General features: G+C 62.3%; 52 protein-coding genes, 1 tRNA gene and 1 pseudogene. 20 read left to right on the top strand and 34 right to left on the bottom strand.

Features of this window, described 5'->3' with window-relative positions; translation table 11 throughout:
- Positions 1–172: 172 nt before the first annotated feature.
- The 4 genes and pseudogenes from NKI38_RS18995 to NKI38_RS18980 form a co-directional block, all read left to right on the top strand.
- A pseudogene (locus tag NKI38_RS18995) lies at positions 173–1,513 on the top strand (peptide ABC transporter substrate-binding protein); the annotation flags it as partial.
- A gap of 417 nt (positions 1,514–1,930) precedes the next feature.
- Complete coding sequence (locus NKI38_RS18990) at positions 1,931–2,854, top strand: ABC transporter permease subunit (RefSeq protein WP_352626719.1); 924 nt, start codon at positions 1,931–1,933, stop codon at positions 2,852–2,854.
- Positions 2,847–3,968 carry an ABC transporter permease gene (locus NKI38_RS18985; RefSeq protein ID WP_352659724.1) on the top strand — a complete coding sequence of 374 codons (1,122 nt, stop codon included), beginning with the start codon at positions 2,847–2,849 and terminating at the stop codon, positions 3,966–3,968. The genes NKI38_RS18990 and NKI38_RS18985 overlap by 8 nt, the downstream gene beginning before the upstream one ends.
- Before the next feature lie 47 nt (positions 3,969–4,015).
- Positions 4,016–5,635 (top strand): ABC transporter ATP-binding protein, encoded by a 1,620-nt coding sequence (locus NKI38_RS18980; protein WP_352626723.1) that lies wholly within the window; start codon positions 4,016–4,018, stop codon positions 5,633–5,635.
- 44 nt (positions 5,636–5,679) lie between these two features.
- Here NKI38_RS18980 and NKI38_RS18975 read toward each other — a convergent pair whose 3' ends face one another.
- From NKI38_RS18975 to NKI38_RS18950, 6 genes are all read right to left on the bottom strand, one after another.
- On the bottom strand, positions 5,680–6,027 hold the full coding sequence (locus tag NKI38_RS18975) for a hypothetical protein (protein WP_352626725.1): 348 nt from the start codon (positions 6,025–6,027) through the stop codon (positions 5,680–5,682).
- Between the two features lie 200 nt (positions 6,028–6,227).
- Positions 6,228–6,671 (bottom strand): hypothetical protein, encoded by a 444-nt coding sequence (locus NKI38_RS18970; RefSeq protein WP_352659723.1) that lies wholly within the window; start codon positions 6,669–6,671, stop codon positions 6,228–6,230.
- 6 nt (positions 6,672–6,677) lie between these two features.
- Positions 6,678–6,893 carry a hypothetical protein gene (locus tag NKI38_RS18965; protein WP_352659722.1) on the bottom strand — a complete coding sequence of 72 codons (216 nt, stop codon included), beginning with the start codon at positions 6,891–6,893 and terminating at the stop codon, positions 6,678–6,680.
- 72 nt (positions 6,894–6,965) lie between these two features.
- Complete coding sequence (locus NKI38_RS18960; protein WP_352626731.1) at positions 6,966–7,265, bottom strand: DUF1236 domain-containing protein; 300 nt, start codon at positions 7,263–7,265, stop codon at positions 6,966–6,968.
- 642 nt (positions 7,266–7,907) lie between these two features.
- Entirely contained in the window at positions 7,908–8,894 is a 987-nt protein-coding gene (locus NKI38_RS18955) for a TerC family protein (protein ID WP_352659721.1), read from the bottom strand.
- A 478-nt stretch (positions 8,895–9,372) separates the two neighbouring features.
- A tRNA-Pro gene (locus tag NKI38_RS18950) sits at positions 9,373–9,449 on the bottom strand.
- 199 nt (positions 9,450–9,648) lie between these two features.
- Here NKI38_RS18950 and NKI38_RS18945 point away from each other — a divergent pair.
- Entirely contained in the window at positions 9,649–11,169 is a 1,521-nt protein-coding gene (locus tag NKI38_RS18945; RefSeq protein ID WP_352659720.1) for a phosphomannomutase/phosphoglucomutase, read from the top strand.
- A gap of 11 nt (positions 11,170–11,180) precedes the next feature.
- Positions 11,181–13,421: a mannose-1-phosphate guanylyltransferase/mannose-6-phosphate isomerase gene (locus NKI38_RS18940; RefSeq protein ID WP_352659719.1), complete on the top strand. Its 2,241-nt coding sequence runs from the start codon at positions 11,181–11,183 to the stop codon at positions 13,419–13,421.
- 2 nt (positions 13,422–13,423) lie between these two features.
- Here the strand turns inward: NKI38_RS18940 and betB are convergent, their stop codons facing one another.
- The 5 genes from betB to betI are packed head-to-tail and all read right to left on the bottom strand — an operon-like array spanning position 13,424 to position 19,706.
- Positions 13,424–14,887 (bottom strand): betaine-aldehyde dehydrogenase, encoded by a 1,464-nt coding sequence (gene betB, locus NKI38_RS18935; protein WP_352659718.1) that lies wholly within the window; start codon positions 14,885–14,887, stop codon positions 13,424–13,426.
- Between the two features lie 56 nt (positions 14,888–14,943).
- Positions 14,944–16,596, bottom strand: a complete 1,653-nt coding sequence (betA, locus tag NKI38_RS18930; RefSeq protein ID WP_352659717.1) for a choline dehydrogenase — start codon at positions 16,594–16,596, stop codon at positions 14,944–14,946.
- On the bottom strand, positions 16,589–17,590 hold the full coding sequence (locus NKI38_RS18925; RefSeq protein WP_352659740.1) for a threonine/serine dehydratase family protein: 1,002 nt from the start codon (positions 17,588–17,590) through the stop codon (positions 16,589–16,591). The genes betA and NKI38_RS18925 overlap by 8 nt, the downstream gene beginning before the upstream one ends.
- Complete coding sequence (gene betC / locus NKI38_RS18920; RefSeq protein ID WP_352659716.1) at positions 17,590–19,119, bottom strand: choline-sulfatase; 1,530 nt, start codon at positions 19,117–19,119, stop codon at positions 17,590–17,592. Before betC ends, NKI38_RS18925 begins: the two co-directional genes overlap by 1 nt.
- The gene (gene betI, locus NKI38_RS18915; protein WP_352659715.1) at positions 19,116–19,706 is read right to left on the bottom strand and encodes a choline-binding transcriptional repressor BetI; all 591 of its coding nucleotides are present in this window, start codon (positions 19,704–19,706) and stop codon (positions 19,116–19,118) included. Before betI ends, betC begins: the two co-directional genes overlap by 4 nt.
- Before the next feature lie 200 nt (positions 19,707–19,906).
- On the opposite strand from betI, the gene NKI38_RS18910 reads away from it, so the two are divergent.
- Together NKI38_RS18910 and NKI38_RS18905 are read left to right on the top strand one after the other, a co-directional pair.
- Positions 19,907–21,073 carry an acetyl-CoA acetyltransferase gene (locus NKI38_RS18910; protein ID WP_352659714.1) on the top strand — a complete coding sequence of 389 codons (1,167 nt, stop codon included), beginning with the start codon at positions 19,907–19,909 and terminating at the stop codon, positions 21,071–21,073.
- Positions 21,074–21,101: 28 nt separating this feature from the next.
- A complete protein-coding gene (locus NKI38_RS18905; RefSeq protein WP_352659713.1) occupies positions 21,102–22,106 on the top strand; it encodes an asparaginase in 1,005 nt (334 codons plus the stop codon).
- A gap of 4 nt (positions 22,107–22,110) precedes the next feature.
- On the opposite strand, the gene NKI38_RS18900 is transcribed toward NKI38_RS18905, so the two are convergent.
- On the bottom strand, positions 22,111–23,487 hold the full coding sequence (locus NKI38_RS18900; RefSeq protein ID WP_352659712.1) for a TIGR03808 family TAT-translocated repetitive protein: 1,377 nt from the start codon (positions 23,485–23,487) through the stop codon (positions 22,111–22,113).
- Positions 23,488–23,607: 120 nt separating this feature from the next.
- Here NKI38_RS18900 and greA point away from each other — a divergent pair, with 120 nt between their 5' ends.
- Entirely contained in the window at positions 23,608–24,081 is a 474-nt protein-coding gene (gene greA / locus NKI38_RS18895; RefSeq protein ID WP_352659711.1) for a transcription elongation factor GreA, read from the top strand.
- Here the strand turns inward: greA and NKI38_RS18890 are convergent.
- The 4 genes from NKI38_RS18890 to NKI38_RS18875 all read right to left on the bottom strand — a co-directional run bounded on the left by NKI38_RS18890 (position 24,078) and on the right by NKI38_RS18875 (position 28,319).
- Complete coding sequence (locus tag NKI38_RS18890) at positions 24,078–24,464, bottom strand: type II toxin-antitoxin system death-on-curing family toxin (protein WP_352659710.1); 387 nt, start codon at positions 24,462–24,464, stop codon at positions 24,078–24,080. The genes greA and NKI38_RS18890 overlap by 4 nt on opposite strands.
- Entirely contained in the window at positions 24,461–24,691 is a 231-nt protein-coding gene (locus NKI38_RS18885; RefSeq protein WP_227348380.1) for an AbrB/MazE/SpoVT family DNA-binding domain-containing protein, read from the bottom strand. Before NKI38_RS18885 ends, NKI38_RS18890 begins: the two co-directional genes overlap by 4 nt.
- A gap of 71 nt (positions 24,692–24,762) precedes the next feature.
- Positions 24,763–26,880, bottom strand: coding sequence for a methylmalonyl-CoA mutase (scpA, locus tag NKI38_RS18880; protein ID WP_352659709.1), 2,118 nt, complete (start codon positions 26,878–26,880; stop codon positions 24,763–24,765).
- Positions 26,877–28,319 (bottom strand): methylmalonyl-CoA mutase subunit beta, encoded by a 1,443-nt coding sequence (locus NKI38_RS18875; protein WP_352659708.1) that lies wholly within the window; start codon positions 28,317–28,319, stop codon positions 26,877–26,879. The genes scpA and NKI38_RS18875 overlap by 4 nt, the downstream gene beginning before the upstream one ends.
- Before the next feature lie 280 nt (positions 28,320–28,599).
- On the opposite strand from NKI38_RS18875, the gene NKI38_RS18870 reads away from it, so the two are divergent.
- Positions 28,600–30,147, top strand: a complete 1,548-nt coding sequence (locus tag NKI38_RS18870) for a helicase HerA-like C-terminal domain-containing protein (RefSeq protein ID WP_352659707.1) — start codon at positions 28,600–28,602, stop codon at positions 30,145–30,147.
- Positions 30,148–30,183: 36 nt separating this feature from the next.
- Here the strand turns inward: NKI38_RS18870 and NKI38_RS18865 are convergent, their stop codons facing one another.
- Both NKI38_RS18865 and NKI38_RS18860 read right to left on the bottom strand, forming a co-directional pair.
- Complete coding sequence (locus tag NKI38_RS18865; protein ID WP_352659706.1) at positions 30,184–31,008, bottom strand: L,D-transpeptidase; 825 nt, start codon at positions 31,006–31,008, stop codon at positions 30,184–30,186.
- Between the two features lie 174 nt (positions 31,009–31,182).
- Entirely contained in the window at positions 31,183–31,845 is a 663-nt protein-coding gene (locus NKI38_RS18860) for a haloacid dehalogenase type II (RefSeq protein WP_352626760.1), read from the bottom strand.
- 156 nt (positions 31,846–32,001) lie between these two features.
- On the opposite strand from NKI38_RS18860, the gene NKI38_RS18855 reads away from it, so the two are divergent.
- The 4 genes from NKI38_RS18855 to NKI38_RS18840 all read left to right on the top strand — a co-directional run bounded on the left by NKI38_RS18855 (position 32,002) and on the right by NKI38_RS18840 (position 35,201).
- Positions 32,002–32,880, top strand: coding sequence for a branched-chain amino acid aminotransferase (locus tag NKI38_RS18855; protein ID WP_352659705.1), 879 nt, complete (start codon positions 32,002–32,004; stop codon positions 32,878–32,880).
- Between the two features lie 107 nt (positions 32,881–32,987).
- Positions 32,988–33,587, top strand: coding sequence for a superoxide dismutase (locus tag NKI38_RS18850; RefSeq protein ID WP_013532667.1), 600 nt, complete (start codon positions 32,988–32,990; stop codon positions 33,585–33,587).
- A 216-nt stretch (positions 33,588–33,803) separates the two neighbouring features.
- Complete coding sequence (locus tag NKI38_RS18845) at positions 33,804–34,241, top strand: c-type cytochrome (protein WP_352659704.1); 438 nt, start codon at positions 33,804–33,806, stop codon at positions 34,239–34,241.
- A gap of 9 nt (positions 34,242–34,250) precedes the next feature.
- A complete protein-coding gene (locus tag NKI38_RS18840; protein WP_352659703.1) occupies positions 34,251–35,201 on the top strand; it encodes a cytochrome c in 951 nt (316 codons plus the stop codon).
- Here the strand turns inward: NKI38_RS18840 and NKI38_RS18835 are convergent.
- The 3 genes from NKI38_RS18835 to NKI38_RS18825 form a co-directional block, all read right to left on the bottom strand.
- Positions 35,198–35,599, bottom strand: a complete 402-nt coding sequence (locus NKI38_RS18835; RefSeq protein WP_352659702.1) for an SET domain-containing protein — start codon at positions 35,597–35,599, stop codon at positions 35,198–35,200. The two genes, NKI38_RS18840 and NKI38_RS18835, sit on opposite strands and share 4 nt — an antisense overlap.
- A gap of 151 nt (positions 35,600–35,750) precedes the next feature.
- The gene (locus NKI38_RS18830; protein WP_352659701.1) at positions 35,751–36,377 is read right to left on the bottom strand and encodes a LysE family translocator; all 627 of its coding nucleotides are present in this window, start codon (positions 36,375–36,377) and stop codon (positions 35,751–35,753) included.
- Positions 36,374–38,497, bottom strand: a complete 2,124-nt coding sequence (locus tag NKI38_RS18825) for a S9 family peptidase (protein WP_352659700.1) — start codon at positions 38,495–38,497, stop codon at positions 36,374–36,376. Before NKI38_RS18825 ends, NKI38_RS18830 begins: the two co-directional genes overlap by 4 nt.
- Before the next feature lie 26 nt (positions 38,498–38,523).
- On the opposite strand from NKI38_RS18825, the gene NKI38_RS18820 reads away from it, so the two are divergent.
- Together NKI38_RS18820 and NKI38_RS18815 are read left to right on the top strand one after the other, a co-directional pair.
- A complete protein-coding gene (locus NKI38_RS18820; RefSeq protein ID WP_502899334.1) occupies positions 38,524–39,018 on the top strand; it encodes an SH3 domain-containing protein in 495 nt (164 codons plus the stop codon).
- Positions 39,019–39,427: 409 nt separating this feature from the next.
- Positions 39,428–39,853 carry a Ros/MucR family transcriptional regulator gene (locus NKI38_RS18815; protein ID WP_352659699.1) on the top strand — a complete coding sequence of 142 codons (426 nt, stop codon included), beginning with the start codon at positions 39,428–39,430 and terminating at the stop codon, positions 39,851–39,853.
- A 92-nt stretch (positions 39,854–39,945) separates the two neighbouring features.
- On the opposite strand, the gene NKI38_RS18810 is transcribed toward NKI38_RS18815, so the two are convergent.
- Together NKI38_RS18810 and NKI38_RS18805 are read right to left on the bottom strand one after the other, a co-directional pair.
- A complete protein-coding gene (locus NKI38_RS18810; RefSeq protein WP_352659698.1) occupies positions 39,946–40,374 on the bottom strand; it encodes a SufE family protein in 429 nt (142 codons plus the stop codon).
- Positions 40,375–40,474: 100 nt separating this feature from the next.
- Positions 40,475–40,828, bottom strand: coding sequence for a DUF5330 domain-containing protein (locus NKI38_RS18805; protein WP_352659697.1), 354 nt, complete (start codon positions 40,826–40,828; stop codon positions 40,475–40,477).
- A gap of 537 nt (positions 40,829–41,365) precedes the next feature.
- On the opposite strand from NKI38_RS18805, the gene NKI38_RS18800 reads away from it, so the two are divergent.
- From NKI38_RS18800 to NKI38_RS18790, 3 genes are all read left to right on the top strand, one after another.
- On the top strand, positions 41,366–43,114 hold the full coding sequence (locus NKI38_RS18800; protein WP_352659696.1) for a PAS domain-containing sensor histidine kinase: 1,749 nt from the start codon (positions 41,366–41,368) through the stop codon (positions 43,112–43,114).
- The gene (locus tag NKI38_RS18795; protein ID WP_352659695.1) at positions 43,089–43,886 is read left to right on the top strand and encodes a peptidoglycan-binding domain-containing protein; all 798 of its coding nucleotides are present in this window, start codon (positions 43,089–43,091) and stop codon (positions 43,884–43,886) included. The genes NKI38_RS18800 and NKI38_RS18795 overlap by 26 nt, the downstream gene beginning before the upstream one ends.
- Positions 43,887–44,008: 122 nt before the next feature.
- Positions 44,009–44,356, top strand: coding sequence for a DUF1491 family protein (locus tag NKI38_RS18790; RefSeq protein WP_352659694.1), 348 nt, complete (start codon positions 44,009–44,011; stop codon positions 44,354–44,356).
- On the opposite strand, the gene NKI38_RS18785 is transcribed toward NKI38_RS18790, so the two are convergent.
- Positions 44,334–45,371 carry a hypothetical protein gene (locus tag NKI38_RS18785; RefSeq protein ID WP_352659693.1) on the bottom strand — a complete coding sequence of 346 codons (1,038 nt, stop codon included), beginning with the start codon at positions 45,369–45,371 and terminating at the stop codon, positions 44,334–44,336. The genes NKI38_RS18790 and NKI38_RS18785 overlap by 23 nt on opposite strands.
- 208 nt (positions 45,372–45,579) lie before the next feature.
- On the opposite strand from NKI38_RS18785, the gene NKI38_RS18780 reads away from it, so the two are divergent.
- Positions 45,580–45,768, top strand: a complete 189-nt coding sequence (locus NKI38_RS18780) for a hypothetical protein (protein ID WP_352659692.1) — start codon at positions 45,580–45,582, stop codon at positions 45,766–45,768.
- A gap of 36 nt (positions 45,769–45,804) precedes the next feature.
- Here the strand turns inward: NKI38_RS18780 and NKI38_RS18775 are convergent, their stop codons facing one another.
- The 10 genes from NKI38_RS18775 to NKI38_RS18730 all read right to left on the bottom strand — a co-directional run bounded on the left by NKI38_RS18775 (position 45,805) and on the right by NKI38_RS18730 (position 56,173).
- The gene (locus NKI38_RS18775) at positions 45,805–46,374 is read right to left on the bottom strand and encodes a DUF1254 domain-containing protein (RefSeq protein WP_352659691.1); all 570 of its coding nucleotides are present in this window, start codon (positions 46,372–46,374) and stop codon (positions 45,805–45,807) included.
- Positions 46,367–46,951, bottom strand: coding sequence for a DUF1214 domain-containing protein (locus NKI38_RS18770; protein WP_352659690.1), 585 nt, complete (start codon positions 46,949–46,951; stop codon positions 46,367–46,369). The genes NKI38_RS18775 and NKI38_RS18770 overlap by 8 nt, the downstream gene beginning before the upstream one ends.
- 121 nt (positions 46,952–47,072) lie before the next feature.
- Positions 47,073–49,226 (bottom strand): transglycosylase domain-containing protein, encoded by a 2,154-nt coding sequence (locus NKI38_RS18765; protein WP_352659689.1) that lies wholly within the window; start codon positions 49,224–49,226, stop codon positions 47,073–47,075.
- Positions 49,227–49,474: 248 nt separating this feature from the next.
- Positions 49,475–50,719, bottom strand: a complete 1,245-nt coding sequence (locus NKI38_RS18760) for a Zn-dependent hydrolase (protein ID WP_352659688.1) — start codon at positions 50,717–50,719, stop codon at positions 49,475–49,477.
- Positions 50,716–51,558: a BtpA/SgcQ family protein gene (locus tag NKI38_RS18755; protein WP_352659687.1), complete on the bottom strand. Its 843-nt coding sequence runs from the start codon at positions 51,556–51,558 to the stop codon at positions 50,716–50,718. The genes NKI38_RS18760 and NKI38_RS18755 overlap by 4 nt, the downstream gene beginning before the upstream one ends.
- Positions 51,555–52,466 (bottom strand): ribokinase, encoded by a 912-nt coding sequence (locus NKI38_RS18750; protein WP_352659686.1) that lies wholly within the window; start codon positions 52,464–52,466, stop codon positions 51,555–51,557. Before NKI38_RS18750 ends, NKI38_RS18755 begins: the two co-directional genes overlap by 4 nt.
- Positions 52,467–52,468: 2 nt before the next feature.
- On the bottom strand, positions 52,469–53,239 hold the full coding sequence (locus NKI38_RS18745; protein ID WP_352659685.1) for a glutamine amidotransferase: 771 nt from the start codon (positions 53,237–53,239) through the stop codon (positions 52,469–52,471).
- A 30-nt stretch (positions 53,240–53,269) separates the two neighbouring features.
- Positions 53,270–54,358, bottom strand: coding sequence for a phosphotriesterase family protein (locus tag NKI38_RS18740; protein ID WP_352659684.1), 1,089 nt, complete (start codon positions 54,356–54,358; stop codon positions 53,270–53,272).
- A gap of 1 nt (position 54,359) precedes the next feature.
- The gene (locus tag NKI38_RS18735; RefSeq protein WP_352659683.1) at positions 54,360–55,379 is read right to left on the bottom strand and encodes an ABC transporter permease; all 1,020 of its coding nucleotides are present in this window, start codon (positions 55,377–55,379) and stop codon (positions 54,360–54,362) included.
- Positions 55,376–56,173, bottom strand: coding sequence for an ATP-binding cassette domain-containing protein (locus tag NKI38_RS18730; RefSeq protein ID WP_352659682.1), 798 nt, complete (start codon positions 56,171–56,173; stop codon positions 55,376–55,378). Before NKI38_RS18730 ends, NKI38_RS18735 begins: the two co-directional genes overlap by 4 nt.
- Positions 56,174–56,334: the final 161 nt, after the last annotated feature.

The following is a 56,334-nucleotide window of genomic DNA, read 5'->3' as shown; positions in this document are numbered from 1 at the left end:
TTGTTGACTTAAGGTCACTCAGTACTCGGTTGAAAAGAGCTTACCTCCTGTCTAGTCTCCTGCCACCAGCCGCAGGAAGGGAACCGGCGGCGCGCTCAAAGGAGTCAGATATCGGCTCCGGGGCGTCAACACGTAAAGGCGCGCCGACGGCAGCGCCGACAGGGAGAACTTCATGCTGAAAAACATGCTGAAGGCGACGGTATTCGCCACGACGATGGCGCTGGCCGCCGGCACGTTCTACACGCCGGCTTTCGCCGAGAGCGTCTACAACCGCGGATCCGCCGCCGAGGCGGAGACGCTCGATCCGCACAAGACCTCGACGGTCTACGAAGCCGATATCATACGCGACCTGTTCCAGGGCCTCGTCATGCATGACCAGAAGACGAACCTCATTCCGGGCGCCGCCGAAAGCTGGACGGTGTCCGATGACGGCACCGTCTACACCTTCAAACTGCGCAAGGACGGCCTCTGGTCGGATGGCAGCCCGGTGACGGCGGACGACTTCGTCTATTCGTTCCGTCGGCTGGAAGATCCGGCCACCGCCGCCGAATACGCTTCCATGCTCTATCCCGTGAAGAACGCCGAGGAAGTCAACACCAAGAAGGGCAAGCCGGAGGATATGGGCGTCAAGGCGCTTGACGCAAATACCCTCGAAGTCACGCTGAAGGCGCCGACGCCTTACTTCCTGGAGATGCTGACCCACCAGGCGACCTATCCTGTCAACAAGGCGTCTATCGAAAAGCTTGGCGCCGACTGGATCAAGGCAGGCAAGCTGGTCTCCAACGGGGCCTTTACGGCGGCGGAGTGGATTCCCAACGACCATCTGAAGCTGGTCAAGAATCCGAAATTCTGGGACGCCGCGACCGTCAAGTTCGACGTGGTCAACTACATTCCGACCGAGGATCGCTCGTCGGCGATGAAGCGCTTCGAGGCCGGCGAACTCGACAGTTACGGTGACCTGCCGACCGAACAGCTCGCCGATCTCAAGACCAAATTCGGCGACCAGATCCGTGTCGGGCCATATCTTGGCACCTATTATTATGCGGTCAAGACCGACAAGGCGCCGTGGGACAATGTCGAGCTGCGCAACGCCATCTCAATGGCGATCGATCGCGACTTCCTGGCGGAGAAAGTCTGGCAGAATTCGATGCTGCCCGGCTATTCGATGGTACCTCCGGGCATCGAGGGTTACACGCCGGCACTGGCCAAATACGCCGACATGCCGCAGATCGACCGCGAGGACGCTGCCAAGAAGATCCTCGAGAAGCTCGGCTATACACCCGAGCATCCGTTGAAGATGGAAATCCGCTACAACACCTCGGAAAACCACAAGAACACCGCTGTCGCCATCCAGGAACAGTTGAAGCCGCTTGGTGTCGAGATCACGCTGCTCAACACCGACACCAAGACCCACTACGGTTTCCTCGAGCAGAAGGGCGACTACGACGTGGCGCGCGCCGCCTGGATCGCCGACTACAAGGACCCGGAGACCTTCCTCGGCATCTCGCGCAAGGCCAGCGGCAACAATTATTCGAACTACGATAGCCCAGCCTATGAAGCCGCCATGGACAAGGCCGCCGCCGCCGGCGGCAAGCCCGAACAGCGCATGAAGGATCTCGCCGAGGCCGAGCGCATCCTCGTCGATGACGTCGGCGAGATCCCGCTTCTCTACTACAGCTACCACGACATCGTTTCCTCGAAGCTGCATGGCTTCGACGACAATGTGATGGACATCCATCCGTCCCGCTTCATCAGCAAGGACTGATCCCTTGGCTGGGCCGCCGCGCAACCAATGCGCGGCGGCTCTGGTTTGCCATCGCATCGGCCCGGGAACCGGATTCGATTTTCGACAATGTCGGTGCGAAGATTTGAAGGCTAGAGCGCAATCGTCCAGCTGGACGTCCGCTGCTCTGGATCAAGCGGGGCACCGATGCTGCGATATGTATTAAGGCGGCTTCTGACCGCCATTCCGACGCTGTTCGTCATCGTGACCATGGCGTTTTTCCTGATGCGCGTCGCGCCAGGCGGTCCGTTCAACCAGGAGCGGGGGCTCAGCCCCGAGATCAGAGCCAATCTCGAAGCCCAGTTCGGTCTCAACGACCCGCTCTGGCTGCAATTCGTCCACTATCTCGGCAATCTTTTGCGCGGCAATTTCGGCCCGAGCTACAACATGCCGGATTTCACCGTCACCGAACTGTTCGCCAAGGGTCTGCCTATTTCGGTCCAGCTCGGTGCGTCGGCTCTCATCCTGGCGCTTCTGCTCGGTTCCGTGCTCGGCACCATCGCCGCGCTCAACCAGAACAAGCTTGGCGATTATACGGTGATTGCCCTGGCGACTGCCGGCAGCACCATCCCCACCTTCGTCATCGCGCCGGTGATCCAGCTCTTGTTCGGACTGACCTGGAAGCTGCTGCCGATCGGTGGATGGGGCGATGGCGCTTTCATCAACAAGGTCGGCCCGGTGCTGACACTCGCGCTGCCGCAGATCGCCATTGTCGCCCGGCTGATGCGCGGCTCGATGATCGAATCGCTGCGATCCCATCACATCCGCACAGCGCGCGCGCTCGGCCTCTCCGATTGGTCGGTGGTGGTCAAGCACGCGCTGCGCGGCGCCATCCTGCCGATCGTCTCCTTCACCGGCCCGGCAGCCGCGGCACTGCTGACCGGCTCGGTCATCGTCGAGACGATTTTCTCCATTCCTGGCGTCGGCCGCTATTTCGTCGATGCCGCGCTCAACCGCGACTACACGCTGGTGATGGGAACGGTCGTCGTGATCGCCATCTTCACCATCGTGTTCAACCTGATCGTCGACGTCATGTACGCGGTCGTCGATCCGAGGGTGCGCTATGACTGACATCGCAGCAACGGCTCCCGCCGTCGTCGGCCGCTCGCTCTGGGGCGATGCCTGGGCGCGCCTGAAGGCCAATCGCGCCGCCATGTTCAGCCTCTATTACCTCGCTTTGATCGCGGCCATCAGCGTGTTCGGTCCCTCACTCGTGCCGCATCAATACACGACCATCTATGGTGATTATGTGCGCACGCCGCCAAGCCTTTCGGCCTATCCGAAGGCCGACACGATCGAGACGGCGGTTACCGAAGCGATCAAGCGCATGCGGGTCGACATCAAGGAGTGGCGGCAGGAAGGCAACCAGGTCTTCGTTACCGTCAAGTCGACCAAGCCGATCGACGACCGCAACATCCGCTATCTCGACCGTTCCGATGCCTTCGACGACACCAAGATCGAAAGCAAGTCGCCTGACGGTCTCGAAGTGACGATGAGCGCCTCGATCAAGCAGCAATATTTCCTGTTCGGTACCGACAACACCGGCCGCGATCTGTTGTCGCGCACGCTGATGGCCGGACGCATATCGTTGGCGATCGGCCTGCTCGCCGGCATCGTCGCGGTGGTCATCGGTGTGATCTACGGTGCCGCGGCTGGCTTTGCCGGCGGCAAGATCGACGAGGTGATGATGCGCATCGTCGACGTGCTCTATTCCTTGCCCTTCATCTTCTTCGTCATCATGCTGGTGGTGTTCTTCGGCCGCAACTTCGTGCTGATGTTCCTGGCCGTCGGCGCCGTGCTGTGGCTCGACATGGCGCGCATCGTGCGCGGCCAGGCGCTGTCGATCCGCCGCCAGGAATATGTCCAGGCGGCGGAGGCCATGGGTGTCGGCCAGCGCGGCATCCTGCTGCGCCACGTCATCCCCAACCTGCTCGGCCCGGTCGTGATCTACATGACGCTGCTGGTGCCGCAGGTCATCATCCTGGAGAGTTTCCTATCGTTCCTCGGGCTCGGCGTGCAGGAGCCGATGACCAGCTGGGGCGTGCTGATCTCGGTCGGCGCCAAGAACATCGGCACGGCCAACTGGCTACTTCTGTTTCCCGCCTTCTTCCTCGTCTCGACGCTGTTCGCGCTGAACTTCGTCGGCGACGGCCTGCGCGACGCGCTCGACCCAAGGGATCGCTAAGATGGGGATCGCTAAGATGGGGATCGATAAAGATGGGGATCGCTGAAATGGCTGCTTCCGAAACGATCCTCAGCGTCAAGGACCTGCGTGTCCGCTTCCGCACGCTCGACGGTGCGGTCGAGGCGGTCAAGGGCATCAACATCCACGTCAACGCCGGCGAGACCGTTGCCGTGGTTGGCGAATCCGGCTCCGGCAAGAGCCAGACGATGATGGCCGCGATGAGCCTGCTGGCATCGAATGGCGAAGCGACAGGCAGTGTCGATTATCGCGGCCGAAACCTTCTGGCACTGAGCAAATCCGAACTCAACAAGGTTCGTGGCCGCAAGATCAGCATGATCTTCCAGGAGCCGATGACCTCGCTCGATCCGCTCTATTCGATCGGCAACCAGCTGATCGAACCGATCCGCCGACATCGGGGCTTGAAGGCCGCCGAGGCGCACGAAGAGGCGCTCAAACTGCTGCGGCTGGTGCACATTACCGATCCCGAACGGCGGATGAAATCCTATCCGCACGAAATGTCCGGCGGTCAGCGCCAGCGCGTGATGATTGCCATGGCACTCGCCAACGACCCCGACATTCTGATCGCCGACGAGCCGACGACAGCGCTCGACGTGACCATCCAGGCGCAGATCCTGATGCTCTTGGCCGAATTGCAGCGCAAGCTCGGCATGGCGATCGTCTTCATCACCCACGATCTTGGCATCGTCCGTCGCTTTGCCGACCGGGTCTACGTCATGCGCCAGGGCGAGGTTGTGGAAGAGGGCGAGGCGGAAGCCATCTTCGTCAACCCGCAGCATGCCTATACCAAGATGCTGTTGGCGGCCGAGCCGACCGGCAATAAGGCGCCGCCGCCCGCCAATGCTCCGGTGTTGCTCGAAGGTAGGAATGTCGAAGTGACGTTCAGGATCGGCGGCGGGTTTCTTGCTGGCGAGCCGCTGATGCTGCGTGCCGTCGATCACATCTCGATCCGGCTGCAGCGCAACCAGACCATCGGCATCGTCGGTGAATCCGGCTCGGGCAAATCGACGCTCGGCCGCGCCTTGCTGCGATTGTTGCCAAGTGACGGTCTCATCCGTTTCGGCGACCGCGACATTTCCACTGCCGACCGACAGACGATGCGGCCGCTACGGCGCCAGATGCAGCTCGTCTTCCAGGATCCGTTCGGTTCGCTGTCGCCGCGCATGACCGTCGGCCAGGTCATCACCGAGGGGCTTCTGGTGCATGAGCCGAACCTTTCGGGCAAGCAACGCGACCAGCGCGCGGTCGAGGCCTTGCGCGAAGTCGGCCTCGATCCCAACGCACGCAATCGCTACCCGCACGAATTCTCCGGCGGCCAGCGGCAGCGCATCGCCATTGCCCGCGCCATGATCCTGAAGCCCAAGCTGGTGGTGCTGGACGAGCCGACCTCGGCGCTCGACCGCTCGGTCCAGAAGCAGATCGTCGAACTGCTGCGCAAGCTGCAGGCCGACCACGAACTGTCCTACCTCTTCATCAGCCACGACCTGTCGGTCGTGCGCGCCATGGCCGACTACATCATCGTCATGAAACAGGGCAAGATCGTCGAGGAGGGACCGACCGAGGCGATCTTCAGCAATCCGCAGCACGTCTACACACAGACGCTGATGGCCGCGGCGATCGACGTCACGCGTTTCCGATTGAGCGCCTGAGACAGTAGTCACCAAGAGGCGCAAAGCACCAAGGCAGCGCCTGTTCACTCAGTCCATTGACCTCGGCACTTATTTGCTCGTACCGCGACGATGGCGTCTTGCTGCTGCTTCAGTCGGTCGATCCTGGCCGTTTCACGGTCGGCGACCGCGGCTTTCACGCGCGAGCCGCCCAGCAGCCAGCGTGGAACGTTGGTGTTCGCGACCTTGCCGCGGGTGATTGCGGTTCGCGAGATGTCACGGGCGATGCCTCCCAGCGTGCTGTTGAGCTCGGTGCATGTCATCGAATCGTATTTTGCCGGATCGACGGTTCTGCCGATCGATGAACAGCCGGCGACGAGAAACAGCGCGATCATCAGGGCCGGTGGCGAGGCTGTCGTCGAATTCAAATTCATATCGCATCCGGCTTGCCGTTTCATTGACCCCATCATACCGCACCGAAGTACCTAGGGCCGACGGCCATGTCGTCAAAGTTTGCGGCCGCGACGGGACCCAGCCACCGAGCTGGGCGTTGTCGGTCAATGCAGTAGCGTTCTTCCCATCGCGCCCGCCTCCCAAAATTATCGGACCATTCATCCAATTTCCCTGGAAATTCTCACGCTGCCTCGGCAACGAATGTCGTCGGGTCGTCCCCCTCGAGCACTGCCTGAGCGATACTGATCTCGTTTTCATCGACATGCGCGGTCACCAAAACGATACCCTCTGCGATACTTCGATCATCCGGCTTTGCGGCAGTCGTGGTGAATGTTGCGAGCAGGCCGCCGGCAACGCCGCCAAAGACTGCGCCTGCCACCGCTGTTGCCGATAGTCCCGCAGCAAGAGGATTGATGGCGTGAACGGCAACGGCGCCCAGGCAGGCCAACCCGCCAGCACCAGCGCCAACGATGGACGCCAGAGCGAGAGCCCATAGAAATCCCGCTTCGTCCTTATAAGGTCCAATGATGGCGATCTGTACCCGAGGAATTCCGGATCCCACAAGGTCGCCGGCGACCCGGGCCCCTTCGGCAGGCGAATCAAAAAGTCTGCTGATTGTTGGCATGGTCACTCAAGGCTTTTGACTGTTCAGCAACATATCGGTGACGAAAGACGCGGCAATCAGGTCGTCACCCTGAATTCGACCCTCGTGGTCCTCCAGGATGGCCGCGACCTTCTGGAAGGTCTTCATTTCGCTTTCGGTGATCTGAGCCTCCTGCATCCTGGCTTTGAGGTCAGCCACGCGCACTCCCAGCGCTTGGGATTTTTCAGTCTCACGGTTCGACATGGCGATCTGCGTCCGTTTTATTGGGAAGCCCGTCGCCTCGAGGGCGGCGGGCTTCAGCCGTAAGCGGCTGGTTCAGTCGATGATCTTGATGATCTTGTGGGTGCCCGGATCCACAACAACTGTCCGGTTGTCGATCACTGTGTAGCGGTATTTGACGTTGGGGACTTCGTGAAGCTCGACCGTGTCGGGCAGCGCTGTTCCGATATTGAGTTCCACACCGGGAACCTTCACCGAAGCGAGGGGCTGCTTCTTCACATATTCACGGATGACTGTTTCCTGCTCGGGCTGGATGATGATGTCCTCGGCTGCGGCTGCGCCGACACCCGCAAGCAGCAGAAGCGACGCCGCGGCGGCGGCAAGATGCACTTTCATGAATTCCTCCTTTGCAAACCGACGCAGCACAACAACGTCTGCGCCCAACCAACCGAACTTTGGGCAAGCGCAAACGTTCCCGAGGCTGGGCTTCGGTCGGGCGGGGCGGGGGACTTAAGTCTGATCGCAAAACGCAATGGTCTTACCAAGGGCGTCGCCCGGAACGGCCACTGTTTGCGGTCGTTGTCGGCTGCAAGTTGTGGGAGGAAACCAATGGAGAAGAGTGTTGGCCAGGCACGCTGGTTGCTCGCACCGGTCTTCGCAGCGGCCATCACTTTGATGGTGATTGGAATGGCTCTTGGCTGATCGTCCAGGAGAATTAGCGACGAATTTTGCACATCGGCGCAGCTACGTCCCTTCCTGTGCCGATAGGGAGTTCGCTCGCGGGGTGCAAATCCTGGCGAGCGAACTCTCATTTCCATACCCGCCGCAACCGGGCATTTTGGTCCCTTTCGAGTGAAGGAGGCCAGGCGCCGTAGTCGGCGTCGCTGACATATTCCAACCAGTCCACGACCTTGCCATCTTTTGACCTCCTGGAGGGCAATGTGGGTCATGGCGGTCGGCCGCATCCGGAGCAGGAACAGCGCCGGTCTGTACCTCCTCGTCGTTGCGTTGACCGACGGACAGGGTCGGCTCCCCCGTTCACGCAGACTGCCGCTGCTGATCCCGCGTCTTGAGAAGACTCCAAACCACGCCGGCCGCGATGATCGCAAAGGTAATGCCGAGCGAGAAGGCGGCCGGGAATTTTTCAAGGCCAAGGAGATCGGCGACGAAGATCTTCGAGCCGATGAAGATCAGAACGATAGCGAGCGCGGGCTTCAGATAACGGAAGCGCTGGATCATCGCCGCAAGCGCAAAATAGAGGGCGCGAAGGCCGAGGATCGCAAAGACGTTTGAGGTGTAGACGATGAATGGGTCTGTCGTGATCGCGAAAATCGCAGGGACGGAATCCACGGCGAAGATGACGTCGGCCACCTCGACCATCACCAGCGCCATGAAGAGCGGCGTGATGAACCAGCTGGCCTGGCCCGTTCCGGGATTTGTCTTTTTGACGAAAAACCGCTGTCCGTGGTGCTCTTCGGTGACCTTAAAGCGATTGCGCATGAAGCGGAAGAGGACGTTCTTCGACAGGTCGGGTTCTGCCTCCTTGACGATCAGCATCTTGATGCCGGTGACAATCAGGAATGCGGCAAAGATATAAAGAATCCAAGCGAACTCGGCGACCAGCATCGCGCCGACACCGATCATGATGGCCCGCAGCACCAAGACGCCGAGGACGCCCCAGAAGAGCACCCGGTGTTGGTAGATGCGCGGCACAGCAAAGAATGAGAAGATCAGGGCAATGACGAAGATGTTATCGAGCGCCAGCGTCTTTTCGACGACGAAGCCTGTCAGATAGGCGAGGCCGGCGTCGGAGCCGAGATACCACCATACCCAGCCACCGAAGGCGAGCCCGAGGGTGACATAGAGGGCAGAAAGCATCACGCTTTCGCGGACGCCAATCTCCTTGTCCTGCCTATGAAGAATTCCAAGGTCGAACGACAAAATGACGATAACGAGGACAAAAAAGCTCGACCACATCCAGAGCGGCGTTCCGAGCCATTCGATGAACAAAAATGAGAAACTCAAGGGCAATCCCCTGTCGGCACAGCTGTCAGAAAATCGGTCCGACATCGTAAGAGTGCCGAGGCTCTCACCAGAGGGGCCCGGACCAGCGGGTTGGTACCCACTTGGGAACTCATTTTCTGGCGATCAAGGGTCCGGCGGGACTTTTGCTGGGGCCGGAAGATTTGTCTCTCGGAGTCCGCTTAGGTCGTAAGACGTATGGGGCTATCTCTTCAGATATGGCACCGGTGCACCACCTGGTCCGCAAGCTGGTGCAGCCTGGAGTTGAACTGGGGTTTTGCCATGAGACTGGTCCGACGGGCTACAGCCCTGCGTCGGAGTCGCCTGATTCCCGCGAAGGAACGCCGCCATGACCAAGACTGAAAATAAGACTGCCAGCGCTGCCGTCAAAGACATTCTGCTCTCGAACCCGGATGGATTGCCCGAAGGTCTCGCGCTGTGGGGTATCGGGAGAAACAAATACCTAAGTATCTGTTTTTTCTGGTCGGAGTGGCAGGATTTGAACCTGCGACCCCCTCGTCCCGAACGAGGTGCGCTACCAGGCTGCGCTACACTCCGTGACCAGACCGCGGGCTTATAGCTGCCGTACTTCGTTCCTGCAAGCGGCAATGGCAGCACTTCTGTCGCATTTCATCCGCTTTCGTCGGGCATTTCCGCAAAGCCCAGATTTCGGTCCGGGATAAACGTGGCTTAAAGCCTTGTGTGCTAAGCCACAGCCTCGATAGATCGTGTTTCCACCGCCTGGAGTTCTGCTGTCTTGCATCCAAAAATCGTTGGCGAGGCCCGGCCCAACAGCTTCGAATTCGAGACCTCGGCGCTGATCGACGCATCCGGCTTTCGCGAATATGATGCGCGCTGGTGGTTCGGCCATCCTGGCTCCGCGCAGCCGCCGGAACTCAACCTGATCGGTGCCCAGGCGCTCGGCATGGGGCTTGGCACGCTGATCCGCCGTCTTGGCGCCGGCCCCGATATCGTCACCGGGCATGACTTCCGCTCCTATTCGCTGTCGATCAAGCTGGCACTGGTGTCCGGCCTGATGGCTGCCGGCGCCCGGGTGAGAGACATCGGCCTGGCATTGTCGCCGATGGCTTATTTCGCGCAGTTCGCGTTGGATACTCAATCCGTTGCCATGATCACGGCCTCGCACAACGAAAATGGCTGGACCGGCGTCAAGATGGGCGCGGCGCGGCCGCTGACCTTCGGTCCCGAAGAGATGAGCGCGCTGAAGGCGATCGTGCTGGCCGGCGACTTCGACCTCGCTGGCGGCGGCTCCTACGATTTCGTCCGCGATTTTCGCGCGACCTATCTCGACGATGTGACCCGCGACAAGCGCATCACGCGAAAACTGAAAGTGGTCGCTGCCTGCGGCAACGGCACAGCGGGCGCCTTTGCCCCGCAAGCGTTGGAACGCATCGGCTGCGAGGTCATCCCGCTCGATGTCGAGCTTGACCACACCTTCCCACGCTACAACCCCAATCCGGAAGACATGCAGATGCTGCATGCCATCAGGGACAAGGTGCTCGAGACCGGAGCCGATGTCGGCCTTGGCTTCGACGGCGATGGCGACCGCTGCGGCGTCGTCGACAATGAAGGCAATGAGATCTTCGCCGATAAGGTCGGGGTGATGCTGGCGCGGGATATTTCCAACCAGCATCCGGGCTCGACCTTCGTAGTCGACGTCAAGTCGACCGGCCTGTTCAACACCGACGCAGTGCTGCGTGCCAACGGCGCCGTCACTGATTACTGGAAGACCGGCCACTCCTACATCAAGCGCCGCGTCGCCGAGCTTGGCGCGGTCGCCGGCTTTGAAAAGTCCGGCCATTTCTTCTTCAACCCGCCGATCGGCCGCGGCTATGACGATGGGCTGGTCACCGCCATCGCGATCTGCCAGATGCTGGATCGCAGCCCCGGCAGTTCGATGGCTGATCTCTACCGCGCGCTGCCGCTGACTTTCGGCACACCGACCATGTCGCCACACTGCGCGGACGATGTGAAGTATGGCGTGGTCGAGCGGGTGGTTGCCGACTTTCAGGCCATGAAGCGCGATGGCGTCACCTTTGCTGGCCAGACGATCGCAGACCTCATCACCGTCAACGGCGTGCGTGTCGTCGCCGAGGACGGCACCTGGGGGCTGGTGCGCGCCTCATCGAACAAGCCGGAACTCGTGGTGGTCGTCGAGAGCCCGGTATCGTCGCAGCGTCGCCGGCAGATGTTCGAAGCCGTCGATACCATACTGCGCCGCAGCCCCGAGGTGGGTGCCTACAACCAGACCTTTTGAATGGTAATTGAATGACCGAGCGGATTGTCAGTTTTGTCATGAGCGGCGGCGTCGGTTCGCGGTTGTGGCCGCTGTCGCGCGAGGACAATCCCAAGCAGTTCCACGATCTGTCGGGCGACGGCTCGATGCTGGCCAAGACCTTGCGCCGGCTGACGGCGAGGCCGGAAGGCCAAACGCCGATCTTCCTGATCGCCGCGGAGCGTCACGCCGACCGTGTTCATGCCGATCTTGCCGGCCTCGACCTCGCGGGCGGCGGTCCGCTGTTCGAGCCGACGGGGCGCAACACAGCCGCCGCCGTCGCACTGGCGACGCTGCGCACACTATCCGAGTTCGGCGACAGCCTGGTGCTGGTGGTGCCGTCAGACCATGAGATATCGACTCCGCGCCAATTCTGGCAGAGCGTGGAAGCCGGCGCCGAGGCGGCGCGCAGCGGCCGGCTGGTGGTGTTCGGCATCAAGCCGACGCAGCCTGAGACCGGCTACGGCTATATCGAGGTCGCTGCCGAAAGCGGCGGCACCTTCGACGTGTCGCGCTTCGTCGAAAAGCCGGATCTTGCGACCGCGCAGAGCTATCTCCAGGCCGGAAACTTCTACTGGAACACCGGTATCTTCCTGTTTCGCGCCGGCGCCATGCGCGACGCCTTTGTGGCGTTCCAGCCGGACATCTGGCAGGCCACCGAAGCAGCCTACAAGGCAGCGAGGTCGGATCTATCCGGCCTCTATATGCCGCTTGAGTTCTACACCGCCATCCCGTCGAACTCGATCGACTACGCCATCATGGAGCGGGCAAATGACATCGCCATGGTGCCGGCAGGCTTCCGCTGGAACGATCTCGGCTCGTGGCAGTCGCTGCTCGATGTCGGCCCCGCCGACGACAAGGGCAATGTCATCATCGGCGATGTCGTCGCCATCGATTGCGAGAACTCCTACATCCGCAGTGATGGCCGCCTGCTGTCGGCGATCGGCATGAAGGACGTCGCCATCGTCGCGACATCGGACGCCACCTTCATCGCCCCCGTCAGCCACAGTCAGCACGTCAAGAAGATCGTCGAGCAGCTCGAAAAATCGGGCCGGCTGGAAACCAGGTTCACACCGGCGCAAGACCGCGTCATCGAAAGCGGAGCCTGGCGGCGGCGCGTGCACCACTGGCTGTTTCAGGAGACCTTGCCGCTGTGGTCGACATCGGGCGTCGACGAACGCCATGGTGGTTTTCATGAAGCGCTCGGCCTGGATGCCTCGCCTCTGATGAAGCCCAAGCGCATGCGCACCATGGCAAGGCAGGTCTATGCTTTCGCGGTCGCCAAGGAGCGCGGCTGGGACGGTCCGGCCGACCGGCTGATCGGCCACGGCATCGACTTCATGGCCGGGAAGGGCCGCAGCGACAAAGGCGGCTGGGTGCGCACGCTGAATGTCGATGGTTCAGTCGCCGACACCACCGAGGATGCCTACGATCATTCCTGCGTGCTTCTGGCGCTGGCACATGCGCATATGTCGGGCAATCCCGACGCCTTGCGGCTCGGTGAGGAAACCTTCGCCTTTCTCGATGCACATCTCGAGGACAGCCGCATGACCGGCTTCCTCGAAACGTCGGACGGCGAAGGCGAGCGTCGCTCCAACCCGCACATGCATCTGCTCGAGGCATTTCTTGCCTGGTACCAGGCAACCGGCGAGCGCGCGCATCTGCGCCGCGCGGCACGCATCATCGACCTCTTCCGCAGCCATTTCTTCGATACGGAAAGCTGGACGCTTGGCGAGTACTTCGATGCCGAATGGAAACCCTCCGCCGGCGAAAAAGGAACGTGGACCGAGCCCGGCCACCATTTCGAATGGGCCTCGCTGCTGGTCGATTTCGCCGGGCGCAGCGGCCAGGCCGAGTTGAGCGGCTTTGCCAGGAAACTCTATGCATCTGCCATAGCGAACGGCCTCAACCGCGCCACCGGCCTTGCCTATGGCGCCGTCTCCAGGCAGGGCCTGCCGCTTGACCAGATATCACGCAGCTGGCCGCAGGCCGAGGCGATCAAAGCGGCCATAGCACTCGATGGCTCGGGCGGACCGGATCTCAAGCCCGAGATCGAGGCGCGTGTCGGCCGACTGTTCCGCTGGCACATCGACCCGGCGCCGCTCGGCTTGTGGATCGACCGCATCGACGAACGCGGCCGCTCGCTGGCTACTGACGTGCCGGCCAGTATCTTCTATCATCTGGTTTGCGCGTTGACGCAGTATCTGGACAGCACAACAGAAAAGGCCGCGTAGGCTCAATACGGGCTCGCCACGTCCCCGGTCTCGACATAGATCGACTTCAGCTGCGAATAGAGCGCCAGCGCCGCCAGCGAATTCTCGCGTCCGATGCCGGACTGCTTGAAGCCGCCGAACGGGATTTCCACCGGCGTCAGATTGTAGGCATTGATCCAGCAGGTGCCGGCCTGCAACTCGGCGATGACGCGGTGGGCGCGCGGCAGGTCGCGCGTGAACACGCCGGCAGCAAGGCCGAACTCGGTGTCGTTGGCGCGGTCGATGACCTCGTCCTCGCCGTCGAATTTCAACACGCTCATCACCGGCCCGAAGATCTCCTCGCGGGCGATGCGCATCGTGTCGGTGACGCCGGTGAACACTGTCGGCTCGACGAAGAAGCCGCTCTGAAAACCCTGCAGCGAAGGCACCTTGCCGCCGCAGGCCAGCGTCGCGCCATCCTGCTTGCCGATTTCGATATAGCCTACCACCTTCTCGTGCTGCGCCTTGGAGACAAGCGGGCCCATCTGGGTTTCGGGGTCGAGCGGGTCGCCGATGCGGATTTTTTTGGTCCGCTCTATCAGGCGGTCGACGAAACGGTCATGGATGCCGCTCTGCACGAAGACCCGCGTGCCGTTGGAGCAGATCTGCCCGGTCGAATAGAAATTCCCGAGCATGGCGCCGCCGATGGCATTCTCGATGTCGGCATCGTCGAAGACGATCAGCGGTGACTTGCCGCCGAGCTCCATCGTCGCGTGCTTCATTTTTGAGCCGGCAAGCGACAGCACCTTGCGGCCGGTCGGTACCGAGCCTGTGACCGAGACCTTGGCGACGACATCGTGGCCGACAAGCCCGGCGCCGACATCGCCATAGCCCTGCACCACATTGAACAAACCGTCAGGCAGGCCCGCCTCGCTGTAGATCTCGGCCAATGCCAGCGCTGAAAGCGGCGTGTTTTCCGACGGCTTGAACACCATGGCGTTGCCCATGGCGAGCGCCGGTGCTGATTTCCAGCCGGCGATCTGGATCGGGTAGTTCCAGGCACCGATGCCGACACAGACACCGAGCGCCTCACGCCTTGTGTAGGCGAAGGGTCCGCCGAGATCGATGGATTCACCATTGTAGGCGGCGACGGCACCGCCGAAATATTCGAGGCAGTCCGCGGCCGACGGCGCGTCCGCCACCAGCGTTTCCTGGATTGCCTTGCCGGTGTCCAGCGTCTCGATGCGGGCGAGGTCGGCGTTGCGGGCGCGCAGGATATCGGCCGCGCGGCGCAGGATGCGCCCTCGCTCGACTGGCTTCAGCCGCGCCCAGGCCGGCTGGGCTGCCCGCGCTGCTTCGACGGCGAGTTCCAGCACGTTCGGCGTTGCCGAACGAAGCATGGCGATGGTCTCGCCGGTTGCCGGATAAATGACCGGCAGAGGCGCGCCGCCTTCGTCCTCGATGTAGCGTCCGTTGACATAGTGCGATGCCGTGGGCTGGGCGCGCATGGGAACTCTCCAAATTCTTTCGCGGCATGCGGATCGTGCAGTCACGCGATCATGCTCTATCTGTCCGACGCCTGCCAGCGCGGATTGATCCATGGTTCCTGGTTGGACGGCGCCAGAGGCGTACGGCCAAGGATGTGGTCGGATGCCTTCTCGCCGGTCATGATCGATGGCGCATTGAGGTTGCCGTTGGTGACGCGCGGGAAGATCGAGGAATCGGCGACCCGCAAGCCGTCGACGCCGATGACCCGGCACTCTGGATCGACGACGCTCATCACGTCGTCGGCGCGGCCCATCTTGCAGGTGCCGCAGGGATGGTAGGCGCTCTCGGCGTGATCCCTGATGAAGATGTCGAGGTCGTCGTCTGACTGCACGTGGTTGCCCGGCGAGATTTCCTGGCCACGAAAGGGGTCGAACGCCGACTGGCCGAAGATTTCACGCGTCAGCCTGATGCAGTGGCGGAACTCCGCCCAGTCGTCTGGATGCGACATGTAGTTGAAGCGGATCACCGGCTTCGATTTCGGGTCCGGCGAGCGCAGCGTCACCGAGCCGCGCGACTTCGAACGCATCGGCCCGACATGCGCCTGGAAGCCATGCGACTTCGCCGCCGCCTTGCCGTCATAGCGGACCGCCGCGGGGATGAAGTGGTACTGGATATCGGGATAGTCGACGCCGGCGCGCGAGCGCACGAAGGCGGCCGCTTCAAAGTGGTTGGTGGCGCCAAGCCCGGTCTTGAAGAACAGCCACTGCGCCCCGATGAGAGCTTTCGAGAACGGGTTCAGCACTGAATTGAGCGTGATCGGCTTGGTCGATTCCTGCTGGATGTAGAGCTCCATATGATCCTGCAAATTGCGGCCGACGCCGGGCCGGTCGGCCAACACTGGAATGCCGTTTTCGCGTAAATGGTCGGCCGGGCCGATGCCGGACAGCATCAGGATCTTGGGTGAATTGATCGACGATGCGGCGACGATCACTTCACGTCGTGCCTTGACGACCTGAATCTGTTTGTGAGCTTCGATCTCGACACCGATGGCGCGCTGATTCTCGATGATCACCCGCCGCGCAAAGCCCTTGATCAGACTGACATTTTTGCGTCCGAGAGCCGGCTTCAGATAGGCTGATGCCGCCGACCAGCGGCGTCCGCCGCTGATAGTCTGCTCCATCGCCCCAAAACCTTCCTGCTTGGAACCGTTGTAGTCGTCGGTCAGTTCGAACCCGGCCTGGCGGCCGGCCTCTACGAAGGCGCCGTAGAGCGGATTGCGGCGCGAGCCGCGCTGCACATGCAGTGGCCCGCCGTGACCGCGCCAGCCATCCTCGCCGCCGTCCGAGTCTTCCATGCGCTTGAAATAGGGGAGCACGTCGGCAAAGCCCCAGCCGGCCGCACCCTCTTCGGCCCAATGGTCGAAGTCGCGCGCATGGCCGCGCACATAGACCATGCCGTTGATCGAGGACGAACCGCCGATAACCTTGCCGCGCGGCGTCGCCAGCACGCGTCCACCGAGATGCGGCTCCGGCTCGCTGGCAAAGCCCCAATCGTAGAGGCTCATGTTGAGCGGGATCGACAGCGCCGACGGCATCTGGATCAGCGGCCCGATATCGCTGCCGCCGAATTCGATGACGATGACCGAATGCTTGCCGTCTTCCGACAGGCGATAGGCCATGGCCGAGCCGGCCGAGCCGGAGCCGATGATGACAAAATCCGCTTCAAGCATGGTTCATATGCGCCATAAAATCGGCGAGCGAGACATTGCCGCCGGTAGCCACAACAAGGACGGTCTTGCCCTGCACATCCACCTTGCCGCCGAGCAGTGCCGCCAGCGAGGCGGCGCCCGACGGTTCGAGCACCAGCTTCAACCGCTCGAAGGCGATCCGCATCGCGCGCCGCACCGAGGAATCGTCGACCGTGATGCCGCGGACACCGGCGGCCTTCACAGCCGCAAACGGCGCGTCGCCCGGCCGTCGCGACATCAGCCCGTCGCAGATCGATTTCGGGCCGATCGGCATCGTCTCGATGCTGCCATGCGCCAGCGACGAACCCATGCCGTTGAAACCCTCCGGCTCGACGCCGATGATCTCAGTGACTGGCGAGAGATAGTGGAAGGCGAGCGAAACGCCGCCGATCAACCCACCGCCGCCGACCGAGCAAAACAAGAGGTCGGCGCTGGCACCCTTGGCTTCGAGTTGGTCGAGCGCTTCGAGGCCGGCGCCTGCTTGGCCGGCGACGATCTCCGGGTCGTCGAACGGATGCAGCAGAGCAAGTCCTTCGGTCTCGGCGATCTCGCGGGCCTTAGCGGCAGCGACTTCTTCACGCGCGCGCTCGCCATGGTCGGTCAGCACGACACGGGCACCATAGCCTGCCGTTGCGTCGCGCTTGGCGGCCGGTGCATCGATCGGCATGACGATGGTGACGGGAATGCCGAGCGCCTGGCCGGCAGCCGCCAGCCCTTGCGCGAAATTGCCGGAGGAATAGGCGACGACGCCTTTTCTGGCCTCGTCAGCTGAAAGCTGCTTCAGCCGCCAATAGGCGCCGCGCACCTTGAATGAGCCGGCCCATTGCAGCGATTCCGGCTTGATGAAGACGCGGGCCGCCCCCGTCTCTCTGGCCAAGGCTGCCGATTCCAGCAGCGGCGTGATCTGCGTCGCCCGGGAGGTGACGGCATAGGCCTGCCTGAGATGGTCAAGGGAGGGGACGAGAAGGTCTGACATCATTCGCCTCGCGGATACCTTTTGCTCTCTTCGAGATTGTCGAGGTTCATGTGGTTGCGCATGTAGCGCTCGGACGCTTTTTGCAGGGGCTGGAAATCCCAGGGGTAATAGGCGCCGTTGCGCAGCGCCGGATAGACGACCCAGCGGCGCGCCTGGCTTTCGCGCACGGCGGCGTCGAAGCCGGCCATGTCCCAACGCGCCCGAACCTTGTCCATGAAATCAGCCACCAGGCCAGCATTGGCGGGGTCGTCGGCCAGATTGTCTCGCTCGAGCGGATCGGCTTCGAGATCGAACAGTTGCGGCGGATCGAGTTCGCAATGGACGAATTTGTATCTGCCGTCGCGGATTGCAACGAGTGGCGCGCTGGAGCCTTCCGCCGCATACTCCATCAACACAGGCGCGGTGCGCTCGATGCCCTTGGTGAGCGGCAGCAGCGACTGGCCGTCGGTCCACGGTGCGATCGCAGCGATGTTGATACCGGCGAGGTCGCAAAGCGTCGGCGCCACGTCGAGATTGGAAACCGGCGTCTCGATCAGCCCGGCGCGAACGCCCTTGCCGGCAATCATCAGCGGCACCCGCGCCGAACCCTCGAAGAAGCTCATCTTGAACCACAGGCCGCGCTCGCCGAGCATGTCGCCGTGGTCCGAGCAGAACAGGATGATTGTGTCGTCGGCCATGCGTGTACGTTCGAGAACGTCCAGAAGCTCGCCGAGCTTGTCGTCGACATAGGAGATGTTGGCGAAATAGCCGCGCCGCGAACGACGCATCTGCTCCGGCGTGATCTCGAAAGAGGGATAGTCGCTGGCGTGGTACAGCCGCCGGGAATGCGCATCCTGCTCGTCATCCGCGATGAACCCGGTTTCCGGATCCAGCGCCTGGCAATGCTCATAGAGATCCCAATACTGCTTGCGCGCGACATAGGGATCGTGCGGGTGCGACAGCGAGACGGTGAGGCACCAGGGCCGATGGTTCGCATCATCCTGTTCGCGCGAAAGCTGATAGAGCTTCTGCGTGGCCAGGAACACGACCTCATCGTCATACTCCATCTGGTTGGTGATCTCGGCGACGCCGGCGCCGGTCACCGAGCCCAGATTGTGGTACCACCATTCGATACGCTCGCCGGGTTTGCGATAATCCGGCGTCCAGCCGAAATCCGCCGGGTAGATGTCGGTGGTCAGCCGCTCCTCGAAACCGTGAAGCTGATCCGGCCCGACGAAATGCATCTTGCCCGACAGGCAGGTGCAGTAGCCGGCAGCGCGCAGATGATGGGCGAAGGTCGGGATTGATGAGACGAATTCGGCCGCATTGTCATAGACACCGGTGCGCGACGGCAATTGCCCGCTCATGAACGAGGCACGGCCCGGTGCGCAGAGCGGCGACGCCGTGTAGTTGTTGGCAAAGCGCGCCGAACGTGCGGCCAACGCCCTCAGATGCGGCACGTGCAGAAACTCCGCCGGCCCGTCCGGAAACAGGGTTCCGTTGAGCTGATCGACCATGACGATCAGGAAATTGGGTCGCTTCGTTGTCACTGTTTGCGCCGCTCGCCAAGTTTGGTTTCGAGATAGTCCTCGACCAGCGCGATCGCGGTCGCGGCATCAGGCACGCCGTCCTTCAGCGCCCGCCTGATGTAGAGCCCGTCGATCATCGCCGCCGTCGCTTCGGCGGCGCGGTCGGCTTCGGCTCGGGGCAAGATGCCGATCAGGCCGCTCATCAGGTTCGAATGCAGCCTTCGCGCGTAGACCCTGAGCAGTCGGCGCAAGGCGGAGGATTTCTGTGCCTCGACATAGAAGGCAAGCCAGGCGGCGATGGTTTGCGGCTGGAACTGAATGTCGGAGAAGTTGACGGCGACCACCGCCGAGACGCGTTGGCGCGCGGTGCTGGCTGAACCAAGGGCGCGCAACGTGTCGGCGGTCAGTTCGGCCAGGATGTGGCGCATCGTTGCCAACAGCAGCTCGTCCTTGGCGCCGAAATAATGATGGGCAAGAGCGGAGGACACGCCGGCGCGCCCGGCGATCTCGGACATGGTCACGTCGAGTGAACCGCGCTCGCCGATTGCCGAGATCGTCGCGTCGATGAGCGCCTTGCGGCGCAATGGCTCCATTCCGACTTTCGGCATCTCGCTATGATCCTTTGACGTAGGACTATTTTTTATTGACGGGTCAATCAACAAAAAAATCGGCATTGGCTTCGTCTGTACCAAGCGATTGTCCGGTTCCAGCCCTTCACGAAGCGGGCAGGATTGTTTATCTTTGAACAATAAATGCGAGGTGCGCCAACCAGCCACGTGCTAGGCTAGCGCCAAGGATGGAGACCGCCATGACCGCATGTATCGTTGGCTGGGCGCATTCGCGCTTCGGCAAGCTCGAGGGCGAAACGCTCGAAAACCTCATCGTCAAGGTGGCAACGGACGCGCTCGAACATGCCGGCATCGGCCCGGACGAGGTCGACGAGATCGTGCTCGGCCACTTCAACGCCGGCTTCTCGGCGCAGGATTTCACCGCCAGCCTGGTGCTTCAGGCCGACGACCGGCTGCGCTTCAAGCCGGCGACGCGCGTCGAGAACGCCTGTGCCACCGGATCGGCGGCGGTCCGGCAAGGCATCCGCGCCATCGACGCCAATGCCGCCCGCATCGTGCTTGTGGTCGGCGCCGAGCAGATGACGACGACGCCCGGTCCCGAGATCGGCAAGAACCTGCTCAAGGCCTCCTATCTGCCCGAGGATGGCGAGACGCCGGCGGGTTTTGCCGGCGTCTTCGGCAAGATCGCGCAGGCCTATTTCCAGCGCTATGGCGACCAGTCGGACGCGCTGGCGATGATTGCCGCCAAGAACCACAAGAATGGCGTCGACAATCCCTATGCGCAGATGCGCAAGGATTTCGGCTACGAGTTCTGCCGCCAGGAGAGCGAGAAGAACCCGTTCGTTGCCGGCCCGCTGAAGCGCACCGACTGCTCGCTGGTCTCCGACGGAGCTGCCGCCCTTATCCTCGCCGACACCGCGACGGCACTGAAGATGCGCCGTGCGGTTGCCTTCCGCGCCAACGAGCATGTGCAGGATTTCTTGCCGATGTCGAAGCGCGACATCTTGACCTTCGAAGGCTGCGAGCAGGCCTGGACCCGCGCACTGAAATCGGCCGGTGTGACGCTCGACGATCTCTCCTTCGTCGAGACGCATGACTGCTTCACCATCGCCGAACTGATCGAATATGAGGCGATGGGCCTGGCCAAGCCAGGAGAGGGCGCCAGACTGGCGCTGGACGGCACAACGGCTAGGGATGGCCGCCTGCCGGTTAACCCATCCGGCGGGCTGAAGGCCAAGGGCCATCCGATCGGCGCCACAGGCGTGTCCATGCATGTCTTGACTGCCATGCAGCTTGTCGGCGAGGCCGGCGGCATTCAGGTGCCCGGCGCAAAACTTGGCGGTATCTTCAATATGGGCGGTGCGGCGGTCGCCAACTACGTTTCAATATTGGACCGGATCAGGTAGAAGCAGCCCGTATTTTTACGGGGTAACCATGACAAATCCGGTTCTGATCGAAGTCTTGCGCGGCGCGATCGTCGAGAGTGCGCATCGTGGCGCGGTCGCGGTCTTCGATGCTGATGGCAAACCGGTCTGGGAAATCGGCGATACGGCCAAGCCGGTGTTCCCGCGCTCGGCGGTCAAGGCGATCCAGGCATTGCTGCTGGTCGAAAGCGGCGCGGCCGATGCCTATGGGTTCGGCAACCGCGAACTAGCGCTCGCCTGCGCGTCCCACTCCGGCGAGCCGGCGCATGTCGAACTGGCGCGGTCCATGCTGGCCAGGGCCGGGCTGGACGGATCGGCGCTCGAATGCGGCACGCATTGGCCCTCTAACCATGACGCGGAGATTACGCTCGCCCGCGCCGGTGGCTTACCGAACGCGCTGCACAACAACTGCTCCGGCAAGCATTCCGGCTTCCTCTGTACATGCGTCCACGCCGGCATTGCGCACCGCGGCTACGTCAAGCCGGGGCACGGCCTGCAGGAAATGGTACGCGACGCCATGCAATCGGTGACGGGCGCTGTCCATGGCGCGGATGAGCGGGCCACCGATGGCTGCTCGATCCCGACCTATGCGGTACCGCTCCGGAGCTTCGCGCTTGGCTTTGCCCGCATGGCAACGACAAATGGTTTTGGTCCCGAGCGAGCCAAGGCCGCGAAGCGCCTGCTGGCCGCCTGCATGACCGAGCCCTTTTTCGTTGCCGGCACCGGCCGCGAAGACGTCGCGCTGATGGAGGCCGCACCAGGGCGCATTTTCACGAAAGGCGGCGCCGAAGGTGTTCACTGTGCCGCAATTCCGGAACTTGGCCTCGGCATCGCACTCAAATGCGATGATGGCGCCGGCCGCGCCGGCGAGGCAATGGTTGCCGCAGTTCTTGCCAAACTGTTTCGCGCAGACGAGGCTCTGGCGTCAAAACTGAGCGAACTGGCAAACGCGCCCATCGAAAGCCGGAACGGTGCCAAGGTCGGGGCGCTGAGGCCCACTGCGGCCTTGAATTAAACCCTCAACTGACGTGATTGCGCTCGACGGTCAGATGCGGATATCCGGTATCGTTTGACGAAACGAGATCGCCTGTCGCCGGCTCGGCCCAGCGCTGGCCGACAACGGCGCCGTTAACCGCACCGTCGATAACATTGTCTGAAATGACGGCCGTGCCGGCGCCCTCGACCACGGACACGACAATGCCGGTTCCAGCCTTGCGGATGATGTTGCCGGTGGCGACGACATTGCGCAGGTACGGTCCCCAGCCGATCTGCATGCCATAGAGCGGCGCGTTCTCGATGACGTTGTTGGAAACGGTCGTGTCGGCTTCGACGCCGATGCCGACACCGAATCCGGGCGAGTCGGCGGGGTAGGGGCCGCTGGTCGACAGATTGCGCACGATGTTGCTGGAGCAGACGCCCATGCGGCCGCCTTCGTTGAAATTGACGATCGAGATGCCGTTGGCGGCGCCGTCGACGATGTTGTTGCTGATGATGGCGCCTTCGAACGAGAACTCGGAGTAAACTGCTGTTTCGCCCGAACGCGAGCACGTGTTGCCCGATATCTGCAGATTGCTGGCGCTGTTGGCTCGGATCGCGGAGAAGGCGCAGTCCGAGACGATGTTGCCTGAAATAACCACATTGCCGGCGCGAAAGGCGTTGATGCCGTTGCCGTTTTGTCCGGTTCCGCCGCTGCGCGCCCGGATGCGTTCGACGCGGTTGCCGGTCACCATGGTGCCGTCTTCCGCTGCCTGCCAGCGGTGCACGAGGATGCCGCCATTGGTGCAGTCGGAGACGGTGTTGCCCGTGATCGCCAGCCCGCCGGCCTCGACCGAATAGATGCCGGCATCGGCAGCACCCGATATGTCCGAGCGCTCGACCCGGCCCGCCGCGTGTTCCAGCGCCAGCCCGTTCTTGCCGCTGCCGGTGATCTGGCAATTGTCGACGACCAGATGAGCGACCCGGCGCAGATCGAGCAGCCCTTGCGCATAATCGCCCATCGTACGGTTCGAGCCGTCGAAGACCAACCCAGTGAGTTCGATATGGTCGGCTTGCTCGGCCATGAACAGATGACCGTCGCCGCCATAGACGATGCGCGTTGCGCCCGGCACGCCGGAAAGACGCACGCGGCCGGGCAGCGAGATGTTGGATACGACATAGGTGCCCGGCGGCAGGAACACCGGCATGTCGCGATCGTTTGCGTCGCGCAGCAGCTTGGCGAAGGCCTTGCTCTGATCGTCGAGGGTGCCGGGCTGCACGCCAAGTTCCGTGGCATTGATCGAACCGCGCATAGAGGCTTTCTCGATCCCGGTCAGGCCGGCGGCGGCCGCCTTGCCAAGCGAGAGGCCCATGACGGCAAAGCCGGCGGTTCCGATCAGCAGCGTTCGTCTGTTCAACATCGGCACAGGTCCTGGCTTTTGACCCTTGCACCGCAGGAATCGTGCCAGCCGGTCCGCCTCTCCGGTCGAGGGCAACGACATTCGCTTGTCGAGCAGCCTTTCCGCGCCTAAGTTCAGGGAATGAGCAGAGCTTTCACTCGCGAGGAAGACAGCGAAAACGCCATTGCCGGTGTCGGTGAGCGACCGATCAGCCACCACCGCAATCTGGTGACGGAGCGCGGCCTGGCGCAGATCGAGGAGAATCTGGCCGAATTGCGCGACATACTGGCGAAAGCCGAAAGGAAGGCAGACCGCGAGCGCATCGCGTTGGTGTCACGCGACCTACGCTACTGGACCGCCCGGCGTGAAAGCGCCGAACTCTCCGTGCCGGAACCGGGCAGCGACCTGGTACGCTTCGGCATGGGCGTCACGCTTGAGGGCGATGACGGCAGGAAGGTGCACTGGAAAATCGTCGGCGAGGATGAGGCGGATCCGGCAAAGGGCACGATTTCGCACGTATCGCCGATGGCCGTCGCTCTGTTCGGCAAGAAAGTCGGCGACGTGGCCGTGGTCAACGGCAAGGAATGGGAAATCGTCAAGCTTTCCGACAGCTAGTCTTCGAGCTTGACGACATGGTCCCGGAAGAACGCTGCAGCGCCCGCTTCATCGATTTCGCCAGCGGCAACCATTAAGACCAGCTGAATGATGTCCTGCTGGTCGGCCTCGATGCTTAGTCCGTTGAAATAGAGAAACAGATCGGCTGCGGCAAAGGCGGTGCGTTTGTTGCCGTCAACGAACGGGTGGTTCTTGGCAATACCGAACAGGTAAGCGGCCGCCATTTCGCACAAATCCGGATCGCCATAAATCTCCCGCTGCTGAGGACGGGAGAGCGCCGATTCCAGCATGCCCTCATCGCGTATACCTGCCGCTCCGCCGTGCAGGCGCAACTGCTCGGCGTGAAGTGACTCCACGAACTCCCGCGAATGATGCTCAGTCATTTCGCGAGCGCGCGGTAGGCAACCTCATACTTTTTCATCCGCTCACGTGCGATCTTCATCTTGCGCTCGAACTCTTCGGCGCTGTCCTCGGTGCGGCGCAAACGAAGCTCATCGCCTTCCTGAACGATGACGATGCTGTCGCCCGCCTTCATGTTCAAACGATCGAGCAGATCCTTCGGCAGGATCACACCTTCGGAATTGCCGATCTTGCGAATGGTCGTGTTCATGATGGATCATCCTGTTGCAACGCCGATTATAACTCGATTGGCGCGCTGTTGCAACGGGTATTATAACAAGCCTAGGCCAGCAGCCGGTCCAGCAAGCGACCCGCCGCTTCCGGAATGACGGTGCCCGGCGGGAATATCTCCGCCGCGCCGGCTTGCAGCACTGCGTCATAGTCCTGTGGCGGGATGACGCCGCCGGCAACGATCAGCATATCGCCGCGGCCAAGCTTCTTCAGCGCGTCGCGCAGTTCGGGGATGAGAGTCAGGTGTCCCGCCGCCAGTGACGAGGCGCCGACGATGTGGACGTCTTGCGCGACGGCGAGTCTGGCGATCTCATCGGGTGTCTGGAACATCGCTCCGATGGTGACGTCGAAGCCGAGATCGGCGAAGGCCGTGGCGATAACCTTCTGCCCACGATCGTGGCCGTCCTGTCCCATCTTGGCGACGAGAATGCGCGGCTTGCCGCCAGTTTTCTTTTCAAAGGCGTCAAGCTTGTCCTGCAGCCCGTCGACCACGGGATGATCGCCAAGGGCTTTGCGATAGACGCCGGAAATGGTCTGCACCGTGGCGACGTGGCGACCAAAGACCCTTTCCAACGCAAATGAAATCTCGCCGACCGTGGCATTGGCGCGCGCGGCGCGGATGGCAAACTCCAGCAGGTTTTCATTGCCTTGCGCGGCACGGGTCAGCGCATCGAGTGCGCTTTCGACAGCGGCGACATCGCGCGTGCCCTTCAGCCGTTGCAGCTTCGACAATTGCCGGGCCCTGACTTCGGCATTGTCGATCTTCAGCACGTCGACCTCGATGTCGGTCTCGGGCCGATGTGCGTTGACGCCGACCAGCATTTGCTCGCCGGAATCAATGCGCGCCTGCGTGCGTGCGGCGGCTTCCTCAATGCGCAGCTTGGGAATGCCCTGTTCGGTCGCGGCGGCCATACCGCCGAGCGCCTCGACCTCCTCGATATGGGCAAGCGCGCGCGCCGCGAGATCATGTGTCAGCCGTTCGAGATAGGCCGAGCCGCCCCACGGATCGATGACGCGTGTAGTGCCGGATTCCTTTTGCAGGATGAGCTGCGTGTTGCGCGCGATCCGTGCCGAGTGGTCGGTCGGCAGCGCCATTGCCTCGTCGAAGGAATTGGTGTGCAGCGACTGCGTGTGACCCTGCGTCGCGGCCATCGCCTCGATCATGGTGCGGATGATGTTGTTGTAGGGGTCCTGCGCCGTCAGCGACCAGCCCGAGGTCTGGCAATGGGTACGTAGCGACAGCGAGCGCTCGTCCTTCGGCGAAAAATTCTTCTTCATCAACGTCGCCCACAACAGGCGCGCGGCCCGCAGCTTGGCAACTTCCATGAAGAAGTTCATGCCGATCGCCCAGAAGAAGGACAAGCGCGGCGCGAAGCGGTCGATGTCGAGGCCCGCCGCAACGCCAGCACGGGCATATTCGATGCCATCGGCGATCGTATAGGCAAGCTCAAGGTCGGCCGTCGCGCCGGCCTCCTGCATGTGGTAGCCGGAGATCGATATCGAATTGAACTTCGGCATGTTCTTAGACGTGTAGGAGAAGATGTCCGACACGATCCGCATCGAGGGCTTTGGCGGGTAGATGTAGGTGTTGCGGACCATGAACTCCTTCAGAATGTCGTTCTGGATGGTTCCGGCGAGATCCTTCTGCGCAACGCCCTGTTCTTCGGCCGCGACGATGTAGAGCGCCATGATCGGCAGCACCGCGCCGTTCATCGTCATCGACACCGTCATCTCGCCGAGTGGAATGCCGTCGAAGAGCTGGCGCATGTCGAGAATGGAATCGATGGCGACGCCCGCCATGCCGACGTCGCCGGCAACGCGCGGATGGTCGCTATCATAGCCGCGATGCGTGGCAAGATCGAAGGCGACCGACAGCCCCTTCTGGCCAGCGGCCAGATTGCGCCGGTAAAAGGCGTTGGATTCTTCTGCTGTCGAGAAGCCGGCATATTGCCGGATCGTCCAGGGCTGCTGGACATACATGGTCGGATATGGGCCGCGCACGAAGGGCGGCAGGCCTGGATAAGTGTCGAGATGCGGCAACTCCTTGAGGTCGCTTTGATTGTACAAATGCTTGGCGACAAGGCCTTCCGGCGTCGTCCGCTGGCCCTTGACCTCGACGGGAACGCGGCGTGGCGGCACCCAGCCGATCTGGCTGAAATCGGGGATCAAGAGGCGGCTCCGATCGATTGGTCGATGCGGGCCGGAAACAGCGGCTCGCAGACGGCAACGCCTTCGGTGAAGGCGGGCCGCCGTTCCGCTGCCAGCGTCTCGACCGGACGTTCGCTTTTCAGCGGGTAGAGCGTGGTGCCGATGATGGTCCGCTCGCCTGCCCGATAGGCCGCATTACGCTGCGCCGCCGCGGCGTGAACGCGCTTCTGGATATGTCCGTCCCGAAGGCTGGACAGGATGCCGCCCTCGGCCTCGATTGTCTGCAATTCCGCCCATGCAATCTCGCAGAGTTCGGCGGTCAGCGCTTCGACCGCGCCGGAACCATAGGCGGGATCGGCGACATGATCGACATGGCTTTCATTGGCCATGATCAGTTGCGCGTTGCGGGCAACGCGACGCGCAAACCCCGCCGGCAAACCATGCGCGATCGTATGCGGCAGGATCGAGATCGAATCGGCACCGCCGGACGCCGCGGCAAAGCTGGCAATCGTGGTGCGCAGGATGTTGGTCTCCGGATCCATCGCCGTCATCATGCGAAACGACGTCTCGGCATGGATATTGGCCGTGGAATTGGGAATCGAGCAGGCTTCCTGCACCCGTGCCCAGAGCCTGCGCAGCGCCCGCACCTTGGCGATCGACAGCAACTGGTCCTGGTCGACGCTGAGCGCAAAGCCGATATGGGGTGCGGCATAGACAAGCGGCTGCCGCGCCGTCTCGAACATTCTGAGGTAGGAAACCGCCGAAGCCAGCATGATGCCAAGCTCTTGCGCTTCCGTCGCGCCGGCGTTGTGGAACACACGCCCGTCCGCCTCCAGCAGCACGCCCGGAACGCCCATCGAGAAGAAATGCGCCAGCGATTGCGGCATCGAGGCCTGCAATGCCTCGATCGACATGCGCAGCCGGCCGGTTCCGGCGAAGATTGCCGCCGGATCGATGCCGAAGGAGAGGTTGAGCTTTGCCGGATCTGACCGGCGCTTACTCAGGAACGCCACCAGCCAGTCGGCCACGGCGCGGCTCCAGGGATGGGCGTCGATGCGAACCTGGATGCGGTTGAGCGGTACGCCGTCCAGCACCGTCTCCAGTGCTTTCGCCGTTCTCGGCAAGCCGTAGCCGAACGCGTTCGGCGCCCCTTCGAAGACAAGCGACAACCCCGTAGCACCTTGTGCCACGTCCTCCAGAGCCTGGGTCCTGGCGCGGTCGATATCCGGATCGTCGATGCGCTGGCTGACGATCCAGGGCGATTTCGGATTTGCGCGCACGATCGGTTCCGCCGCGGTGCTGCGGTCGTAGAGAGGTTCGATGCGGATGTTGTCGTCGGTATGCGAGACCAGCTTCTCCTCGAAGGAAGCGCCAGCCAGCGCCTTTTCCGCCAGGGCCAGCCATCGCTGGCGCTCGGCGTTCTCGGGTTCGACATCCCTGGTCAAGGCTCCGGCGCCCATCCGTTTTCCTCGTTTTATGCGGCCGCACCAGCCTGGAGCAATTCAGTCTACGGTCCCCGGTCCGATATCGCAATGCAATGCGCTTTCAGCGGCCGAATTCGATCCATCAGATATAGGTCGACCTGCGTGGACGAACCATGAACGATTGTCAAACACCTGCAAAAATTCGCAAGCTCCAAAAAACCGATTTTTAGGATCGGCATTGTCGCTGCGCAACGGCCTCACTATACCTGCGGCAAGGCCACTGGCTTTAACACATCAGTTTGCGGAGACCGGACATATGGCTGACGACACCAGTATTTTCATCGGCGCCAGCCGCAAGCCTGACGACAGCTATCAGCGTGCCGAGCAACTGTTGCTGCAATATGGGAACCGTCATGGCCTGGTGACGGGCGCCACCGGTACCGGCAAGACCGTCACCTTGCAGATACTGGCCGAAGGTTTTTCCAACGCCGGCGTGCCGGTTTTCTGCGCCGACATCAAGGGTGATCTGTCGGGCATCGCAATGATGGGCACGGCGCAGGATTTCCTCGTCAAGCGGGCCGCACAGGTCAAGCTCGACCCGTATGATTTCCAGGAATTTCCGGTCATCTTCTGGGACCTGTTCGGCGAACAGGGTCATCCGATCCGCGCCACGGTTTCGGAAATGGGCCCGTTGCTGCTGTCGCGCCTGATGAACCTGACCGAGGCGCAGGAAGGCATCATGAACATCGCCTTCCGCCTGGCGGACGAAGAAGGCCTGCTGCTGCTCGATATGAAGGACCTGCAGGCGCTGCTCGCCAACATCGCCGAGCGCGCCGACGAGATCGGCTCGCGCTACGGCAATGTAACCAAGCCCTCGGTCGGGGCCATCCAGCGCACGCTGCTTGTCCTGGAGCAGCAGGGCGCGGCAAACTTCTTCGGCGAGCCGGCACTGCGCATCGCCGACATCATGCGCACCACCCGCGACGGGCGCGGCGCCATCAGCGTGCTTGCCGCCGACAAGCTGATGATGAACCCGCGGCTCTACGCGACCTTCCTGTTGTGGCTGATGTCGGAATTGTTCGAGGTGCTGCCGGAAGTCGGCGACCCCGACAAGCCGAAGCTGGTGTTCTTCTTCGACGAGGCGCATCTTCTGTTCGACGAAGCACCCAAAGTGCTGATCGATCGCGTCGAACAAGTGGTCCGCCTGATCCGCTCGAAAGGCGTCGGCGTCTATTTCGTCACGCAGAACCCTTTGGATATCCCTGAAAAAGTTCTCGCCCAGCTCGGCAATCGCGTACAGCACGCGCTGCGCGCCTATACGCCGCGTGAGCAGCAGGCAGTGAGGACGGCGGCCGAAACGTTCCGGCCAAATCCCGATTTCGACTGCATGACCGCCATCACCCAGCTCGCCACCGGCGAGGCGCTGGTCTCGACGCTTGAGGCCAAGGGTATTCCGTCCATGGTGCAGCGGACGCTGATCCGCCCGCCATCCTCGCGGCTTGGGCCTATAACGGTGGCCGAGCGACAAAAGCTGATCCAGGAAAGCCCGGTCGCCGGTCAGTACGATCAGGTCGTCGATCGCGAATCGGCCTTCGAGATGCTGCAGAAAAAGGCCAAGGACGCGCAGGATGCCGAAGAGCAGGCGCAACAGGCCGGTAGCGGCGGCTCGCGCTGGACCATCCCGGGCTTCGGCAATGACGATCCGGCACCCCAATCCGGTGGCAGGCGCGCGCCTGCGCCGCGCCCGTCCAATCGCCAGACCGTGGCCGAGGCGGCGATCAAGTCGGTGGTGCGATCCGTCGGCTCGTCGGTCGGCCGGGCGATCGTGCGCGGGATATTGGGCAGCTTGTCGAGGGGACGTTAGGACTTGAGGCAGCGGCGTTGCCGCTGCCTCGTTGGCTCAGAAGATCGAGTCGGTGATCGCCTTTACGGGGCCGAGCAGCACCGATCCGTCCGGCACACCGGCATCGATCGGAATAGCCTTGCGGTTGGCCGTCGCCACCACCGGCTGGCTGGCGTCGCTGGTCACGACGACCGGGGTCTTCGACGGCACGCGATCATAGAGGTCGATGATGTCCTGATTCATCAGGCGCACGCAGCCTGACGAGACCGACTTGCCGATCGACTTCCATTCCGGCGAGCCGTGCAGGCGGTAGAGCGTGTCCACGTTGCCCTGGAAGAGATAGAGCGCGCGCGCGCCGAGCGGGTTCTTCAGCCCGCCGGGCATGCCGCCATTGTCGGCGCTGTATGGTTTCAGTTCCGGCTGCCGGGCGATCATTTCATCCGGCGGCGTCCACTTTGGCCACTTCTGCTTCCACTGGACGACGGCATCGCCGGACCATTCGAAGCCGGCGCGTCCGAGGCCGACGCCGTAGCGGATCGCCTGGGCGCCCGGACGAACCAGGTAGAGGAAATGGCCAGTGGTATCGACGACGATGGTTCCCGGCTTCTGCCCGGTCGGGTCGGGAACGATCTGGCGCAGGAACTGCGGATCGATCCTGTCGAAGGGGATTGCCGGCAAATCGAAGCCGCCATCGCTGACGGCCGCGTACATCGTCGCGTAGTCGGCGAGCGGCGGCTCGACATAGGCTGGCGGCGGGGGTTCAACCGGCCCCGGTCCGGTGGTCGCACATGCTGAAACCGCGATCGAGGCGGCGCCCAATGCTGCGGCGTTGAGAAAGCCGCGACGGCTCAGGCGATAGGATTCGATTTCGGTTTTGGACATGGTTGCCTTCTTTAAGTCTCAAATCGCAACAAAGCGTCAATGCGCCGACCATTGCGCGGGTGCCTGACAACACCTGTGGCGATAGGCGGTTCCGATTCTGGCCGGAAGGTGGACAAACAAAGGCGAAGCTGTGACCGCGTGGCCACTGTGGCGCCAGGGACACACGTGCTCGTCTCAACTGCCCGGCACCAAGGCTTCCAGCGACGGCAAGATCAGGGCCGGCGGGAAGTCCCGGTATTCTTCGGGCTGGTTGGAACGGTTGATCCACACCGTGCGAAAACCGAATTTGGTGGCGCCTGCGATATCCCAGCGATTGGAGGACTGGAAGGAAACCGCGCCGGGGTAGAGGCGCCAACCGGTGGCGACCATGTCGTAGACCGCCGGATCGGTCTTGAAGCGCTGGACCGTATCTACGGAATAGATATCGTCCAGAACCTGGTCGAGCGCGGCGGATTTGACCGCTGCCTGCAGCATTTCGGGCGAGCCGTTGGACAGGATCGCCAGTCTCGCTCCCGAAGCCTTGAGCGCCTTGAGCACGGCCGGCACTTCCGGATAGCAATCCAGCCGCCAATAGGCATCCAGCAATGTCGCCTTGAGGCCGGGATCGGCCGAGGGAACCTTGCGCAGGGCGAAATCGAGCGCCTGTTCGGTCAACTGCCAGAAATCGGCATAGGCGCCCATCAGCGTGCGCACCCAGGAATATTCGAGCTGCTTGGCGCGCCAGATCTCGGACAACAATTGGCCCTCCGGCCCAATCCGATCGGCATGACGGCGCACGGCGGCATGCACGTCGAACAGCGTGCCATAGGCGTCGAAGACATAGGCGGCGTATTGCATGACAACAGTTTTGAGGGCAGGCGCGACAAGGTGCAAGCCTTGATTGCGGCGGCTCGGGCGCTGGCCTCAACAAAACTCCTCGATGCTGGTTGACGGCGCCCGCCAAAGCATCTTCCAATGGCCGTCACAACAGACCGATTGAGACGGGACAACACGATGACACTGGCGGCTGCGGCGCAATCCGCGACATGGACTTTCATCGATGGTGATTGGTACGAGGGCAATGTCGCCATTCTGGGACCGCGCAGCCACGCCATGTGGCTCGGCACCAGCGTGTTCGACGGCGGCCGCTGGTTCGAGGGCGTCGCGCCGGACCTCGATCTTCACGCCGCCAGGGTGAATTCTTCGGCGATTGCGCTCGGTCTCAAGCCGTCGATGACCGCCGACAAGATCGTTGGGCTGACGTGGGATGGGTTGAAGAAATTCGACGGCAAGACGGCGGTCTATATCAGGCCGATGTACTGGGCCGAGCATGGCGGCTATATGGGCGTGCCGGCCGATCCCGCATCGACCCGCTTCTGCCTTTGCCTCTATGAATCGCCGATGATCCCGCCGACCGGCTTTTCGGTGACCGTGTCGCCGTTCCGGCGCCCGACTATCGAAACCATGCCGACCAACGCCAAGGCCGGCTGCCTCTACCCCAACAACGGCCGTGCCATTCTCGAAGCCAAGATGCGGGGCTTCGACAACGCAATGGTGCTCGACATGCTGGGCAACGTCGCCGAGACCGGAACCTCGAACATCTTCCTGGTCAAGGACGGCCATGTGCTGACCCCGGCGCCAAACGGCACCTTCCTGTCCGGCATCACCCGCTCGCGCACAATGACGCTGCTTGGCGAATATGGCTTCAAGACCACCGAAAAGACGCTGTCGGTGCGCGATTTCCTCGAAGCGGACGAAATCTTCTCGACCGGAAACCATTCCAAGGTGGTGCCGATCACGCGCATCGAGGATCGCAATCTGCAGCCCGGTCCGGTGGCCAGGAAGGCGCGCGAACTCTATTGGGATTGGGCGCATTCGACTTCCGCCGCCTGAGCGGATAAAAAGGCGATCGGCGCTTCATTCCGGAGTTGCCCCAACCCATTCCAGACCTATCTTAGTCCGGTATCGACACCGGATTTTTCCACGAGGGAGTACTATCGATGGCTTTTGAATTGCCCGCTCTGCCTTACGACTATGAGGCGTTGCAGCCTTACATGTCGAAAGAGACGCTGGAATATCACCACGACAAGCACCACAAGGCCTATGTCGACAACGGCAACAAGCTCGCTGCCGAAGCCGGCTTGGGCGATCTGTCGGTCGAAGAGGTGGTCAAGCAGTCGTTCGGCAAGAATGCCGGCCTCTTCAACAATGCCGCCCAGCACTACAACCACATCCATTTCTGGAAGTGGATGAAGAAGGGCGGCGGCGGCAACAAACTGCCGGGCGCCCTGCAGAAGGCGGTCGATAGCGATCTCGGTGGTTATGACAAGTTCAAGGCCGACTTCATTGCCGCCGGCACGACGCAGTTCGGCTCTGGGTGGGCCTGGGTCTCGGTCAAGGACGGCAAGCTGGCGATCTCGAAGACGCCGAATGGCGAGAACCCGCTCGTCCATGGCGCGTCGCCGATCCTCGGCGTCGATGTCTGGGAACACTCCTACTACATCGACTATCGCAACGCCCGGCCGAAATATCTCGAGGCGTTCGTCGACAGCCTGATCAACTGGGATCACGTGCTGGAGTTGTACGAAAAGGCCAAGTGATCGATTTTCAGAAAAGCCCCGGCATCTGAACTGGCCCCCGAAGGTTGATGTCCAACTTTCGGGGGCCAGTTCACATCCCCGGGGCTTTTCTTTTTCTGCGTCTAGGTTCCCGCAACAGCAAAAGTTTGCCAAAAAATCATCCAGGGAAGGGAATTTTCCCCCTGTAGCATCCGTTAACGTCCTGTCCCGAAACGCCTTCATCACGGAGCCAATTGAATGAGAAAGCTTGTTATCGCCATCTCTATGCTCGCCCTCGCGGCGTCGGCGGCCTTTGCCGACCCGATCCTCGATCGGCAGGCTTTGATGAAGGAACGCGGAAAGATCGCCGGCGGCCTGTCGAAAGTGGTCAAGGGCGAGGAGCCTTTTGACGCTGCGGCGGTGCTGACGGCACTGCAGGCCTTGCAAGCGAATGAGGAGAAATTGGATGTCGACGCGCTGTTCCCGGCGGGCAGCGACACCGGCGATACCACGGCGTCGCCGAAGATTTGGGAAGACATGGCTGGCTTCAAGGCCGCCAACGACAAATATCTGGCCGACATTAAGGCAGGGATCGCCGCCGCTCCTGCCGATGTCGATGCGTTGAAGACGCAGTTTGGCACCATCGCGTCCAATTGCGGCACCTGCCACCAGACCTATCGGGTGAAAAAGAGCTGATAGCGGGCGATGCCCTGGCTGAAAAAACTCGTCGGCGCCCTCGTCGTTCTGGGCGGCGTCGGCGCGGCTGCCGGGTGGGTTCTGTCGGCGCCGGTGAGGCTCGACGGTGAGACCCTGGTCAAGCTCGGTCCTGGCGACGCGGCCAAGGGCAAGCGCATTTTCTATGCCGGCGGTTGCACCTCCTGCCATGCCAAGCCGGGCTCGCAGGGCGATGCGCGGCTTCAACTCGTGGGTGGGCTCGAACTCAAGACGCCGTTCGGCACCTTCGTGCCGCCCAACATCTCGCAAGATCCCAAGGACGGCATCGGCGCGTGGTCGGTCGAGGACCTCGCCAACGCCATGCTGAAGGGTGTCTCGCCCTCGGGCGAGCATTTCTATCCGGCGTTTCCCTATGCTTCCTACGCGCGCATGAATCCGGCCGACATTGCCGATCTCTACGCCTTCCTGAAGACGCTGCCGGCGGTCGCCGGCAAGGCCCCGGCCAATTCGCTCGGTTTTCCCTTCGACATTCGTCGCGGCATCGGCCTGTGGAAACTGCTCTACCTCAGCGACCAGCCGGTTGTTGCATTCCCCCAAGGCACCCCTGATCCAGTGATGGCCGGCCGCTATCTGGTCGAAGGGCCAGGCCATTGCGGCGAATGCCACACGCCGCGCGACTTTGCGGGCGGCACGAAAAAGAGCGAGTGGCTGGCCGGTGCCGTGGCTGCCGAAGGCAAGGGCATCGTACCCAACATCACATCGGGCGAGGGCGGTATCGGCAATTGGTCGGAAGCCGACATCGCCAACTACCTCGAAACCGGCTTCACGCCTGACTTCGATTCCGTCGGCGGCGCCATGGTCGACGTGCAGCGCAACATGGCCCAATTAGCGCCGGAGGACCGTGCGGCCATCGCCGCCTATCTCAAGGCAATACCGCCGCATCCAAACGGCTATCCGGCGCGCAAGAAGACCACGAACTAGTCTTCGGATGACAGGTGGCGGTCGCCGAGAAAGTCGAAGCCTGTTTCGAAGAAGTGGTTGTAGTTGCAGGTCAACTCCTCGCCGGGAGCGATGTCGCGCAAGGCGTAGGTCTCCTCGGGCGAGGAGACATCGCAATTCGGTTCGTCGTCATGGTTCATGTAACGCGCGTCGTCGGCTTCGAAGACGATGTAATTCGGATCGCGCCGGTCGGGATAGGAGTAGCGGTCGAGATAGTTCTTCACCGGCCCGGCTTCGCGCTCATAAGTCTCGACCTCGATGAGCCGGTCGAACCGTGGATCCAGCTTCCAGATCAGCGCGCCGCGGGAAATGGCGTTCTTGGCAAAGACGCCGATGCCCTGGATGGGCGATTTGTCGAGATAGACGTCGACGAGCAGCATAACGGACCTTTATGCGATTGGGGCTGTCGGGGCTTGGGAAAAGCCGCGCACTGGGTAGCGCGCGGCCATCGCAATTGCGAGTGAAATGAGCAGCGCGGAATTCAAAAAATCATGATCGCCAGCACGACTGACAGACCTCGCCACTTTCCCGTCAACGCTGCTGCAGCGCGAGCCGAACACCCAGAGCACAGTAGATGCCGCCGACAACCTTGCCTTGCCATCGCAGCACCGTCGGATTTCGGCGCAGGAACGCGCCGAGCCGACCGGCGCTCACGGCAAAGACGACCGTGCTGAAAAGGCCAAGCATGACGAAGATGATCCCCAATGTGGTCAACTGAAGCATTACCGATCCGTTTTCAGGCCGCACGAACTGAGGCAGGAAAGCGAGAAAGAAAAGCGCGGTCTTGGGGTTGAGCACTTCGGTCAGGACAGCCTGTCGAAACGCCTTGCCGGCGGAGATCGCGAGCCCACCGGCAGCCGGATCGGCCGGTATCTTCTTGATGATCGCGCGAATGCCGAGATAAACCAGGTAGGCCGCGCCGATGTATTTTATGAGGCTGAACAGCGTCGCCGACGTGGCGATGATCGCCGAAATGCCGACCATCGCCATGACGGTGTGAAACACATCGCCGGCCGCGATTCCGGCGCCGGTCGCGATGCCAACCTTGGTTCCCGAACTCGTTGCCCGGGCGATCGTCAGCAGGGTGGCGGGGCCTGGAATGAAGACGAAGCCAAGCACGACCGCGATGTAAGCGATCAAGGTGGTGAGATCGATCATTTGTGGGTTGCTCCTGCAATATGTGCCTTGCCCGTCACCTTCAGCGCAAACGAATAGGTGTAGGCGATCTCCTCCAGCCGCGAAAACCGGCCGGAGGCACCGGCGTGTCCGGAATCCATGTTGATCTTGAACAGCACCGGATTGTCGCCGCTCTTGCGGTCGCGCAGCCGCGCCACCCATTTGGCCGGTTCCCAATAGGTGACGCGCGGATCGGTGAGGCCGGCCAGCGCCAGGATCGGCGGATAGTCGAGCGCGGCGACGTTGTCATAGGGCGAGTAGGCGGCGATGGTCCGGTAATCGTCGGCGGACGCGCTCGGATTCCCCCATTCCGGCCATTCCGGCGGTGTCAGCGGCAGGCTCGCGTCGAGCATCGTGGTCAACACATCGACGAACGGAACCTCGGCGACGATGCCGCCGAAACAATCCGGCGCCATGTTGGCGATGGCGCCCATCAGCATGCCGCCGGCCGAACCGCCTTGCGCGACTATGCGCTCATGCGCCGTATAGCGCTCGGCAACAAGGTGGCGCGCACAGGCGATGAAATCCGTGAACGTATTCATCTTCTGCGCCCGCTTGCCGTCATCGTACCAGCCATAGCCCTTGTCCTTGCCGCCGCGGACGTGGGCGATGGCGAAGACAAAGCCGCGGTCGACCAGCGAGAACCAGTTGGTATTGAAAGCGGCCGGCACGGTGATGCCATAGGAACCGTAGCCGTAAAGCAGGCAAGGCGCGGATCCATCCAGCGGCGTGTCGCGGTGATGCAAGAGCGAGATCGGCACCAGTTCGCCGTCGCTGGCCGGCGCCATAAGCCGCCGCGTGACATAGTGGTCCGCGTCATGGCCGGACGGCACTTCCTGGGTCTTGAGCAGCACCCGCTCGCGGGTGCGCATATTGTAGTCGAACACCTGGGCCGGCGTCGTCATCGACGAATAGGAAAAGCGCATGATCTCGGTGTCGTACTCATAGGAACCCGACAGGCCGAGCGAGAAGGCCTCCTCGTCGAGGGACAGAAGGTGCTCTTCGCCGCTGCTGCGGTCGCGCACGATAATGCGCGGCAAGCCTTCCTTGCGTTCGAGCCGGACCATGTGGTCCCTGAAGCCGATCACCGACAGGATCAGCCGGCCGGGTTCATGCGGCACCAGTTCCTGCCAGTTGGCGCGGACCGGATCGCTCGCCGGCGCCGTCATGATCTTGAAATCCTTGGCGCCGTCGGCGTTGGTCAGGATGAAGAAGATGTCGCCGCCTTCTTCCAGATCGTACTGAAGGCCAATCTCGCGCGCCGAGACCAGTTTCGGTTCGGCAAACGGGTCGCTGGCGCGCATCAGGCGGTATTCCGACGTCTCGTGATCGTTGATGCCGATCATGATCCATTCGTTGTTGCGGGTGCCGTCGACATTCATGAAGAAGCCGGGATCGGTTTCCTCATAGATCAGCCGGTCGCTTTCCGGGCTGGCGCCCAGCGCATGGAACAGCACCTTGGACGGGCGGTGGTTGGGATCGAGACGCGTATAGAAGAAGCCGTCATTGCCGGCGTTCCAGACGCCTGAACCGCCGGTGTCGGAAATCTGGTCGGCAAGCTCCTTGCCGTCGGCAAGGTCACGCACGCGAAGCGTGTAGAATTCGGAGCCCTTGTCGTCGAATGCCCACAAGAGCTTGGCGTGGTCGGCCGAGTGATCGACGCCGCCAAGGCGGAAATAGGCCTTGCCCGCGGCCTCCGCGTCGCCGTCGAGCAGGATATGCTCGGCGCCCCCGTCACGCGCCATGCGGAAATAGCGCGGCTGTTCGCCACCAAGCTTGAAGGACGAACCATAGGCATAGGGTCCGTCCTTCATCGGCACGGAAGAATCGTCTTCCTTGATACGGCCCTTCATCTCCTTGAAAAGCTGCTTTTGCAGCTCGACCGTGTCGGCCATCAGCTTTGACTGGTAGACATTCTCTGCCTCCAGCTCAGCGCGGATCCCAGCATCGAGCAATGACGGATCCCGGAACATCTCCTGCCAGTTGTCGGCCCGCAGCCAGGCATAGTCGTCGGTTCGTGTGATGCCGTGATGCGTGTCGAAAACCGGCCGCTTCTCGGGCGTTGGCGGGCTGACGATCGGAAATGCGGATGTCTTGGTCATTGCGTCTCGCTTTAGAAGAACCTTGAATGGCGAATGAACACGCTGATCAGGGCGGGTTCAAGAGCCGCAGCGCATGGGTTGTGCCGGCTCCAGGAGATGAGCCGGGAGGAGAGATGATGACTATTTGGTCTCGGACTGCCGCGGCTTTCGCCGTTGCTTCGCTAACTCTGGCCTGTGCCGGCCAGTCTCATGCGACCGTATTCGCGGCTTGGCAAGTGGCCAATGTGCCGTTCGGCGATACGCTCAATGTGCGCAAATACCCTTCGGGTACGTCCCAGAAGCAGGCAGCATACCCCAACGGGACCGTTCTGCAGATGACCGGACGATGCACCGGCGGGATAAACCTGCTCGACATCGCCAGCCAGCTGGCGTGGAAGCAGAAACAGACGGTTCGCTATCGCTGGTGCGAAGTCTGGCATAACCCGGCCCAGAACGGCAACTTCGTCACCGGGTGGGGCCTACGGCAAATACATCACCCCGCATTGATTATGCGGCGGCGATCAACCGATCCGGTCGGATGACAGGCATGTCGCCTGATTGCTTGCACAGGACGGCGGCAACCTGTGGTTTTGTGGACAGACATGAACAACCAAGCTTGCGCGTGCAGTAGCCAAGAAAAATCAAGCATTGAAGCCTGATTTGTGAGTTACCACGAATGTAACGGCGAGCTGACGTTGCGTCAGCCGTTGCTGGTTGGCGCGAGAAATATCGATAAATTACACAGTGCACGAAAGATTGAAGCTGATCGGCGAATAATTGATCAGCATCGTTCAATATAGCGCAAAGGGTGAATTGACTTACTTTGTGCGCAGGCTCATTGATATGCCCGTGACACGAATCGCAGAAGCTCTAGCTGCACAAATTCGTGCAATGCCCTGGTTGTAAAAAAAGGGCGCAGATCGAAGTAACTCTTGTTGGGGCCTGAAAACCATGGATATTGCCGAAACACCTTCCAGAAACAGCGATGCGCTGATCGAATTGACCGCCGACGTGGTGGCCGCCTATGTCAGCAACAACCCCGTGCCGGTCGGCGAATTGCCGAACCTGATATCCGATGTCCATGCTGCGCTTGGCCGAGTGGGCGGAACCGCCGAACAGCCGCCTGCCGACAAGCAGAAGCCGGCGGTCAACCCGAAGCGCTCGGTTCATGACGACTACATCGTCTGCCTTGAAGACGGTAAGAAGTTCAAGTCGCTGAAGCGCCATTTGATGACCCACTATGACCTGACGCCGGATCAATATCGCGAAAAGTGGAACCTCGACCCGACCTATCCGATGGTTGCACCCAACTATGCCGCTGCCCGCTCCCAGTTGGCCAAGAAGATGGGCCTCGGCCGCAAGCGCAAGGCGCGGTAATCGCTGCTAGCCAGATTGATCGACTTCAACGGCGCCTTCGGGCGCCGTTTGATTTTGCACGGGCGGCAAACGTGCCGTAGCTTGATAGGCTATCAGGCGGTCTGCTTGAGCGCCGCCTCCGCGTCGCGCTTGATGCGCTTGACCATCGAGCGAAGGCCATTAGCGCGCTGCGGCGACAGATGCTCGTCGAGGCCGAGTTCTTTCAATGTCGCTTCCGCGTCGGTCTTCTGGATCTCGCTGGCGGTCCTGCCGGAAAACAGCGCCAGCATGATCGCGACCAGCCCACGCACGATATGAGCATCCGAATCGCCGGTGAAAGTGACGACCGGATCGGCTCCAGGCCCCTGTTCGGTGGTCAGCCAGACCTGGCTGACGCAGCCCGGCACCTTGTTGGCGGCGCTGCGCTGCTCGTCCGGAAACGGCGGCAGTGCCTCGCCGAGTTCGATGACGTAGCGATAGCGGTCTTCCCATTCCTCAAGGAACGAAAAATCGTCGCGGATCGTCTGGATCGTAGTGGTCATGGGCCGGATATAGTGACGCGGCGGCGCCGCGTCACGGAAAAAACAAGGACACTGCGGGCGTCGAGAGGGCAGACAGCCCGCGGTGCGCCGTCGAAACGGCTTAATTCTGCGCCGGAAGGGTGACTGTCTCGGGCAAGACAACTTCCTCGGGCACGCTGCCGGTCATCGTCGATGTGTCAGGGCCGGCGGCGGACTTGTCGTCCAGCATCGCTGCCGCGATCTTGGCTGTCTCTTTGGCGCGGGCGGTGATGGTGTGCATCGCCGACTTGCCGGTCTCGCAGACATCGGGCTTGCGTTCGCAAATGCCGGCGATGTCGCCAACCGCTTCGCGTGCCGCAAACAGAGCCTGGATCGGGCCGACGCTTTCGCGGCCCGTTTCATCGGGACCAACAGTCAGCGGCAGCGCCAGCAGCACCAGCGAAAACCAGAAAGCCATTCTTATCAGGAAGACCATACCCTTGCCCTCTCGTCGTGACCGGATCATGCATCCATATGGCATGACCTCTTTTGTAGGCAGGATGTTGGCACACAGGCGCAAAGGACGGCTTGCGGGCAAAGTGAGAATTTTCCTCAAATTTTAGGCAAATTCGAAATGAGCCGTTGTGCAATCGATTTGTCTCAAATCCGAATGATTTCTCTTAACGCGAGATAAACCATCTATCTCCATGCTTTTCCTGGTTTTTCCTGAAAGCCGGGAGTCCGGGCTCTGCGTGCAGCCAACCGACGGGCACGGGTCGGCGAATAACCCTCCGTTTACTATGGCTGCATTTGCCCGGGCTTTCGGCTGCCGGCATCCCGATATTTGCCGCAAGCCGAGGCCTTGGTCGACCCTGCCTTATCCATTCCTTAAACGCTGGATGCGAGTTTCAGAGCCAACCAGAACGATCTGCAAAGCAGAGCTGTCCACGACGATTACGGGTGCGTTGAGTTGAGTTCAATCAAGGCCAGATACGTTGAATTGCCTGGCGCGATTGCCGCCGGTTGCGAACGTATGGTCCATCCGTCCATCCTTGGGCAGAGCGACCGCGAGCGCCAGCGCCGCTTCATCGGGGTCATGCTCGCCGCTCCTTTCTTTGCCGCTGGTGCCGCGGTCACGCTGGTCACTTCAGGCATGGGCGCCGCCGTCACCATGGCCGCCATCTTCGCGGCGTTTGGCCTGTGCTGGTTCGTCGCCTTGCTGGTGGCGGCGACCGGCAAGATGGCGATTGCAAGTCAGCTCGCCCTGGCAGTGGCGGGCATTTCTCTCGGCAGTCTCATTGCCGCCGCGGGCGGGCTGAGTTCGCCTGTCGCCATGCTTGTCGTGGCGCTGCCATTCGAAGCCTGGTGGATCGGCGCCTCGCGGCGTGCAGCACTTTGGGGAGCCGTGTCGGCCGCTGCCGCCATCCTGGCTCAGCCTCTGGTTGGAACGGTGTTCCCGTTCGCAGGAGCGCAGATTGCTGCGTGGCATTGGCTGGTGCCGTTGGCCTGGGCGCTCACAGTGATGCCGCGTGCGTCGGTGTTTCGCGACACCGCCGATGCGGCCGATGTCGTGGACACTGCCGATCGGCTCGAAGACATTATCGATGCGGTGGTCTTGCGCGTCGCACGTCATGGCGAGGTTCTGGACGCTTCGCCAAAGGCGCGCACGCTTTTGAAATTGCCGGCCGAACTGCTGTCTGGAAACGGCTTCTTCGATCGCATTCATCTCTCGGATCGCGTCTCCTATCTCAGCGCCCTGGCCGACATGCGCGACGGTGCACTGTCGCGCCGGCTCGAATTGCGCATCAGGCTGCCTCAGAACGGCAACGGCCAAAATGACAATCGCCTGGCGGCAGACAATTATCGGCCGTTCTCGCTCGATCTGGTGCGCGGTGAGGAACAGGGCGACGTCTTCACGCTTGTCCTGCGCGAGAATGACGAGATTGCCCGGCTGCGCGAGGATCTGGCGGCGGCCAATGAGGCGGCCGCGTCCGCCGAGGTGGCGAAGGGGCGCTTCCTGGCGGTGGTGAGCCATGAACTGCGCACGCCGTTGAATGCCATCATCGGCTTCTCGGACATGCTGCTGCATGAGATGTTCGGCGCCTTCAAGGATCCGCGCCAGAAGGAATATGTCGGCTTGGTGAGGGATTCGGGCCAGCATCTGCTTGCCGTCGTGACTTCGATACTCGACGTGTCCAGGATTGAATCGGGTGTCTATGCGACCGAACCGGAGCCGTTCCGGTTCGCGGAAGCGGTCGATATGTGCCAGTCCATGATGCGGCTGCAGGCGCAGGTCAAGAACATCGATCTGCAGGCGCAGATCGCGCCGGACGCCGGCGACATCAATGCCGATCGGCGTGCCGTGCAGCAGATGCTCATCAACCTCGTGTCAAATGCGATCAAGTTCACTCCGGATGGCGGCGATGTCGTCGTCGGCGCCAAGCGGATAGGTTCGCGTCTGCATTTCTGGGTCAGGGACACCGGCATCGGCATAGCTGAGGAGGATTTTGCCAATCTCGGCAAGCCCTTTATGCAGATCCAGAACGACTATACCCGCCGTTTCGAAGGGACAGGTCTCGGCCTTTCGCTGGTCAAGGGCCTGGTTGCCTTGCACGATGGCACGATGTCCATCGAAAGCATGCCGGGCGAGGGCACCACGGTGACCATCAGCCTGCCGGTGAACGGACCGAAGGGACATCAGGCGGAGAAGGCCGGCGTGCTGACCATGCCTGTGGCTATGGCGAAAGGGGACAGAAATGGCTCGCTCCGCAAGACAGCCTAAGAAGGCGGTCAAGCGCCGCAGCAATGCCTTTCAGGATGGTGCCGTCGCCGTCGGCGGCATGATTTCGCGCAATCCCGTCCTGGTGGGTGGCTCGACGGCATTCCTGGTGACGTTGTTCTACGTTTCCGCGAATGCCTTGTGGTATCAGCCTTTCCCGCATGCTGGCGCGTTCTTTGCGACCCGCAGCATCGCGGGCTTTCCGCACATGGCGGCCGACGAACCGGAGACGACATTCAACATCGTGCGGCCATCCGGCGCGCCGGCGCCGATCAAGGGCGATCCGGTAGTCGAGCAGGTGCAAGGCATACTGAAGGATCTCGATTTCTATTCTGGAACGGTCGACGGCATTTCCGGACCCAACACGCGCAAGGCCATCCAGGCCTATCAGCAAAAGGTTGGGCTCAACGCGTCCGGCGAGATCGACGCGCTGCTGCTGGATCAATTGGGCGCGACGCCGAAAACCGCTTCCGTCGTACCCAGACCGCAGCCGCGCCCGGATACGCCGGTCGCCGTTCCAGTGTCTTTACAGACGAATTCCGGGCAGGCGAATGCCGAGCAGACGAACACCGCGCAGGCGCCCGATGCCCGCATCGTCAAGATCCAGGCCGGGCTCAAGGCATTCGGCAATGACGATATGCAGCTGGACGGCGTCGTCGGCGCGCGCACCAAATCTGCGATCAAGGAATTCCAGTCGCTGTTCGGGCTGCCGCAAACTGGCGAGCCCGACGAGATCGTCTACGTCAAGATGCGCGAGATCGGCCTGACCAACTGACGGCTGAAACGACGGCTCGCCGAGCGGCTGAAATATCAATAGAGAACCCTTGTTTCCATGCATGTCGTTGTCCCAAAACCCGGGGCCACTTTTGGTCGACATGCATTAGCGGAGTTCTCACTATGCGCGTCACATCGGATCTGTGGGTCTCGGCCCTGTTGCGCCGGGTTTTCAGCGCCGGCGGATTTGCCGCCGTGGCCAAGCGCGGCGCGGCCGAAGCCGGCGCTGTTTTCGTGCTGGCGCGGGGCAGGCTGGGCGAGGTTGCCCTGTTCGGCCCGGCGCCGCAGACCAGCTACGACTCAGCCAAGCCCGACGAGCGGTTTTTCACTCTGCTCGGGGCCGGCGACGATGCCGCCATGCTCGATGCCAGGCTGGAAAGGGAGAAGAAATTCGATCCCGATATCTGGGTGGTCGAGATCGAGGCCGGCACAGTGCCGGTCGACGAGCTTATTTCCGTGAAGACGCCCTGAAGCCGGAGGAAGCCGCCGCATCGTCACTGTTCGATGCCGTGTGGGCGTCGCTGTTTGCGGGTGCTGTCTCGCGAACCGCCGTTGAAAGGCTTTCCGCTTTCCACATCCGCACCTTGTCCTGGGCCGCCTCGCGATGCAGCAGGCGGTAGCGGTCGAGGAAGGTGCGAATAGCCTGCGGATGCGGGAACTGGCTGGGATAAACGGCAACCGTGACCAGGAATGCCCTGTCCTCGCTGAGGTCGAGCGAGCGCAGAGCGGCAAGCAGCGACGCGTAGTTCTGGTTGGCGGTGAGCGATCGCGCGACCGAGAAATCGATATCGAGCGCGTCGGCGAGTGCGGTGTGGAAGAAGGCGGCATTTCCCGTCAGCGCCGTCTCCCGCAATTTCACATAGGTATCCGCGCCGGTGAAAGGATCGGCGCTCGTCGCCGATGCCTCGTCGCCGGTGCGCATCATGGAACGCAGCCTGCGCCGTGCGCCTTCGGCGGCAGCGCCGGCCACCTGTCCTCCGTTGGGCTCTTCGGCGGCAGTTTCGGTACTCGCAGGCACGATCCTGTCCGCCGCAATGGCGTTCGCTTCCGGCTCCCGCACTCGCACCAGAGTTGGCCTTTCGAGGGCCCTGATCAGATCGGCGATGGTCGGGTTCAGATCCTTGCGGCGCGCAATGGCGCGTGCATGCGGCAGTCCGTGCCGGCCGATCAGCGCGATGAGATCGATGTTGCTTACGGCGCGTGAGCGGATGAGCAAGGGAGCGGCAATGTCGACCGGCTCCTCGCAGAGGCGGCGCACCAAAGCGGGAGGCGCATATTCGCATTCGGAAAGGGCAGCCGCCACGTAACGGCGAGATTCGACGGACACATCGTCGAACAGCGGCAGCGTCAGGTCTTCGAGCTGGCCGATCTCTCGGCGTGAAGGGCGGGTCAGCGAGCAGAATGCCGACACCGCGGCGCGGAACAGCCTTTCGGCCTTTCCCGGATCTTTCCGTGCCGCGATTTGCCTGAAGTCCGAAGATGACACGAAGGATACGCCCGTACTCAATACAACCTTGACCACGCTCGACCGGACTGTGTCGGTTTCGCGAATGCCCCGGTCAGGACACCCTGACCTCTAGACAAAGATCAAGTTAGCGACGATCCGTTAGCGCTCCGTTAACCCTCTGCCGGCCTTAATGATATTTGGAGGCGTTGCGTTGTGCTCCGGGGAAACCGAGAGGAATGCGCGAACCATGGGCATGGTACTGTCTTTCGTGCCGCGAACGGCACCAAGCAATCGAGCAAAGCAAGCCGCCGAAATGCCGGCGGCGGTGATCATCTTTCCCGGCATCCGCTACGAGCGGTCTCATGCCGGCGAAGTGCGGCCGGTTGATCCCGACAAGCCGGGATCGCCAGGGACGAAGCCGGTTCCGCACCACTGAGTTTCGGCAGCCATGGACCATTGGTCGCGATCGCGTCTAGAAGTCCTGCAGCTCGCAAGAACTCTGCTCGAAGAAGCGCGATACGATCGGCTTCCAGCTGTCATCGGGCACGAAGGCGCGGATGACGAAGATGCCTTCCTCGATCGGCGCTTCGACAAAGATCGCTCCCTGAAGCTCCTCGGGAAGGTCCTTGCGCACGTCAATCATCTGCACCGGCGTCAGCACGACGGCATCCAGCACGCCGCCGGTCGCGGTGTGGTCGTTGAAGGAATAGATGTTGTGGCCGCTGCGGTCATAGACCGACACCGACCAGAACGGGACATGTCCAGGCGCCTTGATGCGGACCATGCCTTCGCCCAGGTCGAACCGGCACGCCGTTGCGTAAAACAGCGGATCGACGGATTTCACCACGGGCGCGCCACCGGCCTCGGCATCGAGCCGGGTCATCCTGTAGAGATCCGACGCCATGGACAGCCGCGACCAGGCATCGCGTTCAGAAAACTCAGGCACCAGGAACAGCACGACGATGTGGACGATGCCGGCGCCGAGCAGGCCGAGCAGGGCCGCATGAAAAAGCCTGCGCATCGCCGCATGGAAACTACGCATCGCAGCCGACCTTTACGATCCGCGGCAGCGAAACGTCCGACAGGCCGGTGCTGCTGGCGATCGGCGTGTCGTAGAAGGTCAGCACGAAATACATCCTGCCGAAACCGTCGGTCAAAAGCCAGTTGCCCGGCATCGGGTGACGGCCGGCGGAAATGATGACAGAATTGTCGGGCTGGCGCATAACCCCATAGGATTGCAGCGCCGCAAGCCGGGGTTTGCCGGTTTCGACCACGCCGAGCGACTGGTCGGCGGCATAGAGTGTCCAGAACCGTGCCGTCGGAAAACCACCCTCGATCGTGTAGGTGCATTCGCGCTTGAGTTCGCCGCCGCCCGTGTCGCGCTCGGCGACGAAGGACAGCCCTTCGGCGCGGCCGAGCGCAAGCACGCCCTCGCGCGCCACGCGGGCTTTGGAATAGGGATCGGCGGATGGCGTGCCGATATCGGGAAAGGCCGTCCATTGGCCGATCCGGATGGCGCCGACACCATCCTGGACCTTGAGCGCATACCAGACGCTGCCGCCGCCGCCGACGATGGCTATGGCAAGCGAAAGCAGCGTCAGGAAGGCATTCTTGAGCATGAGGGGCCGGGGATAAGAAGAGTTGCCGCTCGGAGATATCGCGGCGTGGGGGCTTGTGGCAAGCGGGCCGATGGATTTGCCCGCCCAAGCCAGTCGGAATGATCCGCCCAGTCGGAAAGGATCACAGTGCCGACAGCGTCTCCGGCGATTGAGGCGCATCGAGGGCCAGCGGAGACTGGAACAGTTTGGTCATGTCCCGCAACGTCTGCGTGGTCCGGCTGGACAGCACCGCCGGCCGTTCAGCCGCGGCATCGGCCGCCGCCTGCGCGTCGCTCTTCTTCTGCGCTTCCTCGGCCTTGGCCGCGATCTCCTCGTCGACAAAGGGTTTGTCGATGCCCGGGATCGGCTTGAGGTCGATGTTCTGGTGCGCGTAGACCATCAGTCGCTGCCACACCATCGCCGGCAGCGAGCCACCCGTCATGTTCTTGGTCGGCGTGAAGTCGTCGTTGCCCATCCATACCGCCGCCGTGTAGTTGCCGGTGAAGCCGACAAACCAGGCGTCGCGGTAGGATTGCGTCGTGCCGGTCTTGCCGGCGACGACGATGTTGGGAAGTTGAGCCCGCCGCGCCGTCCCCATCACCGGCACCGCCGCCAGCATCGTATTCATCGATTTCAGCGCCTGCTCCGACAGCACCCGGTGTGGCGGCGGCGCATCCTTGGCGAAATCATAGACCACGTCGCCGGTGCGGGTCACCAACTGGGAGATGCCGTGCCGGGAGCCGACGAAGCCGTTGTCGGCGAACACGCTGTAACCGGTCGCCTGGTCCATCACCGTCATGCCCGAGGTGCCGAGCACCATTGTCTTGTGCGCTTCGAGCGGCGACTCCACACCCATCGCCTCGGCCATTGCCTTGATCGGCGGAATGCCGAGATAATCCTTGGCCAGCCGCACCGGCACGGTGTTGATCGACTTGGCCATTGCCATGATCAGCGTGACGTTGCCCGCCGATCCGCCGCTGTAATTGTGCGGCGACCAGGAGCCCCAGCTGATCGGGCCGCCGGAAATGATGGAATTGGGCGTGAAGCCGTGTTCCATCGCCGTGGCGTAAACATAGGGCTTGAACGATGAACCGGTCTGGCGCAGCGCCTTGGTGGCGCGGTTGAACTGGCTGGCGCCATAGTCGCGGCCGCCGACGATGGCTCTGACGGCGCCGTTGGTCTCGATGACCACGACCGCACCCTCGGTAACATTATACTCCTTGCCGAACTGGCGCAGGTGGAACTCCACCGATTCTTCCGCCGCCTTCTGGATGTTGGCGTCGAAGGTGGTGTGGGCAACGAGCGAGTGCTGGCCCGGTTTGGCGATCTTCTTGACCTCGTCGAATGCCCAATCGAGGTAATAATCCGGGCTCTTCTGTTCGCCGCGATCGACGACGTCGGCCGGGTGCAGCCTTGCCTGCAAAACCTGACCTTCGGTCATGAAACCGGAATCGACCAAGTTGGACAGCACCACATTGGCGCGCGCACGCGCCGCCGGCAGGTTGATATGGGGGGCGTATTTGGTCGGCGCCTTGAACAGACCGGCCAGCATCGCTGCCTCGGCGAGGTTCAGGTCCTTGACGCTCTTGCCGAAATAGAAATCGGCGGCCGCCTCGATGCCGAACGTGCCGCCGCCCATGTAGGCGCGGTCGAGATAGAGCTGCAGGATTTCCTTCTTCGACAGATTGGCCTCGAGCCACAGCGACAGGAAAGCTTCCTTGATCTTGCGCTCCAACGTGCGCTCATTGGTGAGGAACAGGTTCTTGGCCAGCTGCTGGGTGATGCTTGAGCCGCCCTGGACGACGGAATTTGCCCGCACATTCTCGAAGATCGCGCGTGAAAGGCCCAGCACATCGATGCCGTAGTGATCGAAGAAGCGGCGGTCCTCCGTGGCGAGAACCGCCTTGATGACATGATCGGGCATCTCGTCGACCGGCACGGAATCGCGCTGGATGATGCCGCGCTGGCCGATCTCGTTGCCGTAGCGATCGAGGAAGGTGACCGCGAAGTCGCCCTGGGCGCGCCAGTCGCCGGCTGTGTCCTGGAAAGCCGGAATGGCCAGCGCCAGCATCACCACAATGCCGCCGGCACCGAGGGTAAAGCCTTCGCTCAACAGTTCGATGATGCCGCGGCGCCAGCCGCTGACACGGAAGCGCCGCGAGAAGATCGTCGCGGATTCCCAGAATAGGCGCGCCTTGAAACCGATCTCGTAAAGCGAGGAATCGATCCACGCATCGAGCGCCAGCAGCCGGGTGGCGATCGGACCTCTTCTCTTGCGTGGTTCAGGACTGGCCATTCGGAATCCGGCTAGCGATCGCACGACCTGAGGACCGCAAACCGGCAATTTCAGGGCGATGCACCGTCCCGACTATTCATCCATTTTGCCGACACCCACAAGGGCGGTGAGGACACAGCTGCTCGGTTTATTGGTGCAAGGGCAGGGGCAGGCATGAATGGCGACCGCCGCCGCCTCGAAACCGGGCGCCTCGAGCTCGCCGGCCCGAGGTTGGCGCAATCAGCCTGCCAGAGCAGTGCCTTGAACGATCATCGCGGCGAGGCTGCCGCGACAGCCGCCTGGAGCAGAACCCGCGCGCCGGTAACTGCGTCGGCGGGCTCCACATATTCTGCCTCGTTGTGGCTCAGCCCGTCACGGCACGGCACAAAAATCATCGCGGCAGGCGCCACCCGGGCGAGGAACAGCGCATCATGGAATGCCCCCGATATCATCTGCTTGTGCGGCAGTTGCAGGGAATTGACGGCCGCCTCTACGGTTTTGACCATATCGGGAGAGAATGCCGCCCCGGGCATGTCGAACGACCGCCTGATCATTGCCGTGCAATGCTGAGCCTCTGCCTCCGCCGCGCAGACCTGGCGCAGTTCGGCTTCGATGGCATCGAGCCGCTCTACCTGCGGGTGTCTGATGTCGACGGCGAAGACCACCGACTGCGGTATGGCATTGATCGATCCCGGCTTGGCGGTGACCCGGCCCACCGTCAGCCTTGCGCTGCTGTCGAACGGCATGACCGTCATCTGCAGCCTGTGCATCGCGGCAACGGCCGCGACCATCGGATCCCTGCGGTAGGCAAGGCCGGTTGTACCGGCGTGACCGGCAGCGCCCTCAATGGCGACTTCCAGCCACCGCGTGCCTTGCACGGCGGTGACGATACCGATCGGCAACCGCTCCTTTTCCAGCGATGGTCCCTGTTCGATATGGAGCTCGATAAAGCCGGAGACCGGCATGCCGAGGGGGCGAAGGGTTGCCTCTGGCAAGGCGGAGATGGTTGCCGCGAGCTCCTCTGCGAGGGACGCACCGTCGCTGCCGATTATGGATTGCCACGCTGAAATATCGGCCCCGGTGAAGGCCATGGAGCCCATGACACCCGGCGCGAACCGGCTGCCTTCTTCATTGGCCCAGGCGACGACCTCGATCGGCATTCGAGTTTCGGCCTTCGCGTCCTCCACTGCTTCGAGCGTCTCGAAGGCGGAAAGCGTGCCGAGCGCTCCGTCGAAGCGTCCGCCGGTCGGTTGGCTGTCGAGATGGCTGCCGATCAGCAGCGGCGGCAGCGTGGCATCCGTACCCTCGCGGCGGATGAAGAGGTTCGCCATGGCGTCCTGAAAAACCGCGAAACCACGCTCGATCGCCAATTCCGCCAGCAGGCGCCTAGCGCTGCGATCCTCAATGCTGAACGCCTGACGGTTTACGCCGCCGGCTCGCGTCGCGCCGATCCGGGCGAAGGCATCGAGGCGGCCCAGCAGCCGCTCGCCGTCGATCTCCGGCACCAAAGTCACCGCTTGAGGCCTCGGATAAAGCCGTTCACCCGTTGAGGGTCGACCTGGTTCCACCAGACGCCATCGTGCTTAAGCGAACTGGCGACAATGACGCCGTCGACGATGTCGAGGATATCGTTGGCGTTGTCGGGCGTCACCCCGCTGCCGACAAGCGTCGGCAGTCCGGCGGCGTCCTTGATCATCCTGATGTAACCGAGATCAGCGGCGTGGCCGGTGCGCTGGCCAGTGGCGATCACCGCGTCGGCATCGAAGAACACCAGATCCTTGACCTGTTCCTCAACCGGCCGGTCGCCGACGATGGCGTGGGCGCCATGCTTGACATGGGCGTCGGCGAAGATGCGGATGCCGTTGGCCCTAAGCCTGGCCCGGAAGCGCATGGCGCGCGCCGCTTCACCTTCGATAAGGCCCTCATTGGCGACATAGGCGTTGGCCCACTGATTGACGCGGACGAAGGAAGCGCCGGAGGCACTGGCGATCGACAGCGCGGGAATGGAAGCATTGGCAAGCACGTTGATGCCGATCGGCCGGCCGAGTTCCCTGCGGATCCGGTCTGAGACGACGGACATGTAGGCGGAAGTTTCCGGCCCGATATCATCGGGCTTGGCAAACGGAACGTCGCCGTGGTTCTCGACGATCACGCCATCGCAACCGCCATGCAAATAGGCTTTGGCGTCGTCGAGGCCACGTTGATAGATGGCCTCGACCGCTTCGCCATCATAGCGCGGCGCACCTGGCAGGGGTGCCAGATGAACAACGCCGATCACCACCTTGCTTCTGCCGAAGATCGACTGCAACGCATCATTCGTCACCTGGCCGATCGGTTTGGAGGATTTTGTCATGCGGTTTCCGCTTCCGTCGTTTCCATGAGCAGTTTCATCTCCTGCCTGTCGGGGCAGGAGCCGAGCGTGCCGGCGCGTCCGACCGAGATCGCTGCGGCACGGATCGCGATCCGCGCTGCCATGGCGAGGTCCATGCCGACTGCAAGACAGCCGGCGAGGCAACCGCAGAAGACATCGCCTGCGCCGCTGGTGTCTACCACAGCCACCCTCGGCGCCACGAACCGGTCGATCCGTCTTTCGCCATCGGCGACCAGGCAGCCGAGCGCGCCAAGCGTCACGATAGCGGTTCCTGCGCCTTGGCGGATTAGTTCGCGGGCTGCCGCGTCGGGATTGCTCAATCCGGTCAGTTGCGCCGCTTCGCCGGCATTGGCGACGGCGACGCTGACGTCGCTCAAACCCGGTGTATTGCCGGCCGCAAGCGGGCTTGGATTGAAGACCGTCGTTGCCCCCGCACCCCGCGCCATCTTTAGGCAAGCGGTCGTTACGTCCGGATCCAGGTTACCCTGAACCACGACGATGTCGCCGTGTTCGACCGATCGGACAAAATCGCCGTCGGCCAGGGGATCGAAGGCTGCGGCGCAACTTGCGCCAGTGACGATGAGGTTCTCGCCCCGCGCATCGACCATGATGGTCGACCGGTCGCTGGGCAGCTGCAGCGTCGTCAGATAGCTGGCATCGAGATCGCGGCTCAACTGCTCTGTGATCCAGGCTCCGGCGGCATCGTTGCCGATCGCCGCATGGAAGCGGACATCGGCTCCGGTGCGCGCCGCGGCCACCGCCTGGTTCGCACCCTTGCCGCCAAGCCCGTCGGCATGTTCCGAAGCGTTAAGCGTCTCGCCTGGCGCCGGAAAACGGTCCAGGCGAAACGTCGTATCGACGCAAACATTGCCGACGACATGGACGCGCATGGCTAGTCCCTGGCCGTTGCCCAGCCCAGCATCTGTTCGAACAGTGTCTTGTAGCCATTCCAGGCGATGAAGCCGGGCGGCAGCCAGTGCGGGCCGACATCCGAGGTCCAGGCAACGGTGCGGCCCTGGCCATATTTGCCGGTCACCAGCAGTGGCAGCGAACGGTAGTCGGAGGAAACGGTGGCGAGAACTTCCGCGCCGTCCTTGACCGTGACTTCGTTGAAGCCGAGCAGGATCGGCCAATCCTTGCCGAGACCCTTAAGGATCGGATGGCTCTGCGGGCCGACAACGACTGGCGCATAGCCTTCCGGAACCTCGACGCGGTCGTCCACCGGCAGGCAGGTGACCGGCAGAACGTCCTCGACCGGCGTCTTGTGATAGCGCGCGCCCCCATTGATGCCCTGGAAGCTGTAATAGCCGCCGAACATCAACAGGCCGCCGCCATTGCCGACATAGTCGCGCAACAGGCGCAGCCGGTTCGGAGTTGGTTTGGAGTGGACCCAGGTGTCCGGGTGGAGCAACAGCGTGTTGGCGCCAAGATCGGAAAGCACGACCGCATCGTAGGCCGAAAGCGTTTCCATGGTCTGCGGAAAGTTCCGTTGCGCCTCATGCGCCGGCATGAAGGTGACGTCGAACGGACCGTCCTTCAGCGCGGCCAGCAACTCGTCGGCACCGGTGTGATAGGTCACGGTCGGAAACTGGTCGAAGCCTTTGATGTGGGTCGCGGTCGAGACCCAGGATTCGCCTGCGAGAAGAACCTTCTTCCTGGACATGTAGACTCCTGCCTTGTTTGGGGCCGCGGCTCAGAGGCCCTCGGCGAACACAGTCTTTGGATTGTCGATGAGCATCGTGTCGATTGCCGATTGTTCGACACCATGGCGCTTCAATCTCGGCACGAAATGCTTGAGGATGAAGCCGTAGCCGAAGCCGCCGAAGCGGGTCAGCATGATCTTGAGAAAAACGTCCTGCGACAGCAGAATCCGGTCGAGCAGCCCCATGTCGATCAGCGAACGGATGGCCCGCGCGTTCTGCTCGTCGGACGGCGACTGCGCATCCTGGTCGGCATAATAGAAATCCATGCCGATCATGTCGTATTCCAGGAAGGCGCCGCGCGCGGCGAGGCTTTGCTGGTAGGCAAGATCGTTGTGGCTCGGGTTCATGTGGCAAAGCACCGTATGCCGGAGATCGGCGCCTTCCGCCTCGACCACGTCGAGCACGTCATGCGCCAGCCGCTCCCAGCCGGGAAGATGAATGGTCAGCGGCACGCCGGTGATCTTGGCCGCGCGGGCCGAAGCCCGCAGTGACTTGCGTTCCTCATCGGTGAAATCCTTGCTGACGCCGACCTCGCCGATGATGCCGGCCATGATTTCGGGTTGCGTCGACCCGCCGCCGACGTCGTTGACGAGGAATTCGGTGACGTCGTCGACGTCCATCGCTTTCAGCCAGTCGGGGTGGGTGTGCTGCAGGTAAAAACCTGTCCCCATGACGATCCGCAACCCCGAGGCGCGGGCGATTCGCGCCAGCTTCACCGGATCGCGGCCAATGCCGATATTGGTCGCATCGACCACGGTGTGGCCGCCGAGCGCCCGGTATTTCGCCAGCTCCGAAAGCGCCAGATCGCTATCGTCGAGCGAGACGTTGTCGCGGTTCATGTAAGGGTTCATCCGCAACTCGCCGATGATCTCCATGCTGACCGGCTGCTCGGCGATCTTCTTCTCGTCGGGATGGCAGGGGCATTTCCACGAAGTCGCGCCATCGAGCAGGATATGCTCGTGCATCAGCGTCACGCCCATGTCGGCGATGGCGACGGGGCCGGTAACGGTCATCACGGTGCCGGAGCGGACACCGATAGGCACCCGTTCCCTTGGTTTGTCTTCGAACAGATGATCCATGTCAGCGGCTCCGCGTTGCGCCCTTGAACAGCCGGAAATTCAGCCAGATGGCAACGAGGATGATTGTGCCGGTGACGATCGGCGTCAGGAAGGGCGACATATGCGCCAGGATCAGGCCGTTGCCGATAACGGCGACGGTCAACGCGCCGAGCACGGTGCCGATGATCGTGCCACGCCCGCCGAACAGGCTGGTGCCGCCAAGCACCACGGCGGCGATGACATCGAGCTCGAAACCCTGGCCGGAATTCGACGAGCCGGAACCGAGCCGGGCGGCAAGAACAATGCCGGCCACCGCCGCCGCCATGCCTGACAGCACATAGACGAACAGGGTCATGAAGCGCGTATCGACACCGGCGCGGCGCACGGCTTCGGCATTGGCCCCGATGCCGGTGACATAGCGTCCGAATGGCGTCTGGTTGAATGCGAGATAGGCGACGATTAGGACGACAAGGGCGAGCAGTGCCGGTACCGGCACACCGAGAAACCAAGCCCTGCCGATGTTGACGAAGAAGCTGGTCGGCTCAACCGGGATAGAATAGCCGCCGGTGATGAGCAACGCTACGCCGCGGATAATCGAGAGCCCGGCAAGTGTGACGATAAAGGCCGGTATCCGCTCATAGGCGATGAAGAAGCCCTGCAAAACCCCGATCGCCGCGCCGAGTGCCAGCATGGCAACGACGACGAGCGGCCACGGCAGTCCGGACTGCAGCAAGACAGCCGACAGCGTCGCAGTCAGCGCCAGCACGGACCCGACCGAGAGGTCGATACCGCCGGTGGTGATGACGAAGGTCATGGCTGCCGCAACGATCAGCAGAGGCGCCGACTGGCGCACGATGTTGAGCAGATTGGGCGCCGTCAGGAAGGAGCCGGTGGCCAGCGAGAAGACCACGCAGACGATGAGGAAGAACAGCGCTATCGAGACGACGCTGCCATTGGCTATCGCCATGTCCTTCCAGGTGGTGTTGTGGACGCGTTTGTGCGGCGAGGCGCTGATATCCCCGGGTGATGACGTGACATTCATGGCTGCGCTGTCTCATCACGGCTGGCGCGGGCCGAACGCGCCGTGAATTTGCGGCCGACGATGAGGTTGACGACCTCTTCGATGCTGGTGTCGCCGATCTTGCGTTCGGCGACGTTGCAACCCTCATACATGACCTGGATGCGATCGCAGACCAGGAACAGATCCTGCAGTCGATGGGTGATGAGGATGACGCTGACGCCGCGGGCGCTGACGGCGCGGATGAGCTCCAGAACCGCTTCAACCTCCGCCACGGCAAGGGCCGCCGTCGGTTCGTCCATGATCAGCACCGATGGATCGAAGGAGGCGGCGCGGCCGATGGCAATCGACTGGCGCTGCCCGCCGGACAGGTTTTCGACCTTGAGCCTGGTATCGGCGATGACGATGCCGAGCCGGTCGAGCATCTCACGCGTCTGATCATGCATGCGCTTGTTGTCGAGAAAGGGGACGCCGAGAACGCGGCGGCGCGGCTCGCGGCCGAGGAAGAGATTGCCCGCCACATCAATCGTGTCGCAGAGTGAAAGGTCCTGATAGACCATCTCCACCCGTGCGGCGCGGGCATCGGCCGGTGAGGAAAAGGAGACAGCCTTGCCGTCGATCTCGATGGTGCCGGAATCCGGAATGACCGCACCGGACAGAACCTTGCTCAAGGTGGATTTGCCGGCTCCATTGTCGCCGACCAGGCCAAGCACCTCGCCAGGCTTCAGGTCCAGCGAAACGTCGTCCAGCGTCTGGATGGGGCCGTATCGTTTGGAAATACCGGTCATCCTGACGCGGTAGGATTCGCCATCGCTCATCACGGTTCCAGTTCTCAAGCCAACAAAGTTCAATCGGTCGCGGGGCCCCGGCCGGCACCCACAAGTCATTTTGGCGCCCCCCGGGGCGCGGCGGCAAAAAAAATATAAAACGCGTGTACAGGGCGGCCATTTTGTAGGTGGCGAATGTTTTACGGAAAAAT

Origin of the sequence: Mesorhizobium sp. M0621, from assembly GCF_040320745.1 — a bacterium.
Lineage (GTDB): Bacteria > Pseudomonadota > Alphaproteobacteria > Rhizobiales > Rhizobiaceae > Mesorhizobium.
The sequence above is the reverse complement of the archived record's forward strand: the minus strand, read 5'-3'. Positions and strand labels throughout refer to the sequence as shown.

What these genes read in the sequence shown, in the direction of transcription:
- NKI38_RS18905 (WP_352659713.1), top strand. Translation starts at nt 21,102, where the DNA reads ATGACAAATCCGGTTCTGATCGAAGTCTTGCGCGGCGCGATCGTCGAG.
- NKI38_RS18805 (WP_352659697.1), bottom strand. Translation starts at nt 40,828, where the DNA reads ATGGTCTTCCTGATAAGAATGGCTTTCTGGTTTTCGCTGGTGCTGCTG.
- NKI38_RS18890 (WP_352659710.1), bottom strand. Translation starts at nt 24,464, where the DNA reads ATGACTGAGCATCATTCGCGGGAGTTCGTGGAGTCACTTCACGCCGAG.
- NKI38_RS18765 (WP_352659689.1), bottom strand. Translation starts at nt 49,226, where the DNA reads ATGGCCAGTCCTGAACCACGCAAGAGAAGAGGTCCGATCGCCACCCGG.
- NKI38_RS18810 (WP_352659698.1), bottom strand. Translation starts at nt 40,374, where the DNA reads ATGACCACTACGATCCAGACGATCCGCGACGATTTTTCGTTCCTTGAG.
- NKI38_RS18990 (WP_352626719.1), top strand. Translation starts at nt 1,931, where the DNA reads ATGCTGCGATATGTATTAAGGCGGCTTCTGACCGCCATTCCGACGCTG.
- NKI38_RS18925 (WP_352659740.1), bottom strand. Translation starts at nt 17,590, where the DNA reads ATGTCAGACCTTCTCGTCCCCTCCCTTGACCATCTCAGGCAGGCCTAT.
- NKI38_RS18795 (WP_352659695.1), top strand. Translation starts at nt 43,089, where the DNA reads ATGGCTCGCTCCGCAAGACAGCCTAAGAAGGCGGTCAAGCGCCGCAGC.
- betI (WP_352659715.1), bottom strand. Translation starts at nt 19,706, where the DNA reads ATGCCGAAAGTCGGAATGGAGCCATTGCGCCGCAAGGCGCTCATCGAC.
- NKI38_RS18940 (WP_352659719.1), top strand. Translation starts at nt 11,181, where the DNA reads ATGACCGAGCGGATTGTCAGTTTTGTCATGAGCGGCGGCGTCGGTTCG.
- NKI38_RS18845 (WP_352659704.1), top strand. Translation starts at nt 33,804, where the DNA reads ATGAGAAAGCTTGTTATCGCCATCTCTATGCTCGCCCTCGCGGCGTCG.
- betA (WP_352659717.1), bottom strand. Translation starts at nt 16,596, where the DNA reads ATGCTTGAAGCGGATTTTGTCATCATCGGCTCCGGCTCGGCCGGCTCG.
- NKI38_RS18885 (WP_227348380.1), bottom strand. Translation starts at nt 24,691, where the DNA reads ATGAACACGACCATTCGCAAGATCGGCAATTCCGAAGGTGTGATCCTG.
- NKI38_RS18775 (WP_352659691.1), bottom strand. Translation starts at nt 46,374, where the DNA reads ATGCGTAGTTTCCATGCGGCGATGCGCAGGCTTTTTCATGCGGCCCTG.
- NKI38_RS18835 (WP_352659702.1), bottom strand. Translation starts at nt 35,599, where the DNA reads ATGCTGCTCGTCGACGTCTATCTCGACAAATCGCCCATCCAGGGCATC.
- NKI38_RS18745 (WP_352659685.1), bottom strand. Translation starts at nt 53,239, where the DNA reads ATGTCCAGGAAGAAGGTTCTTCTCGCAGGCGAATCCTGGGTCTCGACC.
- NKI38_RS18875 (WP_352659708.1), bottom strand. Translation starts at nt 28,319, where the DNA reads ATGGGCGCCGGAGCCTTGACCAGGGATGTCGAACCCGAGAACGCCGAG.
- NKI38_RS18770 (WP_352659690.1), bottom strand. Translation starts at nt 46,951, where the DNA reads ATGCTCAAGAATGCCTTCCTGACGCTGCTTTCGCTTGCCATAGCCATC.
- NKI38_RS18800 (WP_352659696.1), top strand. Translation starts at nt 41,366, where the DNA reads ATGGTCCATCCGTCCATCCTTGGGCAGAGCGACCGCGAGCGCCAGCGC.
- NKI38_RS18985 (WP_352659724.1), top strand. Translation starts at nt 2,847, where the DNA reads ATGACTGACATCGCAGCAACGGCTCCCGCCGTCGTCGGCCGCTCGCTC.
- NKI38_RS18865 (WP_352659706.1), bottom strand. Translation starts at nt 31,008, where the DNA reads ATGTCCAAAACCGAAATCGAATCCTATCGCCTGAGCCGTCGCGGCTTT.
- NKI38_RS18735 (WP_352659683.1), bottom strand. Translation starts at nt 55,379, where the DNA reads ATGAATGTCACGTCATCACCCGGGGATATCAGCGCCTCGCCGCACAAA.
- NKI38_RS18790 (WP_352659694.1), top strand. Translation starts at nt 44,009, where the DNA reads ATGCGCGTCACATCGGATCTGTGGGTCTCGGCCCTGTTGCGCCGGGTT.
- NKI38_RS18740 (WP_352659684.1), bottom strand. Translation starts at nt 54,358, where the DNA reads ATGGATCATCTGTTCGAAGACAAACCAAGGGAACGGGTGCCTATCGGT.
- NKI38_RS18840 (WP_352659703.1), top strand. Translation starts at nt 34,251, where the DNA reads ATGCCCTGGCTGAAAAAACTCGTCGGCGCCCTCGTCGTTCTGGGCGGC.
- NKI38_RS18820 (WP_502899334.1), top strand. Translation starts at nt 38,524, where the DNA reads ATGGCGAATGAACACGCTGATCAGGGCGGGTTCAAGAGCCGCAGCGCA.
- NKI38_RS18965 (WP_352659722.1), bottom strand. Translation starts at nt 6,893, where the DNA reads ATGTCGAACCGTGAGACTGAAAAATCCCAAGCGCTGGGAGTGCGCGTG.
- NKI38_RS18975 (WP_352626725.1), bottom strand. Translation starts at nt 6,027, where the DNA reads ATGAATTTGAATTCGACGACAGCCTCGCCACCGGCCCTGATGATCGCG.
- NKI38_RS18850 (WP_013532667.1), top strand. Translation starts at nt 32,988, where the DNA reads ATGGCTTTTGAATTGCCCGCTCTGCCTTACGACTATGAGGCGTTGCAG.
- NKI38_RS18980 (WP_352626723.1), top strand. Translation starts at nt 4,016, where the DNA reads ATGGCTGCTTCCGAAACGATCCTCAGCGTCAAGGACCTGCGTGTCCGC.
- NKI38_RS18755 (WP_352659687.1), bottom strand. Translation starts at nt 51,558, where the DNA reads ATGACAAAATCCTCCAAACCGATCGGCCAGGTGACGAATGATGCGTTG.
- NKI38_RS18780 (WP_352659692.1), top strand. Translation starts at nt 45,580, where the DNA reads ATGGGCATGGTACTGTCTTTCGTGCCGCGAACGGCACCAAGCAATCGA.
- NKI38_RS18960 (WP_352626731.1), bottom strand. Translation starts at nt 7,265, where the DNA reads ATGAAAGTGCATCTTGCCGCCGCCGCGGCGTCGCTTCTGCTGCTTGCG.
- NKI38_RS18830 (WP_352659701.1), bottom strand. Translation starts at nt 36,377, where the DNA reads ATGATCGATCTCACCACCTTGATCGCTTACATCGCGGTCGTGCTTGGC.
- NKI38_RS18870 (WP_352659707.1), top strand. Translation starts at nt 28,600, where the DNA reads ATGGCTGACGACACCAGTATTTTCATCGGCGCCAGCCGCAAGCCTGAC.
- NKI38_RS18900 (WP_352659712.1), bottom strand. Translation starts at nt 23,487, where the DNA reads ATGTTGAACAGACGAACGCTGCTGATCGGAACCGCCGGCTTTGCCGTC.
- greA (WP_352659711.1), top strand. Translation starts at nt 23,608, where the DNA reads ATGAGCAGAGCTTTCACTCGCGAGGAAGACAGCGAAAACGCCATTGCC.
- NKI38_RS18730 (WP_352659682.1), bottom strand. Translation starts at nt 56,173, where the DNA reads ATGAGCGATGGCGAATCCTACCGCGTCAGGATGACCGGTATTTCCAAA.
- NKI38_RS18970 (WP_352659723.1), bottom strand. Translation starts at nt 6,671, where the DNA reads ATGCCAACAATCAGCAGACTTTTTGATTCGCCTGCCGAAGGGGCCCGG.
- NKI38_RS18815 (WP_352659699.1), top strand. Translation starts at nt 39,428, where the DNA reads ATGGATATTGCCGAAACACCTTCCAGAAACAGCGATGCGCTGATCGAA.
- NKI38_RS18860 (WP_352626760.1), bottom strand. Translation starts at nt 31,845, where the DNA reads ATGCAATACGCCGCCTATGTCTTCGACGCCTATGGCACGCTGTTCGAC.
- NKI38_RS18910 (WP_352659714.1), top strand. Translation starts at nt 19,907, where the DNA reads ATGACCGCATGTATCGTTGGCTGGGCGCATTCGCGCTTCGGCAAGCTC.
- NKI38_RS18750 (WP_352659686.1), bottom strand. Translation starts at nt 52,466, where the DNA reads ATGCGCGTCCATGTCGTCGGCAATGTTTGCGTCGATACGACGTTTCGC.
- NKI38_RS18855 (WP_352659705.1), top strand. Translation starts at nt 32,002, where the DNA reads ATGACACTGGCGGCTGCGGCGCAATCCGCGACATGGACTTTCATCGAT.
- NKI38_RS18825 (WP_352659700.1), bottom strand. Translation starts at nt 38,497, where the DNA reads ATGACCAAGACATCCGCATTTCCGATCGTCAGCCCGCCAACGCCCGAG.
- betB (WP_352659718.1), bottom strand. Translation starts at nt 14,887, where the DNA reads ATGCGCGCCCAGCCCACGGCATCGCACTATGTCAACGGACGCTACATC.